Genomic DNA, 57,671 nt, shown 5'->3' on the forward strand with positions numbered 1-57,671 from the left:
ACCGTCTGGTGAAGCGCCATCCTGGTTTGCGCACGGCATTCGCATCGGGTGCCGAGGGTCTTGATCAGGTGATCGTCGAGCAAGGTTCGGCCTGCCGCACCTTCGCCGTCGGGCACTTTACCGAGGACAACTGGCAGGCCTTTGCGGAGCTGGTGTTCGGCACGCCGTTCGACCTGTCCACACCGAACCCGTTTCAGGCGTGGCTGTTGCCGTTCGCCGATGGCAGCTGTCGGCTGCTGCTGAATCTGCATCACATCATCGTCGATGGCTGGTCGGTGAACCTGCTGTTCGACGACCTGAAGCAGCTCTACACCGACGCTGTGCAAGGTCGCGAAAGCCCTGAATCGGAAGCCCGTCTGACGACGCTGGAATTTGGCCAGTGGCAGCGGCAGTGGGGCGTCGATCCGCATTACCGCAACCAGCGGCGAGCCCTGGCCGAGTTGCATCGTCATCGGGAAGAACCGTCACCCGCATTGATGCCGATGCGCCCGGTCAGCCCGGACGCGAGGTTGCACCACGAACCCCTGGGCGCGGTGCGCAGTGCAGCCCTTGAACGGTTCTGCACGCAGCAGCGGCTGACCCGTTTCGAAGTGCTGTTCAGTGTCTTCGCCTGGAGTCTTTACGCCCTGACCGGATGCGAGCGGCCCCGGATCGCCAGCCCGGTGGCCAACCGGCCGCTGGCGGAGTTCGAGGACAGCGTCGGCATGTTTGCCAACACCGTGCTGATTCCCGCCGCCGTAAACCACACAGTGACCTTGAGCGAACAGCTGCATCAACAGACCGCCACCGTGCGCGAGGTGCTGGCGTTGCAGGACGTGGCACTGGCGGATCTGGTCGAAGACCTGCGGTTGTCGTCGAGTACCGCGCTGTTCGATTTCATGTTCGTGCTGGAAAACACTGATTACGCGGCACTGGCTGACTCCAGTCTGCGCGCGACCCTTGAGTTCAACGAACACCTGCACGCCAAGTGTCCGCTGACCTTGTTGATGGTGGGCAGCGGTTCGCAGCTGGAGTGCTGGTGGGAATATCAGTGCAGCTATTTCGATGCCGGACAGATGAGCACGGTGAATGCGTTGTTCCACCGTGGTCTGGACCTGTTGCTGGAAAATCCGACGGCGACGCTCGACAGTCTGCTGGGGCCTTATCGACATGCTCTGGCCCCGGCCAGTGAAGGGCCGAAGGGTGAGCTGCCGTTCAACACCCTGGCGGACTGGTTCGAGCATCAGGTGCATTGCACGCCGGATGCGGTTGCGTTGGTGCAAGGTCAGCGTCAACTCACTTATAGCGAGCTGAATGGATTGGCCGACGCTCTGGCCGCTGACTTGATCGAGCATCATCCATTGCCTCTCGGTAGCGCGCCGCTGCATGTCGTGCTGTTTCTCGATGCCTCGGTCGAGCACATCGTCGCCTTGCTGGCGCTGGCCAAACTCAACCTGACGGCCGTGCCGCTGGATCCCGCTTACCCGATGGCGATCCAGCGTCAGGTGTTGGAACAGGCAAAGCCTCATTGTGTGCTGCTCAGCGACACGACGACGGCCGCGCTCGATGCTCTCAATGCCGGACGATTCGCCACGCATCGGGTCGATCTGCACGTCGATGCCGAAGCGTTCGAGCGTCTACGCCACGCCGGTGAGCGACCGCTGTACACGCTGTTCACCTCCGGCTCGACCGGCACGCCCAAAGGTGTGCAAGTGCCGGAACGCACCCTGTGCAACCTGCTGCAATGGCAGCGCACGGAAGGGCAGTTGCCGGCGAAAGCGGTAACCCTGCAGTTCTCCATGCTGTCGTTCGATGTGTCCTTTCAGGAGATTTTCAGCACCCTGTGCGGGGGCGGCTGCTATCACCTGATCACGCCGCGCTGGCGTCAGGATGCCGAGGCGCTGCTGGATTACATGGTCGAGGCGCGGATTGAGCGGTTGTTCCTGCCGTACGTGGCGTTGCAGCATCTGGCGCAAACCGCTGTGGCCCGAGGGATTTACCCGTCGGCATTGCGCGAGGTGATCACCGCCGGGGAGCAATTGCTCTGTACCGACGCGCTGCGCAACTGGTTTGGCGGCATGCCGCAGGCTTCGTTGTTCAATCACTACGGCCCGACCGAAACCCATGTGGTCAGTGCCTTGCGTCTGCCTCCGCAGCCCCGTGACTGGCCGTTGCGGGCGCCGATTGGCCATGCCGTGGGCAATGCCCGGTTGCTGTTGGTCGATGAGCACGACCGCCCGGTGCCGAGCGGTTGCCGTGGCTATCTGTTGGTGGCGGGGCCGATGGTTACCCGATGTTATCTGGCTGACGCTGATCTGAATGCCAAGCGGTTTGTAGAGCTGCCAGAGGGCCGCTTGTTCTATCGCACCGGCGATCTGGCGTGGGCCGATGCCCAGGGCTGCCTGCATTATCTGGGACGTGACGACCAGCAGATCAAACTCAGCGGTCATCGTCTGGAGCTGGGGCAGATCGAAGCGGCGCTGATGCAGGTGCCGGAAGTGGTCAACGCGGTGGTGGCGGTTCAGAGCGATCCGCCGCGCCTGATCGCCTGGCTGCAACTCGATGGCGAGCCTGCCACGTCGCAAGAGCTGGATCGTCAAGTCGCGAAACGGCTGCCGGCCCATGTGCGAATCGATGAGTATCGGCGGATCAACGTCTGGCCTCGCACCCCAAGCGGCAAGATCGACCGCAAGGCCTTGCCGAATGTGGGCGAGGCGTTGGAGCGTCGCAGCACGCCACAACCGGTTGTTCAGTTGAGCGCACTGGAACGGCAACTGAGCGAGCTGTTCCGGGATGTGATCGGCCGTGAAATCGAACCGGAACAGACCTTCTTCGAGGCCGGCGCCACCAGTCTCGGGCTGATGCGTTTGCATGGTCGTTACGCCGAAGCGCTGCCGCACAAGGTGACAATGGCCGACCTGTTCGAGCACGTCACGATACGGCGTCTGGCGGCGCATCTGTCGACGGCTTCGGTGGCAGCAGTGGAGCGTGTCCGGCAAACCGATGCAGGTCACCAGCCGATGGCGATCATCGGCATGTCGGTCAATGTGGCCGGGGCGCAGAACCTGTCCGAGTTCTGGGCGATGGTGCAGGGGAATGGGCTGGGCATCGAACACTTTGATGCGAGCGAAGGTCTGGTCGGCGCCCGCAGCCAACTGGCCGGCATGCTCGATTTCGATCCCGAGTACTTCGGCATCAGCCGCCAGGAAGCGCGCCTGATGGATCCGCAACAGCGGCATCTGCTGATGGGGTGCGTGCAGGCCCTGCAACACGCGGCCATCGTTCCGTCGGCGGACGGTCCGCGCATCGGCCTGATCGCCAGTTGCGGCGAAACCACCTACTTCCAGCAGCTGCTGCGCGACACCGCTGAAGGCGATCTGCCGGATGGCTTCCAGATGGCGCTGCATCACGACAAGGACTTTCTGACGACCAAGGCCGCGTATCACCTGGACCTCAATGGCCCGGCCCTGAGCGTGCAGGCAGCGTGCGGCAGCTCGCTGATCGCCGTGCACCTGGCCAGTTCGATGCTGCGTCAGGGCGACAGTGACGTGATGCTGGCTGCCGGTGTGCTGATCGATCCGACCCTGACCGATGGTTACCGACATCGCTCGCAGCACATCTTTTCCGCCGATGGCCTGTGCCGCCCGTTCAGTGACGACGCCAGCGGCACCATCGGCGCCAGCGGTTATGGCGTGGTGGTGCTCAAGCCATTGGCCAGTGCGCGGGCGGATGGCGACCGGATCTACGCGTTGCTCGAAGGCTCTGCACTGAACAACGATGGCCGGGCCAAAATGAGCTACACCGCGCCGTCGGTGGCCGGGCAGAGCGCGGTCATCAGCGATGCCTTGAGCCGCGCCGGACTGACTGGCGCTGACATCGGCTACATCGAAGCCCATGGCACCGGCACCTTGCTCGGCGATCCGATTGAGGTCGCGGCGTTGACCAAGGCCTTCGGCGAGGCGCCGGCCGGCAGTTGCGCGCTGGCCTCGGTGAAGAGCCAGATCGGCCATCTCGGCGCGGCGGCGGGGGTGGTGGGGCTGATCCGCGCCAGTCTGGCGGTGTTCCATGGCGTGCTGCCGCCGAACCTCGGGTTTGGCCGGATCAACCCGCAGATCGATCTGGAGCATTCACCGTTCTACGTGCCCACCACGTCCCGACCATGGCCGGAAGGGCGGCGGCGTCTGGCGGGTGTCAGCAGTTTCGGGATCGGTGGCACCAACGCTCATGTGATTGTCGGCGCCGCACCCAAGACGCAGGACGTGACCGAGGAAACGCTGCCACTGCTGATGATCTCGGCTCACAGCCGAGCGGAACTGCTGCGCGATATCGCGGCGATTCGCGAACACCTGCAAACGCATCCGGAACAGCAGACTGCATTGCTGCGGCATTTGCAGTCAGGTCGCAGACAACTGCGCTGGCGCTTTGCGATGGTTTGCCAGCCGGGTGAAGAAATTCCTTTGCAGCCGGCAACGATCAAGGAAATCTCCACGTCGGCTGCACAACTGATCGCCCGTGATCATTCAGCGCAGGTATTGCTGGAGGCCTGGTACGAAGGCGCCCATATCCAGTGGCCGCAGCGCTCGGCACCGCCGCCCTGGGATTTGCAGCCGTCGTCTTTTGATCTCCAGACCTATCGGTTTCAACCTGCTGGCGAAATCGCTGTCCCTGTTTCCGCAGGTATCGAGCGGCAACCTCTGGCGCAGTGGTTTCATCAGCGGCAGTGGGTGCGTGTCCAACGCCTGAACGCAAAGGTAACGAGCGGCGCACGAGAAACGCTGATCCTTTTCAGTCATGAAGCACCCGGCGCGACGTTGCTGGAACATCTGCGAACGGTATATCGACGCGTGGTTCAAGTGCGCGCGGGCAATGGTTTCAAGCATCTCGGCGCAGATCGTTTCGAACTGGATCCGCTGGACACCGAAGCTCTGAATCGTTTGCTCACCGAGGTCACAGAACCTGAAACCGGCGAACTCGACTGGCTGCACACCTTGCCGCTGGCGGTGTCAGGCGTGGTCAACGAGCAATCGCTGGATCTGGCGCAGTGGGCCTGTCTGGACACGATCAGTGCGCTGATGCAGGCCTGGGGGCAAACCGCACGCACGACGCGTCTGCGCCTGTGGCTGATGTCGTGGCAGGCGTGTCCGGTGGACGGCGAGGTCCGACGTCCCGAGTTGGCGGCACTGGCCGGGATCAGCGAAGTGGTGCCGCAGGAATACCCGGTGCGATGCCACTGGCTGGACTGGCCGTCGTCGCACCTTGATGCGCAGGCCGCAGAGCTGGCGGCGCTGCTCGGCGATCCGGCCGCGCTGCCTCGGCGGATGGCGGTGCGCGACGGTTACCTGTGGCAGCCACGGTTGATCGCTCAGCCATTGCCGGGTCCGACCACGACTTCCAGCCTGCTGCCGGAGGACGGTACGTTTCTGGTGCTGGGCGGCACTGGCGGGATTGGTCGAACCCTTTGCGAACATCTGTTGCAAGCGCCCGGGCGGCGTGTGGTGTTGCTCTCGCGTCAGGGGCAGTTGCCTGCAAGTCTCGCAGCTTATTCGCCGCGAATCGATTGCCTTCAGGCGGACATCGCGGACCTGTCGCGCTGGCCGCAGGTACTCGATCAACTGGCCCGACGCTACGGTCAACTGACCGGGGTGATTCATGCGGCGGGTGTCGGTGCCGGCAGTCTGATTCGCCATCGGGATGCCCGGCAGATGGCCGAGGCGATGGCCGCCAAGACTCGCGGCATGCTGGCGGTCGAAAGCCTGATCGAACAGCTTTCGCCGGGCTTCGTCCTGTACTGCTCGTCGATGTCGGCGTTGTTCGGCGGCGCGGGTCATCTGGATTATTCGGCAGCCAGCGGTGTGCTCGACGGCTTCGCGCATTACCGGTCGGATTCGGCCAATGCTTGCCTGCGCCTGGGGATCAACTGGGACATCTGGCGTGACGTCGGCATGGCCACGACCAGCAATGGCGGAGACGCTGCGCATCAGGAGCATCTGACGGTCGGCTTGTCGGCCGAAGAGGGTTGTCGGGTGTTCGATCTGGCGATGGCGAGGCAGTTGCCGCAACTGCTGGTTTCCACCACCGGCATCGATACGGCGCGGCGCTTCTATCCGGTTCGCCATGGCGCCGTGGCCGCGCCGGTCGCAGTGCCGAAGGGCGTGGAGATTTCCGTGCGACTGCGTGAGTGCCTGTGCAAATGGCTCGGCGTGGCTGAGCTTGAGGACGACGATTCGCTGTACGACCTGGGCGCGGATTCGCTGACCTTGCTGGACCTGATCGATGAACTGCAAGCCGCCACCGGCGAGGTGTTCCAGCTGTCGCAGTTCAGCCACAAGGTCAGCCTGAGCGAGGTGGTGGGGCTGGTGGCAGATTCCACGGCAGAGGCTTCAACGGACGCGCCACACAGCTGGAACGACGCGGTGCGGATCGACCAATGGCATGCCGGCGCCGGGCGCGAGTGGCTGTATCTGATTCATCCGGTGGGCGGTGATGTTCAGGCTTACCGGGAACTGGTTTCGGCGTTGCCTGCGGATCTTGGCGTGTGCGTGATTGCGGATCCTGCGTTGCGTGTGCCGGCGCTACCGAACATCAGCATTGTCGAGCGGGCCCAGTTGTATCTGCAGGCGATCAAGGCCCATCTCCCAGACGGTTGCGCCTGGCGTCTGGCAGGTTGGTCGTTCGGGGCCTGGGTAGCGCAGGCGCTGTGTCAGCAGGCCCAGGCTGACGGCTTCAGGCAACCGCTGCTGTACCTGATCGACCCACCCGCGCCGGATGCCGGTGCGGAACTGGCCGGCATCGACGAGCGGACCATCGAACAGGTATTCCAACGTGAGTTTGCCCAGCGCTGGCCTGACGTCGAAGGGCAGGCGATGTCCGAGGAACGTCAGGCTTATTTGCAGCGGCTGACGGTGTGCTGCCGCAATAACATGGCCAGCATGGTCGACTTCCAGCCTCCAGCGCTGAGCAACACACGGGTGCAGATGTTTATCGCGGGGCACGCCAACCCTTATGGGCTGGGCAACGCCTGGAACATGAATGACCTGCAACGCAACTGGCAGGCCTTGCTGCCGCAGTTGCAGAGCTGGCAGCAACTGGACACCGACCACTACGGCATCGTGGCGGGCCCTTGGGCGCGGATGCTGGCCGAGGTCATTGGCACGGAGGGGCCGTCGATATGAATGAGCCGATCTTGATGCCTCGGTGGTTGCCGACCTTGGTGCAGGTGCTGTGCGAAAAGCAGCCCGATGTCTTGCCTCAAGGGATTTACAGGTTCGAGGACACGCAGTCGCTTCGTCCGATTCATCGTTGGCAAGCCGATGTTGTCGTGCCGATGTTGTGCGAGGCATTGCCGAAACACCGGCCGGCGCTGCTCGCATTGCAAAGCCTGCATCAACGGGCGGCCCTCGGTTTGTCCGGGCGTCAGGGCGAGTGGCGGGCCACCCTCAAACCGGTGCTACTGGCGCTGTATCGACGGGCCTATGCCTATGACGCGGCGTACGCCCAGGCCCATGCCAGTGCGATGACTTACGGCCTCGCGCCGAGCAACACCGCGATGATCGCCGAGCACTTCGGCGATGCCGAAGCGTTCGCGGTGTATTACGCGCAACTGAATACCGACGCCAGCGCCACTGCGTTCGCTCAGGCCCATGCCACCGCCAATGTTGAAATCTCGTCCCGGGCCTTCGCGGCTGACGACGCGGATGCGTATGCGCAGGTTTGCGCAGCGTCGGCGCGGGTTTACGTCTGGGCCTGTGCGAAGACCGACGAGGAGCGGCGTGCGCTGTTCAACCATCTCGCACAAGGGCTGATCCGGCACCTGGCAGCGCTGCAATCCCGTTCAACAGGAGAAACGACATGAATGACGCACAGCAGCAATTCGATGTGGTGATCAACGCTCAGGGTCAGTATTCCCTGTGGCCGGCGTGCAAGCCGATGGCCAGCGGCTGGAATGCGGCCGGGATGCGCGGTGAACGTCAGGTCTGTCTGGATTACATCAATGAGCACTGGATCGACATGCGCCCGCGTTCTCTGCGCGAGCAGTCATCGGTGTCGTTCCAATAAAAAGGTGAGGAAACATGGATCAGTTGGCACTCAAGGCAATCGAGCGCATCGCCGCAGAAAAACGTGCGCCGTATCAGCGCATCACGGTCGACCGGATCACACCGATCATCGGTGCCGAAATCGGCGGCGTCGATCTTTCGCAACCGCTGGATGACGCTCAGCTCGCGGAAATCCGTCGGGCCTTTCTCGAGAACCACGTGCTGGTGTTTCGCAATCAGCATCTGACGGTCGAGGAGCACAAGGCGTTTGGTCGGCTGTTCGGCGAATTGCGGGCGTTGCCGGTGGAGGATATCGACGGCGATGACCCGGAACTGGTGGTGATCCGCGCCAATGCGCAATCGCGCTACGTGGCCGGCGAAACCTGGCACACCGACGGCACGGCCGACCTGGCGCCGTCCATGGGGTCGATGCTGTACGTCAAGGAAACCCCGGCCATCGGCACGGGCGGCGATACGCTGTTCGCCAACATGCACCTGGCGATCGAAATGCTCTCGCCGACGATGCAGCAGTTTCTGGGCGAGTTGACGGCGATTCATGACGGTGCGATCCCGTGGAAAGGTTACGAAGCGCCGGCGAATCTGCCCAAGACCGAACACCCGGTGGTGGTTCGTCACCCGGAAACCGGGCGCAAGTCGCTGTTCGTCAATTCCGGGTTCACGTCGCACATCGTGCAGTTGTCCGGAGGCGAAAGTCAGGTGCTGTTGAACATGCTGTTCGACCTGGTGGCTCGGGAACCGTCCCTCAGTTGCCGCGTTCGCTGGGCGCCGAACACGCTGGTGTTCTGGGACAACCGCTGCACCCAGCACCACGCGATCTGGGATTACTTCCCGCATTCGCGTTATGGCGAGCGGGTGACGATTCTCGGGACGCAGCCCAAGGCTTGAAAACATCAGAGGGAGCCATGCGCTCCCTCTTTTTCTAAATGCCGCGACGAATCAGTTGCTCGACGATCAACTCACCGAACGCCAGATTGCCGTGCAGCGGGTCATCCACTTCGCAGAACGCTTCACGCTGAAATCCCTGCCCATCGTTCGCTGCCTCGCGCACGTCGATCAGCTCGACGCCAAGCCCTTGCAGGCGTTCGATCAGCAATGACTGCGCGGCCATGAACACGCGCGGGTCGGACAGCTCCGGCACCCGTTGTGGCGGTAGCACGGCGAACACTTTGAGGTTCAGCGCCAGGGCCTGTTCATAGAAGGCCAGGGCGGGGCGGGACAGGGTGTCGATGACCGTCTCGAACAGCGGCCCGGCGAGAAAACCGTCGTCGAACTCACCGTGCGCATTCTGGTAACAGGTCCAGTTCGGGGCGGTGGCGAGGTAGTGCAGGCTCAGGCCGATCGTGCTCACCAGCGGCACGCCGACCTTCGCCAGTTGCTGGGCTTCCAGCGTGTCGAGGGCCTGGCGGTACAGTCGATCCATTTCCGCATCCCGAAAGACCACGTCATGACGGCTCAACTGGAAGAAGTCGACGGCGAAGTCCCGACCGGTTCCCAGCGGGCCGCCACCGAAAGGCAGCTCACGGGCCTGCGCCGCCTTGCCGATGACGCCGGCATGGGAGTCGCCCAGCAGCAGAAACCTAGGCGTAGTAATCGAGTACGGCGTCTTCACAGACAAGATCCTCGCTGGACACGCTGGTGGAAGGGGTCGGCGCCTGCACCGACTGGACGGCTTCAAGTCCGGCAAAGAATTGCTGCATCACAAACGCCACGCCCTCTGGTGTGACTTCCCGCTGGTTGGGCTGGTAGAACGCGCCCTTGAACGGCGTGCCGGTGATGATTTCGTAGGACGGGAAATAGTCGACGTCGGGCAGGTCTTCACACAACTGCCCGGCGACGGCGCGCAGGACCGATTTGGAGTAGGTCGTGGCGCTCAGCACATGTTGCCCGGTGGCGGTTGCCGTCAGGGGCACCGGTGAAACGGTGAGCAGCAGGCGCAGTTGCGGGTTGATCGAACGCATCAGTTCCAGTGCCCTGACCATGTCGCCGTAAGTGTCCATGAAGCCGAAGTTGCAGAACCGGTGGAGCAACGGATCGAAAGTGCCGCGCACGGTGCCGGGGCACACGGGATAGACCAGACCGGTCTCGCGATGTTGCCAGGCTTCGGTCAAACCGAGGGTGAACACAAACACCTTGGCCCGGCGCAGCGCTTCACGGATGGCGTCCAGGGTAGCTTCGCGCGACTCGAACAACGCCTGCTCGCTGGCAAATCCGTCAGGCTCCACGGCAGGGCGGAACGGGTCGAAGAAACGCCCGTCATGCACCCAGGTTTCATCCGGCGAAGCGCTCACGCCCAGCGCCCATTCAAGCCACTGGCACAACATCGCCGGGGTATACAGATTGCCGGTGCGGAAGGAAAACACCCCGTAGTTGTGGGCTTTCCAGTCGGCTTCGGGCAACGCGTCCGGGGCGGGTTCCGCGTCCAGCCAGTGCATGCCGCGTTCCACCAGCGCGCGGCCGATGTGCTGGGCGAAACAGGAGCCGGCGGTGACGATGGCATCCTTGTTGCCGATCTCGAATTGCGGGGTCCACAGTTCACCGATGTCCGGCGCGGACTTGTCGGCGACGGCCGTACGCCAGAAAGCGCGGGGTGGCAGGCATTGATAGGGATTCACGACGAGAGGCCTCCTTGGCGAGTCGTTGAGCGCAAGGCTCAGCGGATTTGATAGTGGTAGATCAGATCGTCGAACCAACGATCACCGATCTGGTAGGCCTGCGGCACACGACGTGCGAACACAAAGCCGCATTTCTCCAACACCTTGCAGGACGCGATATTGCCATCGGTCACGGTCGACTCCAGTGAGTCCAGCCCGATGTCGGCGGCGTAGTCGATGATCGCTTTTCGCGACTCGGTGCCGAAGCCTTTGCCCTGATGCTCCGGCAACAGCAGGCAACCCACCTCGGCATGCCCCGGCGACAGAATGCGAAAACCGGTCACGCCCAGCTCATGCCCGCTGGCCCTGTCGGTCACCACCAGACACAACCAATGCTCCGATTGCGGCCCCCAATCCGGGAGTCGGTGTTCGAAGCCTTGGCGAACCTGCTCCTCGGCAATATCGCCGAAGACGAACTGCATGGTCTGCGGCTCGGAATGCAGCCTGAGAAACAGAGGCCAGTCCGACTCGACCATCGTGCGCAGGTCCAGTCGTTGCGTGGTGAGCTCGAGCATCCGCTGCTCCTTGCAAAGATGGAAAAGGGAGAGCGTTTTTTACTTGGTGTGGGGGGAAAGATCAATGAGCTGAAACGCCTGGCGGCTCAATGGTTTTACTGAGCCTGGGCATTCATTTTTTTAGCGATGATCGTGACGCCTTCGGTATAGCTGTAACCGTAGCCATAGCCGTACCCCCAACCGCCGCCCTCGGCCAGGTTTCCTGAGTTGTGTGCTTCTTTGTATTTGAATTCGTAGTTGTATGCACCGGAAAGGATCGGGAGGATGGATTGAACTTCGTAGCCTTCTTCGTTGAGGCGACTTACCGCTTCATTGATGTCCTCGTTCAAACGCTGGCCATCGATCTGTGAGTCGGACCAGCCGGTCTGCCGCCACTCGATGACCTTCTCCATCTCCTCTTTTTCGCCAAAAAGCCCTTTCTTCATCCGGCCAGTCGGTACTTTGACTTCCACGTTTTCGCCGATCGGGCAAAAGAAGGCTTTTACGTAAATCGCTTTGTTCATGAAATTCCTTTCCGCAAAAAACTCGGGTCCGCAAGACCTTAGAAGATGATTGATATCCTTTTGATATCAAAAGGCTACTTCAAATGGAGTGATCTTGGAAAGCAATCCCGGGTTTCGCTGACGGCGTCTGGTACGCGCTGAGTCGGATGGCGTGCCTTGTCCGCCACTACGGCGAGGCCTCGAAGGCGCCACCAGTGCGTGGAAATGGTTCCATGAAATGATCTGGAAGTGGATCTCGTGGAGGGGCCAATCAATCCCTAAGATTCTTCTGCAGCCTATGAAAACAACCGATTTTTCATTACTTCAGGAGGGTCTCCCGCAGGGGGATTCATTGTCATGACGCCAGTCAGCAGCTATCCATTCGCCTGGAAACTCGCGGCCACTATTTTGTCGGTCGCCACGTTGTCCGGCTGCGAACCACCCACCCGGGCGGACTTCATTAAATATCCGACCTTGAGGCAAAAGTGGGCAATGATCTGCGATGCCCGCAGTCATGCAGCGGAAATAAACGTTGAAGGGTGCAAGCATTTGCGCGATTGGCAGGCGGCCAGTCAACAACCGGTACTGGACAACCTGATGAATCAGAATCTGGGTAAATGAACGGTCCCGAAGCGATTTCGGCAACAGAGAGGGGGTGGTCCAGCGGTCATCCCGGGGCATTGAAGCACCCGGGATTTTCATTGTTACTTTGACGCGTTTATCGAGCCCGGCGCTCAGCCCGCCAACGTCGCGTTATCAATCACGAACCGATACTTCACATCGCCCTTGAGCATCCGCTCATAGGACTCGTTGATCTGATCCGCGCGAATCAGTTCGATGTCGGACACGATGCCGTGCTCGGCACAGAAATCCAGCATCTCCTGGGTCTCGGGAATGCCGCCGATCATCGAGCCGGCGATGGTGCGGCGCTTCATGATCAGGTTGAACACGTTCGGCGATGGATGCGGCGAGGCGGGCGCGCCAACCAGTGTCAGGGCGCCGTCGCGCTTGAGCAGCACCAGGAACGCATCGAGATCGTGAGGGGCGGCGACGGTGTTGAGGATGAAGTCGAAGCTCTTGGTGTGCGCGGCCATTTCTTCCGGATTGCGCGACACCACCACTTCATCGGCGCCCAGTGCTTTCGCCGCTTCGCGCTTGGATTCCGACGTGGTGAACGCCACCACGTGTGCACCCATCGCATGGGCCAGTTTGATGCCCATGTGGCCCAGGCCACCGATGCCGACCACGCCGATTTTCTTGCCCGGCCCGGCGTTCCACTGACGCAGCGGCGAATAAGTGGTGATGCCCGCGCACAGCAGCGGTGCGACGGCGGCCAGTTGCGCTTCGGGGTGGCGGATGCGCAGCACATAACGCTCATGTACCACGATGTTTTGCGAGTAGCCGCCGAGGGTCCAGCCGGGGGCGTCCGGGGTCGGGAAGTTGTAGGTGCCGATCATGCCGTCGCAGTAGTTTTCCAGGCCGGTTTCGCAGTCTTCACAGTGTTTGCAGCTGTCGACGATGCAACCGACGCCGACCAGATCGCCGACCTTGTATTCGGACACATGGGCACCAACCGCCGAAACGCGGCCGACGATTTCGTGTCCCGGGACGCAAGGGAATTGTGTGCCGGCCCACTCGGAGCGCACCTGATGCAAGTCGGAATGGCAGATGCCGCAGAAGGCGATGTCGATCTGGACGTCATGGGCCGCAGGGGCGCGGCGATTGATCTGGATGGGCTCAAGGGGTTTGTCGCCCGCGTGGGCACCGTAGGCTTGTACAAGCATGGGAACGTCCTCGATGGATCTGTCGGACAGTCATCTTCCCGCTCCGAACCTGCATTCCGTTAGTGCATTCCTATCGAATACTTGCCTGATCCTGTGCGTCAGCGCCGTGCAGAAAGTTGCTGCGGAGCCAGGAACGCATCGTGGAAGTAATTGCGCAAGGCCTGCATCGCCGGGCTGAATTCGCGCTCGCGGTGCCAGGCCAGGCCGACGCTCATCGGGGTCACCTTGTCGGTGATGGTCAGGGTCTCGATGCGCTTGCCTTCCAGCGACCAGGGGCGGTGCACCAGGTCCGAGAGAATCGCCACGCCGCTGCCATTGGCGACCATGCTGCGCACGGCCTCTACAGAACTGGTACGTACCCGCACGTTGGGTTGCTGGCGGGCGTTCTCCCAATAACGCATGGCACTTTGTTCCGCTTCATCCACGGTCAGCAGGATGTAGGGTTCCAGCGCGACATCCGCAAGGCTGACGGCCGAGCGCTCACAGAGTGGATGGTGGCTGGGCAGCCACAGACGGCGTTCGGAGTTGAACAGGGTTTCCGAAACGATGTCGGGGTGCGTGAGGTTCGCGGTAAGCACCACCGCCATATCGAATTTGCCTTCCAGCAATCCCTGTTCGATGGCCTGCCGTTCCTGCTCGTGGACCTCGATGGCGACGTCCGGGTGCCAGTGCTCCAGCCGTTGCAGATGATGCGGCAGAAAATAGCCGATCACCGTGTAGCTCGCGGCCAGGCGAATCAGGCCGCTGGCGCGGATGTCGGGTAGCGGGCTGTTCAGCGCGTCGTCGACGCTGCGCAAAATCACGTAGGCGCGGTTCAGGAAGTGCCGACCGGCATCCGTCAGGCTCATGCCTTGTGCCGAGCGCTGGAACAGCAACGTGCCGAGCATGCCTTCCAGTTCCTTGATCGCCGTGGTCACCGCCGACTGGGAAATATTCAAATGAATTGCTGCCTGGGAGATCTGCCCGATCTCCGCGGTGGCAACGAAGTAGCGAATCTGACGCAAGGTCAACGACATGGGTGTTCCTGTTTTTCAGGTATCTGTTTTTCAGAAGATACCCTATCTGTTAATAGATCTTCCCAAGGGGTTGGCGGGAATTTAACGTGGCCTGCATGAAGTCACAAGGGTCAGGAGCAAGGGTTATGCAGGCAGTAGATTTCAACTCGGACATGGGCGAAGGCTTCGGCCCGTGGACCATCGGCGATGGTGTCGACAACGAACTGATGGCGTTCATCAGTTCCGCCAACATCGCCACCGGTTTCCATGCCGGGGATCCCGGCACCATGCGTCGCACCGTCGAGCTGGCCAAGCGTCTGAAGGTCGGCATCGGTGCGCATCCGGGGTTTCGCGATCTGGTGGGTTTCGGTCGCCGACACATCAATGCACCGGCTCAGGAGCTGGTCGACGACATCCTTTATCAACTGGGCGCACTGCGCGAACTGGCGCGGGTGCAGGGCGTGACGCTGCAACACATCAAGCCTCACGGCGCGCTGTACATGCATCTGGCCCGGGACGAAGAAGCAGCGCGTCTGCTGGTAGAAAACCTGCAACGGCTGGAACCCGGTCTGTTGCTGTATTGCATGCCCGATTCGGTCATCTGGCGTGTCGCCAAAGAGCTCGGCCAACCGGTGGTTCGCGAATTCTATGCAGACCGCGAATACGACCTGAGCGGCTCCATCGTCTTCACCCGCAATGTTCGCGCCTACGATCCGGAACTTGTCGCCGCCCGTGTGCTGCGCGCTTGCCAGGAGGGCGTGGTGCGCACCGTCGAGGGTGAGGATCTGGCGATCGAGTTCGACTCCATCTGTCTGCACAGCGATACGCCGGGTGCTTTGGCGCTGGTCGAGGCCACCCGCAATGCGCTCGATGCCGCCGGGATCGAGGTGCGCCGGCCTCGCTGAATAAAAACGAAACACCCGGCACACAGACGCCGGTGTTCAAACATCGATTTTTTGCCTGCCTTTCTACAACTATTCCAAGAGGAACAGACATGGCCGAACACACTGTCATTACCCCGTTACCCGGGACTTTCTACCGAAAGGCCACGCCTGATTCGGCGAATTACGTCGAGGTCGGCGATCCTGTCAGCGCCGACACGGTGATTGGCCTGATCGAAGTCATGAAGCAGTTTTCCGAACTGACCGCCGGGACGGCGGGGCGCCTCAGTGCCTTTCAGGTTGAAGACGGTGATCCGGTGGAGCCGGGTCAGGTCGTCGCTACGCTTGATAGCGAGTGAGGGCGTGAACATGACTCAACCTATTCGTAAATTGCTGGTCGCCAACCGTGGCGAAATCGCCGTGCGCATCATCCGTGCGGCCAAGGCCCTGGGCATTCCCACCGTTGCCGCGTGCAGCGAGGCCGATATCGACTCTCAGGCCGCACGCCTGGCCGATGAAGTGCATCTGCTGGGGCCGGCCCGTGCCGATAAAAGCTACCTGAACATCGAGGCGTTGCTGGGTGCCCTGCAAGCGACGGGCGCCAATGCGGTTCACCCTGGGTATGGTTTTCTGTCCGAGAACGCCGGGTTTGCCGAAGCCGTGATTGCCAGCGGCGCGATTTTCGTCGGGCCGGACCCAGACACGATCCGGCGCATGGGTGACAAGGCCGAAGCGCGGCGTACTGCCCAGGCGGCAGGTGTTCCAGTGGTGCCGGGTTCGCCGGGCGAGCTGTTTGATGTCGAGTCGGCGCTTCGGGCGGCCGAGTCGGTCGGTTACCCGTTGCTGATCAAAGCCTCGGCCGGTGGCGGCGGGCGGGGTATTCGCCTGGCAGAAAATGCCGCGCAATTGAGTGAAGAATTTCCCCGTTCGCAGCGCGAGGCACAGGCCGCTTTCGGTAATGGTGCGGTGTATCTGGAGCGCTTTATCGCCAAGGCCCGGCACATCGAAGTACAGGTTCTGGGCGACGGGAAAAACGCCGTGCACCTGTTCGAGCGCGAGTGTTCGCTACAGCGCCGGCGTCAGAAAATCTTTGAAGAAGCACCGTCGCCCGTACTGAACGCGCAGCAGCGGGAGGCACTCTGCGCCAGCGCCATACGCTTGACCGAATCCCTCGGCTACAAGGGGGCGGGCACGCTGGAATACCTGTATGACGATGTCACCGGCGAGTTCTTCTTTATCGAGATGAACACCCGAATCCAGGTGGAACACCCGGTCACCGAACTGGTCACCGGCATCGATCTGGTGCAGGCGATGCTGCGAATTGCCGGTGGCGAACCACTGGGCCTGAAGCAGAGTGACATTCGTCTGAATGGCGCGGCCCTGCAAATGCGCTTGAATGCCGAAGACCCGGCCCGGGATTTTTTCCCCAGCCCCGGTCTGGTCGAATCGTTGGTCTGGCCGCAAGGCGAAGGCGTTCGTGTGGACACCCACCTGTATGAAGGTTATCGGGTGCCACCGTACTATGACTCGCTGTTGGCCAAGCTCGTTGTGCATGGGCCGGATCGCTCCACAGCCCTGGCGCGTGCCCGGACAGCGGTGGCGCAAACCGTGCTGACCGGCATGGCCAGCACCTTGTCGCTGCACGCTGAACTGCTGCAACAACCGTGGTTGCAAACCGCCGACTTTCATACCGGGACGCTGGAAAACTGGCTGTCCGCACGCCGCAGCGGAGGTGAAGCATGAGTCGTCCGATCCGCTACAGCTTCGGTGCCGATGAGCATCTGTTTGCCGAAGTCAGTGAAAGCATGTCCCTCGAGGCGTTTTTCAAGGGCATGGCGGTCACCCGCGCCGTGGAGCGGTTGAAACTCGATGGCGTACTCGATGTGTGTCTGGCCAACGCATCCTTCCAGATCCGCTTCGATCCGGATCGCATTGCGCCGCAGGCCTTGCTCGAGGCGGTGCAGGGCGCCGAGGCAGAAGCCGTTGCCGAGCGCACATTGCAGACCCGGATCATTGAGATTCCGGTGCTGTACAACGATCCCTGGACCCACGAAACGCTGATGCGTTTTCGCGACCGGCACCAGGACCCGAGCGCTACGGATCTGGAATACGCCGCGCGCATCAATGGCCTGGCGGACGTCGATGCGTTCATTGCGGCTCATAGCGGTGCGCCATGGTTTGTCTCGATGGTGGGGTTCGTCGCCGGTTTGCCCTTCATGTTCCAGATGGTCGAACGCGAACGTCAGTTGCAGGTGCCCAAGTATCTGCGTCCACGTACCGACACGCCGAAACTGACGCTGGGTCACGGTGGTTGCTTCGGTTGTATCTACTCGGTGCGTGGCGCCGGGGGCTATCAGATGTTCGGTGTCACACCGGCCCCCATCTACGACCCGCAGCAATCGCTGGCGTACCTGAAGGAGCACATGGTGTTTTTCCGTCCGGGTGACATTGTGCAGTTCAAGCCAATGGATCGTGCAGCGTATGACCAGGCCGTTGCAGAGGTGGAGGCCGGGCATTTCGATTTGCGGATCCGGCCGGTGGAGTTTTCACTGGATGCGTTTCTCGCCGACCCGGTCGGCTATCCCGTGTCGCTGCAGGAGGTGCTGGCATGATCAAGGTACTCAAACCCGGTCTCGCCACGTCGGTTCAGGATCTGGGCCGCGAAGGTTACTACCACCTCGGCATCCCGCCGTCCGGCGCGCTCGATCAATATGCGCTGAGAGCGGCCAATCATCTGGTCGGTAACGCGGCGGATTGCGCCGCGCTGGAATGTACGTTGCTGGGCCCTGAGCTGGCGTTTCAGCAAGACGCACTGGTCGCGGTGTGTGGCGCGCACATGGCGCCTCGACTCGATGGTGTGGAAATGCATCACGCCACCGCGTTCGCGGTGAAGGCCGGCCAGGTTCTGCGTTTCGATTTTCCCAAGGCCGGTGCCCGGACTTATCTGGCGGTGGCAGGCGGAATCGACGTGCCGCTGGTGCTGGGCAGTCGGTCGACTTATGCGCTCGGGGCGTTGGGCGGTTTTGCCGGACGCCGCTTGATCGCCGGAGACGAATTGCCGGTGGGCAACGCCAGCGGCAAAGGGCGTGTCGGGGCCAGTCTGCCCATGGCGCTGCGCCAGTCACTGGGCGGTGAGATCACGCTGCGCGTGGTGCCGGGGCTTTATTACGATCGCCTGACCGACGCGGCAGCGAAGAGCTTTTTCGCCGAGCCGTGGACCGTCGGATCGGAAGCGGACCGCATCGGCTATCGCTTCAAGGGCGGCAGCGCGCTGGACTTCCAGCCGCGAGAGCAACCCTTTGGTGCTGGCTCCGATCCGTCGAACATCGTTGACAGCTGCTACCCGATCGGCTCGATTCAGGTACCTGCCGGCCTCGAACCCATCGTGCTGCATCGCGATGCCGTATCGGGTGGCGGTTACGCCATGATCGGCACTGTCATCAGTGCCGACCTGGATCTGATCGGCCAGATGCAGCCCAACCAGAAGGCTCGTTTTGTGGCGGTCAGCCTCGACGAGGCCCAGGACGCACGGCGTTCCTACAAGAAAAAACTCAGCTGCCTGAGCAAGCTTTTCCCTTCCTGACTCTGCCCGCCGCACCGCGCGGGCCCTGCCACACGCCAGGCCAACGCCGCACTTCGGTGCGGTGAAGGCTGCCCGCGCTTCAACCTTTGACTGGTTCTGGAGTACACGCATATGGCTGCTTTATCGCAATCGAGTCAAACCGGGCAAGATCCGGCCCATCATCCCGTATCCGCCGAAGCCCGCATGGGCCGACTGTCTCTGACCATGGCCTGGTGGGCCGTGTGCAGCGCCATGTTCTACATCGTGGTCGGCGCTTCGCTGGCCTTGTCTTTCGGCGCACGCAATGCGCTGATCGGGATGGTGCTGTCGGTGATCAGTTACGGGCTGGTCAACAGCGTGCTTAGTCGTTTCGCCATGCGCAGCGGCTGGTCGGTTGCGTTGTTTTCAAGCGTGTTATTCGGCCGGGCCGGGGCATGCCTGGCCACGTTGATTTTCTTTTCGACGGCGATTTACTACGCCGTGTTCGAAGGATCGGTGATCGCCGTGGCGCTCAATCACCTGTACCCGGAGCTGGTCTATCCACTGGCTGCCCTGCTGGTGGTGCTGTACAGCGTGCCGATGATTCTGGGTAGCGTGCAGCACTGGCTGGACAAGCTCAACGGCGTGTTGTTGCCGGTGTACCTGGGCGGTTTGCTGGTGGCGGTCGGGCTGTCGATCAGCCGTTATGGTTACCAGCCGCAATGGCTCGATTTCGGCCCGGCAACCCCCGCGACCTTCGGCTGGTGGGACTGCTTTGTGGCCTATATGGGCGTCTGGATCCTGATGCTGTTCACCTTCGACTACGCCCGTTTCGGCAAGCCGCAGGACGCTCAGTATCATGGGCGCTGGAACTTCGGCATGCCGTTCTATGCCGTGACTTTTCTGCTCAACGGCGCGGCAGGCATCTATCTGGTCAGCAGTATTCCCCATGAAGGCACGCTGAACGAAGTCTCTGTGGTGATGGCAATTCTGCAGTTGATGGGGCTGTGGGGCCTGCTGTTCGTCTGGGCCACGCAAACCCGGATCAACACCGCCAACTACTATCTGGCGACCCTCAACATGCAGGCATTCTTCGGTCGTTTCGGCATACGCGGTTCGTACCTGCTGTGGGCATTGGTGGTCGGGGTGATCGTGTACGGCTTGATGCTCGCCGACGTGTTTTCCTACTTGCTCAAGGCATTGGCGTATCAGGGCATTTTTGTGGTCGCCTGGGTCGGTGTGGCATTGGCGCAGATTGTCTATGGCAGCAATGACGAAGGTGCACTTGAACGCAGCCCGGCGTTCAATCCGGTCGGCCTGATGGCGTGGTTCGCCGCTACGGCGCTGGGGTTGTTGCTGATGTGGACGGGCGGTGTTCCCGGCAGTTTTTCTGCGCCGGCGACGGTGCTGCTCGCGTTCGGCTTGCAGGCCGGGCTTGCCTATCGGCATCGGTGGGTAGGGCAGAGGGCAAGTTGAGAGGATCAGCGTTGGCCCGCTCGACGGCGGGCCAGCGTCGCGAGTGCATGATCAGGAAGCCGAACGTCGAACTTATGTGATTCTGATATCAGTGCTATCCAATTAGTGCCGTTTATCAATCAATCGTCGAAGGGTAGTTTGCATCTCCATACCGTATTGATGGAAAGGAGGGGGCAAACGATGCGAACCACGATGAAGGCCGGCGTGCTGGCCGCGATGATCGGAATGTCGGGCGCTGAGGTCGAGGCGGCGGATTACCGGCAGAACCCGTTCACCTTGACCTACGGTGGCGCGATCACCCGTAACGAACCGGGCAAGGTCAACATTCACCCGGTGACCTACACGCTCAATGGCCTGGCCATTTCCGCCAACGTCTACACCCCCGCGAACTACGATCCGGCCCGGCACTATCCCGCCGTTGTCGTCGCGCACCCCAATGGCGGGGTGAAAGAGCAGGTTGCCGGTCTTTATGCTCAGCGTCTGGCCGACCAGGGCTACATCACGATCACGGCGGACGCGGCCTATCAGGGCGCGAGCGGGGGCGAGCCGCGCAATATCGACAAACCGGCCAACCGCGTCGAAGACATTCACGGCATGGCCGACTTCATCGCCAGCTACCCCGGCGTCGACACTGCCCATCTCGGCTTGCTGGGCATCTGCGGCGGTGGCGGCTATTCGTTGAAGGCTGCGCAGACCGACAAACGCTTCCGCTCGATTGCCACGGTGAGCATGTTCAATTCCGGGCTGGTGCGCCGCAACGGGTATCAGGATTCGCAACTCGACACCATCCAGCAGCGCTTGCAGCAAGCCTCGGCCGCCCGCGCCCAGGAAGCCGCCGGCGGGGAAATCCAATACATCGGCGATGCCAAACTGACCGACGAGCAGATCGCCAAATTGCCATTCGATCTGTACCGCCAGGGCTTCGAGTATTACGGCAAGACCCACACGCATCCCAACTCGACTTTCCGTTACACCCTCAGCAGCCTGCTGGACCTGATGAGTTTCGACGCGACGGACCAGATCGAACTGATCGACAAGCCGTTGCTGATGATCGCCGGCAGCAAGGCCGACAGCCTGTACATGTCGGAGCAAGCCTTCGCCAAGGCTACCGGGACCCAAGACAAGACGCTGTTCAAGATCGACGGCGCCACCCACATCGAAACCTATTGGGTGCCGGCCTACGTCGACGTCGCCATGCAACAGCTGACGGCGTTCTACGCCCGAACTCTCTGATTCGAAGGAAGCCATCTTCATGAACAAAACCTTGTTGGGCCTCGCCATGTGCGCGGCCACCCCTTTTGCCAGCGCTGCCGAAGTCGCGGGCGGCGGCAGCGAGCCGTCGAGCGCGCAACAGATCCGTCGTGCGGGGTCTCAGGCGTCATTCGTGGGGCCTGAAGATTATTTCTCCGGTCGTGTGCGCGTCGATCCGTTGTTCAACGACACGGGCGAAATCAATGCGTCCGGCGCTTACGTGACGTTCGAGTCGGGCGCCCGGTCAGCGTGGCACACCCATCCCGCCGGACAGCGCCTGGTGGTGATTTCCGGTGTCGGGCAGACCCAGGAATGGGGCAAGCCTGTGCAGGAGATTCATCCCGGCGATGTGATCGTCTGCCCGCCGGGCGTCAAGCATTGGCATGGCGCCGCGCCCAACAGCACCATGACCCATCTGGCGGTGACCGGCTCGGTGAACGGCAAGAATGTGGAGTGGCTGGAGAAAGTCACCGAAGATCGGCCGGTGCCGCCGACAGCACCGGCAGAAGCCGCCGTCTCCGAAGTGTTGTCCGCGCGGCAGCAGGCAATTGTGCCGATTGGCGCGGCCATGGCCAGCAGCAACATGCCGCGTCTCAACAGCGCATTGAACGAAGGGCTGGATGCCGGGCTGACCGTCAGCGAGGCAAAGGAAATCCTGGTGCAACTGTATGCCTACGCCGGTTTCCCACGCAGCCTCAATGCGCTGGGCGAATTGATGAAAGTGGTCGAGGCCCGCAAGCAACGGGGCCTTCACGATGAACCGGGGCGCGAACCCGGTCACGCTGTGGCGACAGGCGACGCCTTGCTGGCAGTGGGCAAGGCCAATCAGACCCGTATCGCCGGGGCGCCGGTTCAGGGCCCGTTGTTCGACTTCGCGCCGGTCATCAACCAGTTTTTGCAGACGCACCTGTTCGGCGACATTTTCGAACGCGACAACCTGGACTGGCAAAGCCGCGAACTGGCTACGGTTTCAGCCTTGGCGGCTACGCCCGGGGCCGAATCGCAGTTGCGTTCGCATGTCGCGGCCAGCCTGCGGGTGGGCTTGAGTGCTGCACAATTGCGTCAGTTGACGCAGGTGTTGACCCGACACGGAGAAGTGGAAGCGGCAGGGCGTGCCAGCGAAGCTCTGGAAAAACAACTGGCCCAGCCCTGAGCTGCGTCAGCCGCCATAGCGCAACGCATCGCGCAGCAAAGTGAAGGCGGGTGAACTCTGGCGCCGGCTGGGGTAGTAGAGGTGATAGCCGGAAAACGGCTCGCACCAGTCGGCGAGCACCCGGATCAACCGGCCCTGTGCGACATGCTCCTGCACCAGGTCTTCCGGCATGTACGCCAGCCCCAGCCCCTGGAGCACGGACTGCAGGCGCATGGCAATGTTGTTGAACACCAGTTGCCCCTCGACTCGCACATTCAGGGTTTGCCCGCTCTTCTCGAACTCCCAGAGCAGCAGGCTGCCATGGGTCGGCATGCGCAGGGTGATGCAGTTGTGTTCCATGAGGTCGGGTGGAATCAGCGGTTTGCGGTGGCGGGCGAAGTAGGCCGGGGAACCGACCACTGCCATGCGCATGTCCGGCCCGATGCGCATGGCGATCATGTCCTTGGCCACCTGTTCGCCCAGCCGCACGCCGGCGTCGAAGCCTTCGGCGACGATGTCGGTCAGGCCATAGTCGACGATGATCTCGATATTCAGGTCGGGGTTGTCGGGCATCAACCGGGCGAGGGCGGGTTGCAGAATGGTGATCGCCGAATGCTCGCCAGCGGTGATGCGCAGTTTGCCGGCCGGTTTGTCGCGAAACTCGCTGAGCAAGGCCAGTTCGTGATCGATCTCCTCGAACCGCGGCGCGATCACGCGCAACAGATGCTCGCCGGCCTGGGTCGGAGAAACACTGCGCGTGGTGCGCGCGAGCAAGCGCACACCCAGACGTTCCTCCAGTTGACGCATCGCCCGGCTCAAGGCCGGTTGCGACATGCCCAGTTTCGCCGCCGCACGGGTGAAGCTGCGCTCTTGCGCCACCGCCGAAAAGATCGCGAGCAGGTCGTAGCTTTCAACGGACATTGATGCGCCCCTGTTATGAACTGCTGGCGATTATGCCATCAGCCATAACAATCGGCCGACTCTAAAAAACTGCGCGACGGCTCAGGTCAGGTCGATTTTTTACGCATTCTTTACGGTGGAGGATTGGGTTCGCATCGATACTGGCCGCGTTTTTTTGACCGCACCTGAGCCTTGTATTCCTGAAGGCCCCGGTCCGCGTATTGCCCAAGGATGGCATGCCACTACTTCCCGCCGTTCGAGAGCCGCGACCCTTGAGTAAAACCAACGAAAATTCCCCAACCAAAACCTCGGGCGCAGCCATGCTGGTGGCCGCTGTCGGTGTGGTTTACGGGGATATCGGCACCAGCCCCCTCTACACCCTCAAAGAAGTGTTTTCCGGCCACTACGGCGTGCAGCTCAATCACGACGGTGTGCTGGGCATTCTGTCGCTGGTTTTCTGGTCACTGATCTGGGTGGTGTCGATCAAGTACGTGCTGTTCATCCTGCGGGCCAACAACCAGGGTGAGGGCGGCATCATGGCGCTGACGGCGTTGGCCCGTCGTGCGTCGGCGCCTTACCCGCACTTGAGCAAGGTGCTGGTGTTGCTCGGACTGTTCGGTGCGGCGCTGTTCTACGGCGACAGCATGATCACCCCGGCGATCTCGGTGCTCTCGGCGGTGGAAGGGCTTGAGCTGGCGTTCGACGGCATCGAGCACTGGGTGGTGCCGTTGTCGGTGCTGGTGCTGGTGGCGCTGTTTCTGATCCAGAAACATGGCACCGCGCGGATTGGCATCCTGTTCGGCCCGGTCATGGTGCTGTGGTTCGTGGTGCTGGGCGCGCTCGGGGTCTACGGCATTGTGCAGCGCCCCGAGGTGTTGCAGGCGCTGAACCCGCTCTGGGCGGTGCGCTTCTTTACGGCCCATCCGGGCATGGGTGTGGCGATTCTGGGCGCGGTCGTCCTGTCGCTGACCGGTGCGGAAGCCTTGTACGCCGACATGGGCCACTTCGGTCGCAAACCGATTGCCCGCGCCTGGTTCATGCTGGTCCTGCCCGGTCTGGTCCTGAATTATTTTGGCCAGGGCGCGTTGATCCTCGGCAACCCGGAAGCGGTGCGTAACCCGTTCTATCTGCTGGCCCCGGAATGGGCGCTGCTGCCGATGGTCGCGCTGTCGACGCTGGCGACGATCATTGCTTCGCAAGCGGTGATTTCCGGTGCGTTCTCCCTGACGCGCCAGGCCATCCAGCTGGGCTACGTCCCGCGCATGTTCATCCAGCACACCTCGAGCCAGGAGCAGGGCCAGATCTACATCGGCACGGTCAACTGGGCGTTGATGGTCGGTGTGGTGCTGCTGGTGATCGGTTTCGAATCTTCCAGTGCCCTGGCTGCCGCTTATGGCGTGGCGGTGACGGGCACCATGTTGATCACCACCCTCCTGTCCGCCGCCGTGGTGTTGTTGCTGTGGAAGACGCCGCGCTGGCTGGCGATTCCGATGCTGTTCGGTTTTCTGTTGGTGGACAGCCTGTACTTCGCGGCCAACGCGCCGAAGATTCTGCAGGGCGGTGCGTTCCCGGTGATCGCCGGCATCGGCCTGTTCATCCTGATGACCACCTGGAAGCGCGGACGCAAAATTATCGTCGAGCGACTGGATGAAACCGCGTTGCCGCTGCCGTTGTTCATCAGCAGCATCCGTGCGCAGCCACCTCATCGCGTGCAGGGCACGGCGGTGTTCCTGACGGCGCGGGCCGACGCGGTTCCCCACGCGCTGCTGCACAACCTGTTGCATAACCAGGTGCTGCACGAGCAGGTGGTGCTGTTGACCGTGGTGTCCGAAGACAGCCCGCGAGTGCCGGTGGATCGTCGTTTCGAAGTCGAGTCCTATGGCGACGGCTTCTTCCGGGTCAACCTGCATTTCGGTTTTACCGAGGAACCGGATGTGCCGTTGGCGCTGAGCCTTTGCCACTTGGCCGAACTGGATTTCAGCCCGATGCGCACCACGTATTTCCTGAGCCGTGAAACGGTCATCCCGACCAAGCGCATCGGCATGGCCAAGTGGCGCGAGTATCTGTTCGCGTTCCTGCTCAAGAATGCCAACAGCAACCTGAAGTACTTCAAGCTGCCGTTGAACCGGGTGATCGAACTGGGGACGCAGGTCGAAATGTAAGGATGGGAAGCGGCTCAGGGTTGCTCGATGCTCACGGTGACACACAGACCGCTGCGCTCGATGACGTCGGTAAACCCCAGATCAACCTTGAGCCCCGTGCGATCGGCAATCGCCTTGACGATGGACAGACCCAGTCCCGAGCCCGACTCATCGGTGCCCAGGCTGCGGTAGAACGGGTCGAAGACGCGCGCCTGTTCTTCCACGGCAATCCCGGGGCCGGTGTCGCTGACTTGCAGGACGACCGCCGCTTGCTCGCGCTTGACCGAGAGGTCGATGCGTCCGCCGGGCGGGGTGTAGCGGATGGCGTTGTCCACCAGGTTGCGGACCAGGATCAGCAGGTCGGTTTCGTTGATGTTGACCTGCACGTCCTCGCTGCTCTCGACGCCGATATCGATATTCTTGCGGTCCGCCAGTGGCAACAGGTCTTCCAGAATCCGTCGGTAAATGTGCAGAACGGAAACGTGAGTCGGCACTGCATTTGAGCTCGACTGCGCGGCAGCCAGGCTCAGCAATTGATCGATCAGGTTCCGGCTGCGCTCTATGCCTCGGGACAACGGCAGCAGGCGTTCGCGGGCGGCGGCCGGCATTTCCGTGGCGGCCAGTCGTTCGGCTTGCAGGGACAGGGCAGTCATCGGCGAGCGCAGTTCATGGGCGGCATCGGCGACGAAACGCCGCTGGTTGTCCACGGACTGGGCGACGCGACCGAGCAGGCGGTTGATGGCCACCACAAACGGCCGGATCTCGCTTGGCACATGGCTTGCGTCCACCGGGTGCAGGGCCTGTTCGTCACGCTGGTCGATATCGGCCGAGAGCGTGGCGATGGGGCGGAACATCTTGCGCACCAGATCGCCCACCACCAGCAACAGCACCGGAAACAGAATCAGAAACGGCAACAGGCTGCGCCAGGCGCTTTCGCGGGCCTCCTTGTCGCGCACGCCGGTTTCCTGGGCGACGACGATGCGCTCGCCACGGGCGGTGGTTCTCACCAGTACGCGGAAGTCTTCACCCGTCACTTTCAAGGTCGACAGGCCATCGGACAGGGTCGTGTGGAAGGGCAGTGGCAGCAGGGCGTCGTCGTTGCCGACCGCTTGGCTGCCGTCGGCCAGGTACTGCACGATGACCCGGGACTCTTCGTTGTCGTCGTCCACGGCCTGAGCGGCGGGGTAGTGCAGGGTCATTTGCTGGCGGTCGTAGAGGGCCGCCACCTGACGCAAGGTTTCATCCTGCATTTCGTGGGCTTCGTCCAGCGCCGAAACGAACGCAAACGCCGCGGCCAGCAGTGCAACGAGCAGAATCGCCAGCGACAGGGTGACCGACAGCCGCAGCTGCACCGAATCCCTCAGGCGCCTTTTGAAACCATCCATCCCATTCCCCTGACGTTCTTGATGACGTGACTGCCGAGTTTGCGGCGCAGGGCGTGAATCAGAAACTCCACCGCGTTGCTTTCCACTTCATTGCCCCAGCCATAGAGCCGGTCTTCCAGTTCACTGCGCGAAAGGATTGCCCCGGGCCGGATCAACAGGGCCTGCAACAGGGCGAATTCGCGGCTGGACAATTGCACGTCCGGGTTGTCGGCGGTCGTGGCTTGCTTGGAGACCAGATCGAGAGACACCACGCCGTTGTCGAGCAAGGACAACGCAGTCCCGCCCTTGCGCCGCAGTACCGCGCGCATCCGCGCCAGCAACTCGGCCATGTCGAAGGGCTTGAGCAGGTAATCGTCAGCACCACCATCGAGACCGCGCAGGCGATCGTCGAGACCGTCCCGGGCGGTGATGATCAGCAACGGCACCGGGTTATTGCGAGCGCGAATGCTGTCGAGCACGTCCAGTCCGTCCTTGCCGGGCAGGCCGAGGTCCAGCAGCACCAGGTCGTAGTGCTGGGTGTCCAGGGTGGCCAGTGCGGTGAGGCCGTTTTTCACCCAGTCGGTGGCGTAGCTGGCGTCGTTCAGCGCGCCCTGGATGGCATCGCCGATCATCGGGTCGTCTTCCACCAGTAATATCCGCATGACCCGCTCTCCAAAAAAAATAGCGCGACGGGCAGGGCCGTCGCGCTTGTATTGAAGCATCTGTGCAAGGGTTTGTCCGGCCCCGGATCAGGCGTTGCCCTTCAGCGAGTCGAAGGCCTTGAGCAACTCGTCCATCCGCGCCTTGCAGTCTTTCTGTTGCGGGGTGCTGGCGCGCAAGGTGTCGAGCGAGCGGTCGATGGCCTTGTCCAGCATGTGCCAGTCGCCGGCGGCACGGGGTTTGATTCCGGCCTCGGCCGAGTCCCAGGCGGTTTCCAGATCCTTGATCCGGGCCTTGGCGCCGGGCAGATCGTTTTTATCGACCAGGGCAGCAACGTCGGCCGCGATGTTGCGGAACTCGGACAGATCCCCCAGTTTGGAGGCGGCCTGGCCTTGTGTGCTGACGGCTCCTGCAGCGGCGTTTGCAGCCGGTTTGTCCGCCGGTTTCGAGCAGCCGGCAGCAATGCTCAGCAGGCAGATGGACGAGACGATGGCAACGTGACGAATGATGTTTTGAATCTGGCGCATGATGATTCCTTGATGAAAGTCTGAAGGTTTACTGAGTGATTGCTTTGCGATTGCCGACGCTGATCTGCGCAACGGTGACCAGCAGGACGATGACGCACAGAAAGATCGCGCTGGTCCAGGTCGCGCCCATGCCGAGGCCGCCGTAGGTCTTGGCCTGGGTCAGCAAGTCGCCGAGGGAGGCGCCGAAGGGGCGGGTCAGGATGTAGGCGATCCAGAACGTCAGCACGGTATTGGCACCCAGACGCCAGGCGATCAGGGTGGCCGCGATCAACGCGCCGAAGATCACTGCGCCGACGGTGAAGCCCAGGCCCAGTGCTTCAGTGGCCAGGTCACCGGCGGCGGTGCCGAGGGCAAAGGTGCAGAGCACCGTGGCCCAATAGAACAGCTCCCGGCGCGGGGTGACGATTTCGCGGATCGACAGGCTGCGCTCGGTCCGGTACCAGATCAGGAAATTCACCACCAGCAACACGGAGAACACCGCCGTGCTGGTGTAGAGGCTGACGTCCAGCATGTCGGTCAGGATGTCGGTGATCTGCGTGCCGACGATGCTCACCAGCACCACGGTCAGCCAGTAGATCCAGGGCGTGTAGGCCTTGGTACGCATTTGGGTGAACAGCGCGATGGCCAGCAGCGCGGCCATGCCGAGGCTGGTCGGGCCGGCGCCGAAACCGGCGTCGACGGCCAGAAAGTCGGCCCCGGTTTCACCCACGGTCGTGGACAGGATCTTGATCACCCAGAAGGACAGCGTCACTTCGGGCACTTTGTTGAGCCAGTCGGCTATGGCGGGTTTCATGGGTGGATGGCCTCTCCTGAGCAGCGCTGAATGTGCGCAGGAGAGAAGGTATCCAGTGAAACTTAGCTGAGCCTGAGGGGCAGGCGATTGTCAGCGCAGCGGCACGTAAATATCCGTTTGCCACTGCTCCTGCGGGGTCTCGGGGCTGATGCTCAAGTACTCGAAAAACAGCGGGTGATCGCGCAATTCTTCTCCGCTGGCGGGCAGCCAGTCGCGGTAGACCGGGTAGATGGTTTCACCGATGTGATCGGTTGAACCTGTGTGACGCACCACCGCGCAGCGGCCGGCCGGAATGCTCAGCTCGCGGACGTTGAATTCATTCGGCGCCACCGCTTCACGGATTTCGCCACAGATCGCGAAATGGAAGTCCTCCGGCGGCGTCGTGTCAGGGTTGCCGTAAGGAATCCCAAAGGTGCGGCTCGATGCCACCGGCGATTGCCCGCTCTGCTGGCGCCACTGAATGAAGCGTTGCACGCTCTGATTGACAAGGCCTGGCGGCCCACGGTGATCGAGCGCAGCGACCTGAACTCCGGGGAAGTCGACGATTCGTACCTGCATGGCAATGCTCCTTGAAAAGTGAGGTATGGCGAAGACCGTGTGCCAGACGCTCCAGTCCGGAGCCTTGCGAAATGCCGCCGGCGAAGTGCCGAAGGCTCGCTTGAATGCCCTGGAGAACGCTTCGGGACTTTCGAACCCCGCGTCGAGCGTGGCTTCCATCACCGAATGGTCGGGCAGGGTGCTCAAACGGTGCGCGGCACGGCGCAGGCGCATCAACTGCACATAGCGCGAGACAGGCACGCCGACGTAACCCGTGAACTGCCGGTGAAAGTGGAACTCGGAAAAGTTCGCCACCTGGCTCAGCGTTTTCACCGACAGATCGCCCTCAAGATTGGCGTCGATGTAGGCGAGTACGACGGTGAAGCGCTTTGCGTAGGCAGTTTGCGTCGGTGCGTCTGGCACGGAGTGAAGCTCCTGGAGTAACGGTCGGCCCTAGAATCGTCGAAAGCGGCGTACAGATACCTAGCCGGACTTGCTCAGGGTTTGACCTCTTCAGGCATTACATCCGAACGACCCTGCACGAATCAATCGCGCGCCTGAGCGACGATTGCAAAGTTGCCCGGAGCTTTCTCCAGCAATCCGAGGAATCTCACCAGATCCACCGTGCTGCCATCGACCTTCAGGTCTTTGGACGTGAGCGCGTCCTTGAACCCCGCCGTGCCGCCCAGCAGTTGCACGAAAAGATCCTTGGTGACGCTCAACGTGGCGTTGGCATTGCTGGCCGGTGCGCCCCGGCGATAGTGCAGCACGGCGTTCTCGATCCACAGCACGAACGATTCCTTCGTATCGGTCAGTTGCAGGTTGAAGGCCCAGTTCTTGCCGTCCGCCGCCGGGCCGTCGAGGCTGGCGGCCATGGCTTCGAGGAAGCGTTCGGTGGGCGTCTGCTTCATCAGCTCGATGAGATCCGAGCGGCGCACGCCTTTTTCCGGCGGGCCGTTGCGCAGTTCCTGGGCGGCGGTCAGGTAGCTGTTGCGCCAGGTCGCCGATTCCGACTGATAGCCCAGCTGTTCATAGGCCCGGGCCAGCAGTTCCTTGGCGGCCTTGTCGCCGGGTTGGTCGAGGACGGCTTGATCCAGCAGCTCGGCGGCCCAGCGGTATTCGCCTTTGTCATAGGCCACGCGTGCAGCCTCGACCACTTTGGTGCTGCCGCCCATCAACTCGACGTAGCGTCTGGCGGACTCTCTGGGAGGCAGCGGATTCAGATGTGCCGGGTTGCCATCGTAGGCGCCGAGGTACATCTGGTAGATCGCCTTGACGTTGTGTCGCACGTCGCCGTAATAGCCGCGGGTGCCGAAGTAGGAGGCCAGTGAGTCGGGCAACTGGATTTTCTCGGCGATCTCGTCGGGTGTGTAGCCGGCGTTCATCAGGCGCACGGTCTGGTCGTGCATGTACTTGTAGACGTCGCGGTGCTTGGTGATGAATTCGCGGATGCGCTCATTGCCCCAGACCGGCCAGTTATGCTGGCCGAAATAGACTTCGGTGTCGCCCAGTTCATCAAGGGCAGCCTGGGCGTAGTCGGACCAGAGCAACGCGTCGCGGACCTTGGCGCCACGGATCGGCAACAGATTGTGCATGGTCTGCGCCAGCAGCTCGGCACCGCCGTAGGCCTTGCGTTCGGGGATGGAAAAGGTCAGCTCGGCCGGGGCCTCAGCGCCGGGAATGTTGTGGAACACGAAGGTCACGCCGTCGATCACAAGTTCCTGCGTCGGCTGATCGATGATTTGCGTCGGCGGCAGAATGCCGATGCTGCCGTAGGCGACGTTTTTGCCCAGCCCGGTATCCACCATGCCGGTGGCGCCCGGCGTCAGGTTCTTGCCGAACTGATACATCGAACGGCGCGACATCGCAGGCCCCGCCAACACGTTTTCGCTGGTGGCTTCCTCCATGAAACCGACAGGCGCCACCACGGGAATCTTGCGCTCGGCCACTTCCGCGACCGAGGTAATGCCCAGTACACCGCCGAAGTGGTCGGCGTGGTCATGGGTGAAGATGATGGCGGTCACGGGTTTGTCGCCCAGTTGCTCGCGGGCAAAGGCCAGGGCAGCGGCGGCGGTTTCCTTCGAAGTCAGCGGGTCGACCACGATCCACCCGGTCTGGCCCTCGATCAGCGTCATGTTGGCGATGTCGAAGCCGCGCAACTGGTAGATGCCGTCAGTGACTTTGAACAGGCCGATCTGGGCATTCAGCATCGCATGGCGCCAAAGGCTTGGATTGACGGTCGCGGGAGCCTTGCCTTCGACGAATCTGAACGCATCGAAATCGATCAGCACAGAACCGTCGGAGCCGAGGATCTGGCCTGTCGGACGGGCGATAAGACCGCGCTGGGCGTCCTCCATGTCCCGAGTGTCGTTGAGGTCCAGGCCCTTGATCGAGGCTTCTATCACCGCCGCAGTGGCGGACGTCGCTTCACCGCTGGCAACGCTGGGCGGTTTGTCACAGCCGGCGAGGGAAACCAGCGTCAGGGCGATCAGTGTGTGAAAGGTCGGTCTCATTCTTGTTGTTCTCCGAGGATCAATTCATCAGAGAGTAGGGAGGTGGGTGCGATGTATCCAATGCATTGTTTACATCCGGATAATGCGTGGCTAGCATCGGCGACATGGACCTCAAACGACTGACACACCTGCTGGCCCTTGCCGATGAGCGCCATTTCGGCCGCGCTGCCGAACGCGTACACCTCAGCCAGCCGGCCCTGAGCCGCAGCATCCAGGCGCTCGAAAGCGAAACCGGACAGCGCCTGTTCGACCGGGACAGTGGCGACGTGCGCCCGACGCCAGCGGGGGAGTTTCTGATCGAGCGGGCCCGGCGTCTGCTGTTCGATGCACGCTCGCTGGAACGAGATCTGGCGCTTTACGGCGATGGCCGGCTCGGCAACCTCGCGTTCGGCGTCGGGCCGTTTCCGGCGGCGATGTTGATGCACCAAGTGGTGCCTCGGTTGCGTCGGGAATATCCGCAAGTCACCCTGCGGGTCGAGATCAATAACTGGCAGATTCTTGAAGCCCGGTTGCGGGACGAAGCGATCGAATTCTTCGTCGCGGACATTCGCAATTTCTCGGCCGACACCGATCTGCTGATCCGCCCGCTGGGTCAGGCCTCGGCGGGGTTCTTCGTCCGGCCACAGCACCCGTTGGCCGGGCGCGCGGTGACGATGAGAGACCTGGAAAAGTACGGCATCGCCACGACGCGCCTGCCGGCCGTGGTAAAGGAAGAAACTGCACATACCCTGGGCATTTCCACGCGCCAGGCCTTGCCGCTTGCGTTGGAGTGCGACGATGTGGCGCTGCTCAGGACGGTGGCCTGTTCGACCGATACCATCCTCGGCGTGATTCACGGCGCCGTGGCGGAAAACCTGCACAGCGGCAACCTGATCGAATTGCAGGTCGTGGACCGGCCCGGATTGCACTCCGAAATCGGTGTCGTCAGCCTGCCCAACAGAAGCCTGTCACCGACCGCACGCTGCGTGATCGACGCCATCGTCGCCGAGATGGCGCAGCGCAACGTCTCGACCTGACCGGCGCTCCGGTCGGCGGCCAAAACGCCAAAGCACAAGACTTCCCGCTCAAAAACCGGATAATGGCGGCCATTCTGTTCAGCTCGCTATTCTGGTAGTCCCCCATGGAAATCAAGGTCAACTTTCTCGACAACCTTCGACTTGAAGCCAAGTTCGACGACTTCACGGTGGTGGCCGACCAACCGATCCGCTACAAGGGCGATGGTTCGGCACCGGGGCCGTTCGACTACTTCCTGGCTTCGTCGGCGCTGTGTGCGGCGTACTTCGTGAAGCTGTATTGCGAAACCCGCAATATCCCGACCGATAACATCCGCCTGTCGCAGAACAACATCGTTGACCCGGAGAACCGCTACAACCAGATCTTCAAGATTCAGGTCGAGCTGCCGGCAGACATCTCCGACAAGGACCGCCAGGGCATCCTGCGCTCCATCGACCGCTGCACCGTGAAGAAGGTGGTGCAGGCCGGCCCCGAGTTCGTCATTGAAGAAGTGGAAAACCTCGACGCCGACGCCCAGGCCTTGCTGATGCCGGGCGCGAACTCCAGCGCCAGCACCTACATTCCGGGCAAGGACCTGCCGCTTGAGCAGACCATCGCCAACATGTCGGGCATCCTCGCCGACCTCGGCATGAAGATCGAAATCGCCTCGTGGCGCAACATCGTGCCCAACGTGTGGTCGCTGCACATTCGCGACGCGCACTCGCCGATGTGCTTCACCAACGGCAAGGGCTCGACCAAGGAAGGCGCGCTGGCGTCGGCGCTGGGCGAGTTCATCGAGCGCCTGAACTGCAACTTCTTCTACAACGATCAGTTCTGGGGTCTGGACCTGGCCGATGCGCCGTTCGTGCACTACCCGGACGAGCGCTGGTTCAAGCCGGGCAGCAACGACGAGCTGCCGAGCGAGATCCTCGACCCGTACTGCCTGAAGATCTACAACCGCGACGGCGAGCTGCGCGGTTCGCACCTGATCGACACCAACTCCGGCAACGAAGAGCGCGGCATCGTTTCGCTGCCGTTCGTGCGTCAGTCGGACGGCGAGGTTGTGTACTTCCCGTCGAACCTGATCGAAAACCTGTACCTGAGCAACGGCATGAGCGCCGGCAACACCCTGGCCGAAGCCCAGGTGCAGTGCCTGTCGGAAATCTTCGAGCGTGCGGTGAAACGCGAAATCATCGAAGGCGAATTTGCCCTGCCGGATGTGCCGCAGGAAGTGCTGGCCAAGTACCCGGCGATCATGGCCGGCATTCAAGGCCTGGAAGCCCAGGGCTTCCCGGTGCTGGTGAAGGATGCGTCGCTGGGCGGTGAATTCCCGGTGATGTGCGTTACGCTGATGAACCCGCGAACCGGCGGTGTGTTCGCCTCGTTTGGCGCACACCCGAGCTTCGAAGTGGCGCTGGAGCGCAGCCTGACCGAACTGCTGCAGGGCCGCAGCTTCGAAGGCCTGAACGATCTGCCGCAGCCGACCTTCGAAGCTCAGGCGGTCACCGAACCGAACAACTTCGTCGAGCACTTCATCGACTCCAGCGGCGTGGTGTCGTGGCGCTTCTTCAGCGCGCAGGCAGAGTACGAGTTCGTGGAATGGGACTTCACCGGCGAGGGGGAAAACTCCAACGTCGAGGAGGCCGAAACCCTGTTCAGTATTCTCAAGGGTATGGGCAAGGAAGCGTACATGGCGGTCTACGAGCACATCGGCGCCACTGCTTGCCGCATCCTGGTGCCGGATTACTCGGAAATCTACCCGGTGGACGACCTGATCTGGGACAACACCAACAAGGCGCTGTTCTTCCGCGAAGACATCCTCAACCTGCATCGCTTGAACGAAGACGAACTCCAGTCACTGGTCGAGCGTCTGGTGGAAAGCGAACTGGACGACTACACCGACATCACCACGCTGATCGGCATCGAGTTCGACGACAACACCGTGTGGGGTCAACTGACGATTCTGGAACTGAAACTGCTGATCTGGCTCGCCCTGGGACAAATCGAGGAAGCGAAAGAAGCGGTGGAAATGTTCCTCCAGTACAACGACAACACCGTCGAGCGCGGTCTGTTCTATCAGGCCGTCAACGGGGTGCTGGAGATGCAGCTGGACGAAGACCTGGAGCTGGCCGACTACGAAGTTAACTTCCGCCGCATGTTCGGCAACGAGCGGATGGACGCGGCGATCGGCTCGGTGGACGGCAGCGTTCGCTTCTACGGCTTGACGCCGACCAGCATGAAGCTCGAAGGCCTCGACCGCCATCTGCGACTGATCGACAGCTACAAGAAACTGCACGCGGCCCGGGCCAGCGTGAAGACTTCGTAACGCTGACAGCCGCGACAAAAAAAGCACCTTCGGGTGCTTTTTTGTTGTCGGGTGGTGGGGCGGTCGTCGACTCTGTTACGGGCGAGCCGGTTCCTGGTTCGTCCAGACGGCCAGTTCATAGCCATCCGGATCAATGAAGTGGAATCGGCGGCCACCGGGGAAGGAAAAGGTCGCGCGGGTGATCACCGCGCCCAGCGTTTTAAGTCGCTGCTGCGCGGCTTCGAGATCTTCCGCGTACAGAATGATCAGCGGGCCACCCGGGCGAACGGGTTCTCCCGTAGTGAAGCCTCCGGTAAGCCTGCCATCGCTGAACTCGGTATAGGTCGGGCCGTAGTCAACGAATGTCCAGCCGAACGCATCACCGTAGAGCGCCTTGCTGCGGGCAATGTCGCCAACGTTGAACTCGATGTTGTCGATCTGCCGATCTTTACCACGAACACTCATGGTGGCCTCCTTGGCTGATTTTAAAAATCGATCATAGACGAATAAAAATACTTGCACCGTGATGCATCCGATTGCGCGTCTGCTCCGTAAATTCATCACCCTCATTCGAAGGGTCGAAGAATTCAGGAGACACACCATGCACTCGCTCATCAAACGCATTGCCATCGCCTGCTTCACATTGCTCTGCCTTGGCACGGGATCGAGCTTTGCCGCCGATACCGTGATGGTCGGCGGTGCGGCCATGTACCCGAACAAGACCATCGTCGAAAACGCCGTCAGCTCGAAGGACCACACCACGCTCGTTGCAGCGGTCAAGGCGGCGGGGCTGGTCGACACCCTCAACAGCAAGGGGCCGTTCACCGTCTTCGCTCCCACCAATGAAGCCTTCGCCAAATTGCCCGCCGGCACCGTCGATACGCTCGTCAAACCGGAGCACAAGGCCGACCTGACGACGATCCTCACCTATCACGTCGTAGCCGGCACTCACACGGCAAAACAGCTGATGGATGACGCCAAAATGCACGGCGGCAAAGTCATGCTCAAAACCGTTCAGGGCGAATCCCTGACCGTCATGCTGCACGACGGCAAATTGTGGGTGGTGGACGCCAAAGGCGGGAAGGCAGCGATCACCATTGCGGACGTGATGCAGTCCAATGGTGTGATTCATGTAGTGGATACGGTGCTGATGCCGAAGTAGTCTTTTTAATGGGGACAGATTTATTTTTTAAATAAATCTGTCCCCATTTTCACCTGTCCCCATTTTCACCAACAGAAAAGCACCTTCGGGTGCTCTTTTGTTTTTAAGATGGGCGCCTGTCAGAAGGAGCGATGCAATGGATCTGAAGTTCAGTCACGTCGACGTATTGGTCAATAACCTTGAGGAAGCCTGCGCCTACTATGCGCAGATCCTGCAAGCCAGAATCTCCCGGACCCTCGTCTGGGAACGGGGTGGCCTGCACGTTCGCTACGCGGTTGCGCTGATCGGCCAGGAACGTTTCATGCTGGTCCAGCCGTTGGCGGGCAATCTCAAGGAACTGCTGGATTCGTCGGGGGAGGGGATGATCTATCGTCACTGCTATTCGACACCGGACATCGAGAAGGCCTACGACGAACTGGTGATCGCCGGTGTGCAGCCAGAAGACGAAAACGGCCAGCCACTGGAACGCGCCAACCTGCAATCACCGTCCGGGACACGCATCATCTGGCTGCCCAAGCGCTTCGGGCATTTTTCTATCGAGATTCTGGAAGAACAGGCGCTGGAAGCGTTCATCGAATCTGCGTTTGCCTGATTCTTTAATGGGGACAGATTTATTTTTAAAATAAATCTGTCCCCATTTGAGGTCTTGGAATTGGCCAGTGTGCCCTCATAACAAGGGTCACCTCCAACATCCCCAAGGGGAAGGACAGACCATGACCAGCCAAACCGAAACTGCCATCCTTGCCGGCGGCTGCTTCTGGGGCATGCAGGACCTGCTGCGGCGCTACCCCGGTGTCCTGAAGACGCGCGTCGGTTACACCGGCGGCGATGTGCCGAATGCCACCTACCGCAATCATGGTAACCACGCCGAGGCCATCGAAATCGTCTTCGACCCTGCCGTTATCAGTTATCGGCAGATCCTCGAGTTCTTCTTTCAGATACACGACCCGACCACGCCCAACCGTCAGGGCAATGACCGCGGTCCCAGCTATCGCTCGGCGATCTATTACCTCAGCGAACAGCAACGCGACGTCGCCGAAGACACCGCAGCCGATGTCGACGCTTCACGCCTGTGGCCTGGACGCGTGGTGACCGAAATCGAACCGGCCGGGCCGTTCTGGGAAGCGGAGCCGGAGCACCAGGATTACCTGGAGCGCATTCCGAATGGCTACACCTGTCACTTCATTCGCCCGAACTGGAAGCTTCCGAAGCGCGCCTGAGGCTCGGTAGTGTCAATGTGAAAGAGGGGAGCCGGTCTGTTTTCTGAAAAACGGACCGGTTCCCTTTTTTTGCCTTCAGTCTAGAAAGGTAGCTAAGCAAGTTAGCTATATGTTAGTTTCGCGTCCTCATCACGAACCGCCTGGATTGACCTTACCCATGACGTCGCCTTCATCACTGCCCGATCCATCCGAAGATCCCCGCAACCTGCAGATCGCCAGTGATGTCGTCGGCCAGCAGTTGCAACAGATCGCCATCCTCACCCGCAAGGCTGCCAGCCATCTGGGCGCGGTTCTGGGCATCAATCAGACCGATGTCGCGGCGCTGGAGCATCTGATCGCGGATGGACCTCTGCCGCCGACCGAACTCGCGGTACGGCTCTCAGTGACCACAGCGGGCATCACGCAGGTCATCGATCGACTGGAACGCGCCGGGCATGTGGTCCGCGAGCGGCAGCTCAATGACAAGCGTCGGGTGCTGGTGTGTCCGGTTCCGGAATCGGTGGCGCAGGCCTATCGGCATATCGCGCCGATGCTCAATGGCCTGAGCGCCGTGCTAGGAGCCCTCGATGGCGAGGATCGCGCCGTGGTTGAAGCCTTCCTGGGGCAAGTGATCGAGGTCTATCGCACCACGTTGCCGGGCAGCGCTGTGGCCACCTCTGAAAACCGGGACGCGTGATGAATCCCAAAAAAGTACTGGTGACCGGCGCAAGCATCGCCGGACCTGCGTTGGCGTATTGGCTGTCCCGGCAGGGCATGGACGTCACGGTGGTGGAGAGGGCGCCTGCGTTTCGTGATGGCGGACAGACGATCGACGTGCGGGGCGCCGGGCGTGAGGTCGTCCGGCGCATGGGCCTGGAAGATTTGATTCGGGCGAACACGACTCAGGAACAGGGCATCGCCTTCGTTGACCGGAACAACCGGACCAAGGCGTTTCTGGGTGTCGATACGTTCGACGGGGAGGGACCGATTGCCGAACTGGAGATCCTGCGGGGCGAACTCGCCAAACTGCTGATCCGGCACAGTCAGAGTCGGGTGACGTACCGATTCGGCGACAGCGTTGCAGCCATGGACGACGATGGTGAGCAGGTGCATGTGCGTTTCGAGCAGGGCGACGAGCAGGTTTACGATCTGGTGATCGTGGCTGAAGGGATTGGTTCGACGACCCGCAACCGGGTGTTCGGCAACGAGGTCCAGCGTCGTCCCCTCAATCTGTATACGGCCTATTTCACTGTTCCTCGACAGCCGAGCGATGGCGAGGTCATGCGTTGGCATAACCTTCCGGGTGGCCGCTGTGTCTGCTTGCGGCCGGACAATCTGGGCACCACCCGCGCGTTTTTGTCTTTCCAGCAGGCGCCGTGCGGTTACGAAAAGCTCGCGCAGGACGAACAGAAGTCCTTGCTCAGGCAACTCTTCGCCGACGCCGGTTGGGAGACACCTCGCGTGCTGGCTGCGTTGGAAGATGCCACCGATCTTTATCTGGACGCAGTGGGGCAGGTCAAAATGTCCCGCTGGTCCAAGGGGCGCATCGCGTTGGTCGGGGACGCGGCTTATTGCGCGTCGCCCATCAGCGGCATGGGCACCAGCCTGGGCCTGTGCGGCGCCTATGTGCTGGCCGGTGAACTGGGGCGTCATGCCGACCATGCCCAGGCGTTCACGGCTTATGAAAAACGGATGCGGCCCTTCGTCGCCCAGGCGCAAAGCGTGCCCGGCTTCGCCCCCAGACTGGCCTCGCCGCATTCGCGCCTTGGCATCGCCCTTGGCCACGCGGTGTTGAGACTGGCGAGTGCGCCGGGGTTCAAGCGCCTGTTCGGGAAAATCCTTTCGCCGAAGGCCGATGCTATCGAGTTGCCGGAGTATGGCGAGCGGCAGTGATTCAATGCAGATTCAATGGGGACAGATTTATTTTTCAAAAAATAAATCTGTCCCCATTTTATTAACATCAGCGGGTCATAAAGCTACGAATCGCCTGCGTGGTTTCCCCCGGCGCTTCTTCCATCAGCCAATGGCCCGCGCCGGCGATCACCACTTCGGTGACATTGTCGGCGGCGTTGCGCATCACGATGGCTTCGTTGTTGCCGAAGGATTTCTCGCCACCGACCGCCAGGACCGGCATCGTCAGTTTGTTCTTTGACGACGCTTCGTTGTCCACCGCGTCCTGGCGAATGGCGCGGAACTGAGCGAAGGCCGCGTACATCGCACCGGGGCGGGCGTAGAGTCTGGCGTAGTGCTGGCGCGTGGCTTCGTCGACTTTTTTCGGGTCGCCGGCGAACTCGTTCCAGAACCGATCCAGATAAATGCGCTCGCGGCCGGCGACCAGCCGCTCCATGTCCGCGCCTCCAAAATCGAAGTGCCAGAGCATCGGCGAACGCACGATGTCATTCCACGGCGCAATGCCCGGAACTGGCGCATCCATCACTACCAGGCGATCGGTCTGTTGTGGATACCGCGAGGCATAGGCGAAGGCGACCATGGTGCCGATGTCGTGACCGATGACGACCGAATGTTCGATGCCCAGCGAGGCGAGCACGGCGCGGATGTCTCCCGCCTGTGTCTTCTTGTCATAGCCACTGTCGGGAATCGACGACAACCCCATGCCGCGCAGATCAGGGATGACCACGGTGTGATCCTTCGCCAGATCCGTGGCGAGCGGCCCCCACATGTCCCCGGTATCACCAAAACCATGCAACAGCACCACGGCCGGGCCCTTGCCGCCGATGCGCGTGTGGATCTTCGCGCCGTCCACGGTAATGTCTTGCGTGCGGAAAGTCGCGGGGAAGGGTTTCACATCGGCATGGGCCGGAACACTCAGGGCCACCAATAAGGAGGCGGTCAGCAGGGCACGGATCATCACGGTGACTCCAGAGGGGGTAGTGGATGGAGCGTAGACCGCTTTGAAAGCGCTGCCTTCAAGGCTGTGGGTTTTGCATCACCGACTGCTACTGACTTGCCTGACCCGTCGATATCAGGGAAGCTCCCGCGAATCCTGTCTCGGGCAAGTTGGCTTTACGATCGAATCGTTAGGGAAACGGTGAATGGCGTTCAAGGTGTTGGTGGTCGGTGGGTATGGAAACTTCGGCAGCATTGTCTGCCGGCATCTGGCGTCGATGCCTGATGTTGATTTGGCGATCTCGGGTCGCGATGCGCACAAGTTGCTGCGCAAGGTCGAGGCGTTACAAGCCGCTTCCGGAAAAGCCTGCGCAAGTTGGTGCGGCGATGCCATGGGGAATGGGTTCAAGTCCGCTCTGAATTCCATGGGTATCGAGCTGGTCATCCACACCGGCGGCCCGTTTCAAGGGCAATCCTATGCGGTCGCCGAGGCCTGCATCGAGGCCGGTGTGAACTATTGCGACCTGTCTGACTGCCGAACCTTCGTCAACGGTATCGGCGTACTCGATGCGCGCGCGAAAGAGGCGAGCGTGGTGATTCTCAGCGGATGCAGTTCGGTGCCGACCCTGTCTTCGGCCATCATCGATCAGCAGCGGTATCGCTTTCAGCGCATAGATTCGATCGAGCATGGCATTTCCTCTTCCGCCAAGATGCCGGGGCTGTCGACTGTCGAAGGTGTGCTTGCCTACGCGGGCAAGCCGATCAAACAGCTCAAGGATGGCCGGGTTCACGAGGTGCCGGGCTGGCAGGATCTGACGTTGCGCAAGATGCCGCACCTGGGCACTCGCTTGCTGGCCAATGTCGACGTGCCGGACATGGACATTTTCGCCGGGCGTTATGGCGCCCGGACACTGAACTTCAAGGCCGGTGCCGGGCTCAAGCTCGGCGGTGTCGCCAATGCATTGTTCGCACAGGCTCAGAAGAAGGGGCTGATTCGGGACCATGCACCCTGGGCTGCAAGACTGCATCGCCTGGGCACTTGGTTCGAGCGACTCGGCGATGGCAAAAGCGCGATGTACATCGACGTGCAAGGTATCGGGGTTGAAGGACAATCGCTGTCCATGACCGCTCAGCTGACGGCATGGAATGACAAGGGCCCGGAAATCCCAAGCTGCGCCGCTGTGGCCCTGGCCACCAAAATGGCCCAAGGCTATGTGCCTGAACCCGGCGCCCGGCCTTGCGTGGGCGAAATCACCGTCGACGAATACATGGCCGCGATCAACGATCCTGAAAACCTCAGTCTGTCCGTGCATTTCTCTGACGGGCAGCGCTGAGCATGCTTTACCTGTGCCTCAAATACATTCATGTGATCGCCGCGGTTTTCCTGTTCGGCTTCGGCATGGGTTCCTACCTGTACCTGATCGCAGCCAGCCGCACCGCCAACCCTCAGGTGATCGCTCATGTGGCGAAAATGGTCGTGCGCTTCGACGCATGGATCACCACCCCGGCAGGCTTCATTCAGATCGCATCGGGCTATGGGCTGATCAGGCTGGCCGGCCTGCCGTTGACCACGGAATGGGTGCTGACCTCGTTGATCATCTTTCTTTGCGTGGGTTCGCTCTGGCTGCCGGTGCTGGTGCTGCAGAAGCGTTTGTACGTGATGGCTTCGAATGCGATCGAAACCGGGGGAGGGCTCGCGGATGAGTACCGCTCGGTCTACCGGAAATGGTTCTGGATGGGGGTGGCCGGTTTTCTGGGGATGTTCGTGATCGTCTTGATGATGGTGACGAAGATGACGCCCGTGCAGGTAGCCGGACTGCTGCTCTAGCGGGGCGGTGGCATATATGCCGGCGGCCCGACGCGATGCCTCGGGCCGCGGCGGCATCGTGATTTAAACCGTCACCACAATCTTTCCGACCTGCTGATTGGCCTCAAGAAAGCGATGCGCCTCCTGAATGTCCTCAAGGGCAAACGTCTTCGCGATGATCGGCTTCAGCGCGCCTGATGCGAGGCCGTCGCCGATGAACGCCTTGGCTCGGGCCAGCGCCGCAGGATCCGCGACGATCTCTGCGTAGAGATAGCCCTTGAGGGTCAGGCATTTACCCAGCACGGTGAACAGCGGGAACGGCGTAGGTTCCGGGCTCAATGCGCCGTACTCGAGCAGAATGCCGCCTCGGGCCATGCTCTGGGTGAGCTGTTCGAAACCGGGGCCGCCAATCGGATCGAACACTACGCGCGCGCCCTGGCCATCGGTCAGGGCCATGACGGTGGCAACGATATCCTCTTCATCGCTGACGATGACGTGCGCGGCGCCGGCATCCAGCAAGGCTTGCTTCTTGGCGCGGGTGCGGGTTACGGCAATCGAGGTCGCGCCGACCATTCGGGCAATCTGGAAGGCTGCCAGGCCGACGCTGCTGGAGGCGGCAGTGACCAGCACAAAATCGTTTTTCGTCAGTCTGGCCTGTTCGACGAGCGCGCCCCACGCGGTGACGTATTGCATCCAGGATGCAGCAGCCTGTTCAAAAGACAGGTTCGACGGGTGTTTGACTGTCAGCTCGGCGGGAACGTTGGCCAGTTCGCCGTAGGTACCCCATTTGGCGATGTCCAGCGGTGGAATCAGGCTGACCGCATCGCCGACCTTGAACTCGCTGACGCCGGCACCGACGGCAGCCACCACGCCGGCGGCTTCATAACCGAGGCGGCTGGGAAATTGCGCTTCCTGCAGGTAGGCGTGATTGCGGAACATGACCTCGGCCCGATTCAACCCGAAAGCCTTGACCTCGATTTGCACCTCTCCGGATGCCGGCGCCGGCACTTCGACCGATTCCAGTTTCAAAACGCTTGCGTCGCCGTATTCATGAATCCTGACAATGCGTGCCATGGTTACCTCTTCTGTGATCAATGAGGCCGGTGTGGCCGGCCTTAGTTCGAGTAAAAAAAACGCGCCTGTTGCCGTTGTGCGCGTCGTTTCCATGGCCGCCAATTTAGGCTTTGGCCCGGGTCAGATAAAGACCTACGATAGCGCAACACTAGAAACACAGGGTTTCCAATGGATCGCCTCACATTGATGGCCGTCTTCGTCAAAGCGGTGGAGCTTGGCTCCTTCAGCGCGGTGGCCGATGAGCTCAATCTGTCCCCGCAACTGGTCGGCAAACAGGTCAAGATGCTCGAGCAGCATCTGGGTGTCTCGCTGCTCAATCGCACGACCCGCAAACAGAGCCTGACCGACTTCGGCCGCACGTTCTATCAACGGGCGAAGCTGATCCTGGCCGATATGGACGCCGCCGAAGAAATGGCCGCGATGACCCGAGGCGTACCCAGCGGCCGGCTCAGAATCAACGCACCGGTCACCTTTGGCGTCAGCACGCTGGCGCCTCGACTGCTGGAGTACATGGTCAGGTATCCGCAGGTGTCGGTGGATCTGACCCTGTCCAACGAACTCGTTGACCTGCTGGAGGGCGGGTATGACGTGGTGTTTCGAATCGGTGAGCTGTCTGACAGCGGTCTGAAGGCATTGCCTTTGAAGCCATATCAAATGGTGCTGTGCGCGGCGCCTGCCTATCTGGCCAGGCGTCCACCGATCACGACCCCGCTGGATCTGCAGGAACATGAATGCCTGGCGTTCGCCTATTCCGACGGTCGTTCCCACATTCGCCTCGAAGGACCGGACGGTTGCATCGACGTGCCGATTAAAAGCAGATTGACGATTAATCAGGCCGATCCGTTGCTGTCGGCGGCGGTGGCCGGGCTGGGTGTGGTGCTGTTGCCGCTGGAGCTGGTCAAGGATGCGCTGAGAAGCGGAACGCTGGTCGGGCTGCTGCCGGACTACAACGTTCCGGTTTCCCCGATGAATCTTCTGTACGCACCGGACCCTCGGTTGACGCCCAAGCTGCGAAGCTTCGTGGATTTTGCGAGGGCTGTGTTTGGCGCTGGTGCGTGAAAGGGCAGCGAAGCGTGATCAGCTTCCATCGTTCAATTCATTCCGAGCCTGTCAGCAAACCCGGATCGAACGAAGTATTGGCGATCGTTGCCACGTCGGGTTCAGCTTCCCATTCCACGGTGTCACCTGCGATTTCGCGCACGATCCACTGCTGTGGCGCGGTCCACGAGAGTTCGATGAAAGGGCCATTGAGCGCCTTGCTTGCAATCAACAGCGCGACCTCATCGGCCGGGCCCGGGCACATGCCACCGACGGCCATGGGCACGCGTTCGCCTATCAGACGGGTGAGCAGGCACAGTCGCTCGGCGTGGGAATTGAAGGGAACTCGATGCTCCGCGTCTGCGTAATCCATCATTTGCAGATAGCCCGATTCGTCCGCTGTCGAATGGATGAGTGCGAGATGAAAGGGTGCCTGGCCCTGGCCTTTTGCATAACGTGATTTGATGACTGCGATTTCCTGAATTGGCGGGTTTGAACGTGTCGGGACACTGGTCAATCCGGTTTTGATTTGTCTGCCGCACCTTGTCATCCAGTCCCAGTTCAGAAATCCTCCGGTGAACGCCAGCATTTCCTGATCGATCTGTTCGACTGTTGCATTTATCCCGGCTTGGGCCAGACTGTAGGCATCATCGAAGTAGCCGCACAGGGCAAGTGCCTCCGTAAAACTGTCATTGTCCCTCGCCCAGACTTGATACATCCCTTCAGCCAGCGCTCTGGCGAAGCCAGGATTGTCGAGAAGCATTTTGTGCGCGTCGGCCAGAATGTAAGGCAGTAGCTCTGCGGTGGTCATGGCGGGACGTGCGATTCGTAATAGTTGACTCGCGGTGTCGAAACGATTTGATTCGCCCATCAGTGCGAGTTCTATCAGCTCATAGGCAGGGTTCGTCTGGTCCCGGATCTGCGCATCCGCCCACTGCACGATGTCCGGGACGTCAAGTGTACGGAGTTCCAACGCGAGCTTCAGGTAGGCGACTTGTTCGCTCAAGGGCACATTGGATGCAGAAACTGTCATGCGGTTCTCAAATGTTCAGGCGTAGGGGCAGAGTGTTTAACAGGCAAATGATGGGTACGATGCAGATCCATCCCGAACTTCAGGCGTGTTGTTGCGATGCAGTCCATTGTTCCCTGGTCAGTCCGTAACACTTGCACCAGGCCGGTGTCGTGGACAGCGTCAGCTCGGCATCGTACAAGTGCACCGCACCGATCTTCATGGCGGCTTTCTGTGAGCGGATGTTCGACGGGGCGATGTGGAGATAGACCGTGTCGTAGACTTTGAAGGCGTGTTCCAGCATCAGTTGCTTCAGTTCGCGATTGGTCTCGCCACCCCATTTCGCTCGGACCAGGAAGGTATACCCGATGGCGATACTGTCCGGCAGGTCGGGCGGTGTGTAGTAACTCGACATGCCCACGATCAACCCCGAGTCGATATCGATGACGACCAGGGTTTTGCCGGTGGCCAGCCGCGCGGCGAAGTACGTTTCGAATACCGGCCGCTCATGGCGGTCGCTGGCGGGGTGGCCTGCCCAGATGTGCGGGTCTGAGGCCGCCAGAAACAGGCCTTCAAAATCGTTTTCGGTCAGAGGCCTGAGCCTCAGCGTGCTCCCGCATAAAACGGGTTGGCAGTCGAAGTCGCGCACTTGAATGGGTTCCTTTCCAGTTGAATCGTGGGAAGGGAACCAGTCTAGAGTCACGGATCCTCAAGAAAAGATCCAATGCGCCTGATATTGATGGAGCCATCGCGCTCAAGCTTGATATCTACGGTTTCGACGCTTGAATCGCCGCATCAAGCAAAGGCCCCGTGATCAGCCGTGCCTTGTAATCGCTGACGAAATAATTGATTCGATTGGCCAGGTACTGAATGGACAGCCAGCCCAGGCCGTGGTGATCGCGCAACTCATCGTCGTTGAGTTTGATCAGAGCGTCATAACTCACAAAAGACGCTTCGCAATTGACGAGCAGATACAGCGATCCGTCTTTAGCCCGCAGAAGATCCCAGTAGCTGTCGTTCAAGTGATAGGTTGCCGGTGTGAGTTCAAGCAGCTTCATGTGCGTTCCTTGTTGGCGCTGATGGGGGCGGCCCCTTTCTTATCGCTAGCTGCAGCTTTTTCCTGATGTTTCCCCACGTGGTTTTTCCATGGGAAGTACTCTACAAAAACCGTGCGATTGACTTCCCCGGATTCACCCACTTGAAACCCGGGCATGTGTTGCAGATCAAGCTGTAAGCACTGAGCCGCGAGTGCCTTTTGTAATGGGGGATCCGGGTGAAAGGACTCTGGACGGAAATAGCTTTTTTCAAGCGTCACATCGCAACGTGTGACTTGGCCCTTTGCGTTAGCCGTGAAATCAAAGTGGGCGCTTCCGAACGCGTTGATTGAGTGCCCGGCCAGCAGGTTGTCCCAGAAAAAGCGGCTTGCAAGACCAGCCTTCCGGTGTCCCAGGTCGTAATCGGAAATGGATGAAACATCGTCCTGGGCGATCAATGGCGCGATGATCTCAAGGGAACCGTCGACCGGGCTCTGGAGATCTTCCGGGATGGTTGACCAGATCTCGCTCCAGCACACATCGGTGACCAGATTGGCGAAGTCGGCTGGGGAATCCGGCTCAGTTGACCGCGCCTCGCAGAGCAATACGTCACCTTGCCGGCTGAGCTTCATCCGCAACTTAACGCTGCCTCGCAGGCCTTCGCTATTCGCCAGAAACACTTTCTCGGCCAAGGTGTTACGTAAAACCCTGATATAGCGCCTTGCCTCCATCGCGTTGATTTCTTTTGAAGTCATATACGTTGGAGCGGACTTGCCACCACTGTCCATCCAGGCATCTATTCGCTGGTCGGTGGTCAGCTGGTGACAGCCAGAAAGGGAAGCCAGGCCTGTCAGGAAAAGCAACGGCGAGATCAGCCGACAATCGATCCATGATTTCAATGTATTGCTGATCACTCATCTGTTCCTTGAAAAAACGAGGCGCCATTCTGCCTTGAAGCCAGACCGCCGTACATTTGCAATGCACATCTCGATTGATCGCAAGAATCAAACCGGACTCGGCCGCAGTTCGTGCACCAGATCAATCAGCGCACGCAACCGCGCGGGCACGAAGCGATGGCCCGAGTAATAAAGCCTCAACCCGCCAAACGACGGACACCACGGCATCAGCACCGGCACCAGTGCGCCGCTGGCCAGTTCTTCCTGGATGAACCATTCGGAAATGAAACCGATGCCAAGGCCCAGCACCACGGCCTGTTTGATCGCCAGTAATTCGTTGAACACGAAGCGCGTCGGCAGATCCATCTGCAGTTTCTCGCCGTCGCGTTCCAGCTCCCAGTGATAGAGGCCGCCGTGGGCCATGCGCATGCCGATGCTCTGGTGGGTGAGCAGATCCCGTGGGTGTTCGGGCACGCCGTGGCGTTCGAGGTACTCCGGCGTTGCCACCATGAGCATCCGGATGTCGCCTGACAGCGCCACCGCGATCATGTCTTGCGGCACGGACTCGGCCAGGCGGATCCCGGCGTCGAAGCCCCCGGCGACGATGTCGACCATGCTGGCCTCGCTGACGACGTCGATGCGCACTTCGGGATAACGTCGGGCGTACTGATTGAGCAGCGGCTCCAGCAGCAGATACGCCGCGCCGTGCGGTGCGTTGATGCGCAGTGTGCCGCTGGGTTCGTCAAGACCGACGCTGGCCTCTTCGCCGGCACTCTTGATCTGCGCCAGGGCCGGGGCGATGCGCTCCACATAGCGCTGCCCGATGTCGGTGAGGGCAACGCTGCGTGTCGAGCGATTGAACAGACGCACCTTCAGGCGCGCTTCGAGGCCGGCCACCGCGCTGCTCACCGCCGTGGTCGACATGCCCAGTTCCTGGGCCGCGCCGCGAAAACTGTTGCGCCGGGCGACGGCCAGCACCACTTCCAGCTCGGTCATTCCTGTTCTGTGCATGGATTGTCCTGAAAATAGGGATGCTTCATCAGCCAAAGGATAGCTTATCGGAACAATCAACCCTTCTTAGACTTCGCTTCATCGAGGCTCGCTTCAAGCGAGTCATTTTCAGCGAGGAGTTGCCATGCAGCGCATTGAACACATCTACATCAACGGCGAGTACGTCCTCCCACACGGTCAGGAGTGGTTCGACCTCCATAACCCGAGTACCGAGGAAGTCATCGGTCAGGTCCGGTTGGGCGATGCACTTGACGCCCAGCGCGCCATCGCCGCCGCCAAGGCTGCGTTCCCGGCCTGGTCTCGTACCACGCGCGAAGAGCGCATTGCCGCCCTGCAACGCATGCATAAGGCCGTAGCGGCCAGAGAGGAAGAACTGCTGGAAGCCATCCTTGAGGAGTACGGCTCGCCTGCGGTTCGCGGGCGCTGGATGGCGACGTATCCGGCGGACGTGATTGCGCAAGCGATCGAGGCACTGGAGGCGTTCGACTTCGAAGAGCAGGCCGGCATGGCCAAGGTCATTCTGACGCCCGTGGGCGTGACCGGGCTGATCACGCCGTGGAACAGCAATGCCGGCTTCATCTGCAACAAGCTGGCCACTGCACTGGCGGCAGGCTGCACCGCCGTCATCAAGCCCAGCGAGATGAGCGCGTTGCAGACGCAGGTCGTGCTCCGCGCGTTGCACGAAGCGGGGCTGCCACCGGGTGTCTTCAACATCGTCAACGGCCGAGGCGACGTGGTTGGCGAGGAGATCGCCCGGCATCCAGACGTGGCCAAAATCTCGTTCACCGGGTCGTCCGCGGTCGGTCAGCATCTGGTCAGAACCGGTGCCGATACTCTGAAGCGCGTGACCCTGGAGCTGGGCGGCAAGTCGCCCACCGTGGTACTCGATGACGCGGATTTCCAGGCAGTCATGCCGCTGGCGCTGCACGCCGGATTCCTCAACAGTGGCCAGGCCTGCATCGCCGGCACGCGCATTCTTGTTCCGCGTAAACGGCTCGCAGAGTTCGAGCAGGCTGCGAAGGAGGGCGTCGCACAGTTTCAATCGGGCGATCCGCGCAACGCCGACACCGATATCGGCCCGATGGTCAGCCAGAAACAATGGGAGCGGGTACAACGCTACATCCGTATCGGCCAGGAAGAGGGCGCAAGGTTACTGGCAGGTGGCGAAGGTCGTCCGCAAGGCCTGCACGCCGGATGGTTCGTCAAACCCACGATCTTCACCGACGCCAACAACCAGATGCGGATCGCGCGAGAAGAAATCTTCGGCCCGGTGCTGACGATCATCCCTTACGAGGACGACGCCGATGCGATCCGCATTGCCAACGATACGGACTATGGGCTGAGCGCGCTGGTGCTGGGTCAGAATCCCGAACGTTGTGTGAACATCGCCAGTCAGATCGATTCGGGACGGGTGCTCATCAACACCCTGGCCCACGAACCACGCGCTCCTTTTGGTGGATTCAAACACTCGGGCCTGGGGCGCGAAATGGGCAAGTGGGGGATGAGTGCGTATCTGGAGCCGAAGACGTTGATCGCGGAGGCTCCGAAACCTGTTCGCGAAGACTGACCGATATCTCTATCACGCAGACTCATCCGCCGAGCACCAACGATTGCGCCCCAGCCGCTTCGCCTGATACAGGCAGGTATCCGCCGACTTCAGCAGCATGGCCGGCGTCACCGCGTCGTCAAGCGGATGACGGGTCGCAATGCCGGCGCTGGCGGTGACATACCCGAGGGGATGCCCGGTGTGTTCCAGTTCCAGCGAGCGGATGGCTTGCAGGATGTCCTCGGCGACCTGGATGGCGCCGGCGTTCTCGGTGTTGGGCAGCAGCACGGTGAATTCTTCGCCACCGTAGCGTACGGCGAGGTCGCCGGGGCGTTTGACCGCTTGCTGGATCGCCCGTCCGACGGCGTTCAGGCAGTCGTCGCCGGCGGCGTGGCCATAGCGGTCGTTGTAGCGTTTGAAGTGGTCGACATCGAGCATGATCAACGACAGCGCCGAGCCCTGACGGCGGGCCAGGCGAATCTCGTCCGCCAGCGCATTGTCCAGGCGCCGACGGTTGCCAAGACCGGTGAGGCTGTCGGTCAGTGCCATGTCGCGCATGGCCTGGTGGGCGGAACGGATTTCCCGTTCCATCGCGATCCGCTGGCGCAACTGGCTCAGTACGATCAGTCCGAAACCGGCGAGGACCAGGATCAGGAAAATCAGCACGAAGCCGTTTTTCAGCAAGTCCCGGCGCCAGGGTGCAGTGATGGAATCTTTCGACAAGCCGGCCTCCACCACCAGCGGATAGGTGGTCAGGGCGCGATAGCCATACAGGCGCTCGGTGTCATCGACCACCGCCCGGATCTGCGCAATGCCTTCGTTGGAGCTGGGCAGGTAGGTCTTGAAGATCTCGCTGTTCGCCAGGCTTTTGCCCACCACGGAGGCGATGAAAGGGCGGCGAACCAGAATCGTACCGTCGCGCATGGCCAGCACCAGTGCGCCTTTGTCATCGATCCGGAAATCGCCGTAATAGTCGACGAAGTAACTGACCTTGACCGTCCCCAGCAGCACGCCGGCGAACGAGCCATCGGGGTTGTTCAAGCGTCGGGAAATGGGAATGATCAGGTCATGGGTGGAGCGGCTCTCGACTACCTGGCCGATGCGCACTTGCCGATCCTCATGGGTGCGGTGGTACTCGAAATAATCGCGGTCGGCGTTGTTGGCCATTTCCGGGGTGACTTCTTTGTCGGTCACGATCCAGTGGCCGTCCGGGCCGTAGATGAACAGACCGTGCAACTGCGGCATGATTTTCGATTGCTGCACCAGCAGCTTGTGAATGCGCGGGACATCGAGGTTCTGCAGACCATCACCTTCGACGCGCTCGGCCAGCCCGGCGGTGACCACATCGACCTGGCGAATCGTATCCTCGGCGTGCTGGGCCGTGGCGCGGGCCAGGTTGGTCACCGAATCGCGCGCGGACGCAAAGACCGAACGATAGTCACGCCATGTCCGCCAGCTCTCGACCGCCAGAAACGCCACGACCACCACCAGCATGAAGCTGACGGTCAGCCGAAAGGTCGATCCGGCCTTCATCGCTTTGCCGGCGGGGCGCCGCGTGTCGTTCGCCGTGGGCGCTTGTGTGTTGCGTCCGAGCATCAACTTTTCCCTAGATGTCGTTCTGAACGTATTGCCGGCGAACATTATGACAAGGATCGGCGGGAAGGTCGGGACCACCGTGCGATTGAGCCCCGGATTGAGTGGATTGTCTCGTTTGGGTTGACGGTTAAACGCTTTGCAGGTGATTTATCGCTTTCAGGCGAGTCATTAATCTGTGCCCATCTTGAACGCAAGCGAACTTCCACAACTAAAAAGGGATTCAACATGAGCACTGCAACCTACAACCGCCTGAACAAAGACGACGCCGTGGTTCTGCTGGTCGATCACCAGACCGGTCTGATTTCGCTGGTACAGGACTTCTCGCCGAACGAGTTCAAGAACAACGTGCTGGCACTGGCCGACCTGGCCAAATTCTTCGAGCTGCCGACCATCCTCACCACCAGTTTCGAGCAGGGTCCGAACGGCCCGCTGGTGCCGGAACTCAAGGAAATGTTCCCGGATGCGCCGTACATTGCCCGCCCGGGCCAGATCAACGCCTGGGACAACGAAGACTTCGTCAAGGCCATCAAGGCCACCGGCCGCAAGCAGATCATCATTGCCGGTGTCGTGACCGACGTATGCGTGGCATTCCCGACCTTATCGGCACTGGCGGAAGGGTTTGACGTGTTCGTGGTGACCGATGCTTCCGGCACTTTCAACACCACCGTGCAACAGGCCGCATGGAACCGCATGACCCAGGCCGGTGCACAGATGATGAACTGGTTCTCGGTGGCCTGTGAGCTGCACCGCGACTGGCGCAACGACATCGAAGGGCTGGGCAACCTGCTGTCGCAGCGGATTCCGAACTACCGCAATTTGATGAATGGCTATGCGGCGCTGACGGCACACCAGAAATAACTCTTCGCGGACACAGAAAGCCTGCCCTGAAAAGCAGGCTTTTGTCGTTCATACCGCAATCAAAAGGGCGTCAGTGCACACCTCGTCAGAAAGTGATGGCATTGCGCCATTTATCTCGCTGATTGTCTTGTGACAGAGCCTTGCGCTCAGGCAGAATCCGCGGCTTCAGTTTCAGGGATGACCCCCATGATTGCTTCATTGCAGAGCGCAGCTGCGCAAATTCGCCAGGCCGTTCGTGTGGCCACCGAGGGCCTGGTGGGGCGTGAACAGCTGGCCGAGTTGATTGTCCTCGCCGCTGTCGCCCAGGAGCACATTCTGGTGGTCGGGCCACCGGGTACCGCCAAGAGTGCGGTGGTGCGGCGAGTGGCGCAATCCATGGGGGGGCGCTATTTCGAATACCTGTTGGGCCGCTTCACCGAGCCCTCGGAGCTGTTCGGTGCCGTGGACCTGAAAAAGCTGCGCGAAGGCACGGTAGAAACCGACGTGACCGGCATGCTTCCCGAGGCCGACATCGTGTTTCTGGACGAAGTCTTTCTGGGTTCCACAGCCATTCTCAATACGCTGCTGGGCGTGCTCAACGAACGACGCTTTCGTCGCGGCCACACTCAGATTCAGTGCCCGTTGCGCGTCTGTGTCGGCGCCGCGAACGGACTGCCGGATGACGAAGCGCTGGCTGCGTTCGGTGACCGATTCCTGCTGCACCTGTTTGTCGAGTCGGTACCGGACAATCAACTGGAGGCCATGCTGGCCGGTGGTTGGCAGTCCGAGCAGCGGCCGGTTCAGCAACTGCTCGGTTTGAGCCAGTTGGACACCCTTGGTCAGGCGCTCAAGAATGTTGATCTCACCCAGGTTCGCCCCGCATTGGCCCAGGCCATTCGCCGTTTGCGCGAGGCCGGCATTCAGTTGTCGGACCGCCGTATCGTCAAATCCCAGCGGTTGATTGCCGCCGCCGCTTTGCTCGGTGGACGTCTGGAAGCCAGCGAAGCGGACCTGTGGCCCTTGCTGTATGTGCTGCCGACCAAAGAAACCCAGCAGCATGGCCGCGAGGTTTTGCGGGAGATCTTCGCGCAGTCCAGCAACAGCCATCTGTTCAGTGCCGTGGAGGAGGCGACCTTGCAGCCGATGTCGCGGCTCAATCGCCTGCTGGAAACGGCGCAGGACTATCTGACGCGCGCCGAGCCGCCAGCGAGCCCTCTGCTTGAAGGATTGCTGCGCGAGATCGACGCCAACTTCGACAGCCAGACCATGCCGGCACAATTGCAGGAAGTCCGTGGGCAAATGACCCGCCTGATGACGTCCGCCGTATGAGTGTTTCGGCCAGGGCCTGGACCTGGCGTCCACGGTCGACGCCTGTCGAACCGCAAGCCGCTGTGGCCTGGGGGGATGCCGCCCGACACCTGCATGCCCGATTGCGGTTGATGCCTGTCGAGCAGGCATCACGCCTGCAAGCCACAGCCAATCGCGACATGCTGATGGTTTCGGGAGCGGCCGATGACCTGCCCTGGGTCGACGGCGTGGCATATGCCGCAACGGATGCCCGTGCACCGGGGCTCTGGCTTCCCACGCGTTGGGAGCCCGAGGTGCCAATCGATCTGTTGGGACAGGCGTTGTTCAACGCCTTTTCCCGTGCGCCGCTGTTGCTCTGGCGCGATCCCGCGGTGGTCATTCCCCTTGATCGACAACTGCCGGTGACGGCGCAGCATCTGCAGAAAATCGATGCTTATTGGGCAGGACGCTGATGCAGTTACCCGATTCCTTGCACCCTTGGCGGCAATGGCTGGAATGGTTTGCCCCGGAGCAGATGCCACTGTTCGGCGACCTGCTGGGTCGTCTCGACCCGATCCTTGGCCCATTGCGTGGTCAGCATCAGGGCGGTGTGCCCGAGCCTGATGGCCTGGGTGATTTGCAACGCCGTGGTGCTTATGAGCGCCTGTTGTCCAGCGAATGGCTGCTGGCAGACGAAGTGCCCGAAGAATTCATGCGCCGGGTCGCCGTGGGAGAACACCTTTTTCTCGCCCCGCAATACCGCTCCCGGCAGGCCAATCGGCTGATTGTCGTTTTGTTTGATGCCGGCCCCTTGCAGTTGGGGGCCGCGCGCCTGGTGCATCTTGCCTTGCTGATCCTGCTGGCACGCCGCGCCCGGGAGGCGGGTGCAGAGTTGCGCTGGGGAATCCTGCAAGAGGCGCCTCGTCTCCATGAACTCGACACTTCGGCGCAACTCAAGCGTCTGCTCAGCGCTCGCACCTATCACACGGTGAGTGACGCGCATTGGCAGGCCTGGCGCGGGTGGCTCGCCGAGCAGCCGGATCAGGCCGGCGAATGCTGGGTCGTCGGCCAGCGCCTGCCCAAAACCGACAGCCAGTCCTGCACTCACCGGGTTCAGATCCATCGCAGCCTCGAAGGGCAGAGCCTGTCCTTCGAATTGCAGGCTGCGACAACCCGTCGTGTGTCGCTGCCGATTCCCGAAGAAGGTTCGGCCGTGCGGTTGCTCAGCGGTCAGTTCGAAGCTGAAGTGGTGGCAGCCGCACCGGCAGTCAAGGGCACAGTACCCCGGGTCGCCCTCAACCTGCCGCCGGTCATCTCCAGTGCCGGTACCCATGTAGCGCTTAAGTTGCTCGATGAAGAGGGCATGGTGGTGATAAAGCTGCCGACAGAGCACCAGAAAAAATCGCTGCAAGTGCGCCGCAACCTCTGGAGCACCGGGCGCGTGCCGCTGGCTGCAACTTTTTCGGGCCGCAACCTCGGCGCGGTATTGAGCCAGCACGACTGGCTCTGGTTCTGGAAAGTGCCCGGCTTGAGCGCTGTGGAGAAGCCCCCTCGCGAGCAACTGCAATTACCGCCTGGTACCGCCAGACTGCTGCCTGTCGTCTGGCTGAACGGTGGTCGAACCGGCCGCCTGTTCTTGCTGGATACTCAAGGACATCTGGCGTATTGGGAGGCCGTCAGCGGAGAGTCTCCGCCCCCGTCGCCACCCGCGAAAACCCGTCGCTGGGCCGACAGCGTGCTGGGTCTGGCCAAGGTCGCCAATGAGACGATGGCGTATGTACGGAGTGACGGCGGTCGGTTGTATGCCCATTCGGTTGGCACCGAAGGCGCTGCATCGTGCGGCCATGTGATCGGTAATGCCGAAGGCGTGAGCCAGGTGCTGTTTGCCGCCAGTCGACTGTGGCACCGGTCCTTCGGTGGCTGTGCGTTGCTCTCGGTCGATAATGGCAAACAGCGTTGGCAGATCATTTCGGCGACAGGTTGCTCGATGCCATCCGAACGAGTCGATCTGGCCCATGGCTGGAAGGGTCTTGGATTGTTGCGTCAGTACAGGGGGGACCCGTACTCGCTGGTCTTGATCGGCCCTGATCAGCAAACCGTTGCTCTGCATAGCGAAGGACAGCAGCGTGTCCTGTTCACCGCTGCCAGTGACATTGTCAAAATCAGCTTCTGCCCCATGAGTGGCCTGGTTGCAGCACTGACCAGCGCACGTGAGTTGCTGGTCTACTCGGTTCCCCAGCGTACCCTGCGCCTGCAGATTTTCTGCAACCAGGTGGCGGCAAAACACAAGGAAGGCGCCGATGCTTGAGCATGACGCAGCATTGATACGCCGTCCGGTGTTGGCCGGGCATCAACAGATTGAAGGGCTTTGGTTTCCTGCCGAACGCTTTGACGAATCCGAGCGTGCGCGCCAGATTCTCGATTACTGGCAGACCGGCGCACGAGCCTGCCGCTTCGACGATGGCGACTTGTTGCGTTTTCGTCAGCCGGTATCGGCCCAGTGTGATGCGCTGGTCGGATGGCCACTGATCCGTCAGGGCCACACCTTGTGTTCTGCGCCGCTGACCCCGCAAGAGTTGGCCCGCCTGCCTGCCGCCGATGTCTGGCTGGTGCGCGGCAGTCACGTCAGCGCTCTGCAACTGCGCGATGCAATAACGCTCGCACCGGGTGAGTGGATCGACGTCAGTACTTACACCCTGCTGGACACATTCGATTGCAGCAGCGCATTGCCGGAGCCGGCACCTGAACCTCGTGCCTTTTCTACCGATGTACGGGAAATTCTTGGTGGCGCGCTGGGGCCGGTCAGCCCCGAGCGCGAAGGGGTGATGCGAGCGCTGCTGGAACGCCCGCGCACGGCCGCCAAAAGCCAGCCCGACCAACCCGTAAAACCCTCGAACAGTGCCTGGAAAAGTACTGAAGAGCCGTCATGGCCGTGGCTGACGCTCGGCTTGACCTTTCTGGTGCTGGTGGCGTTGTTCTGGATGGCGACGCAGGGCCAGAGCAATGGCTTGCCTCCGACGCCGGTGGCCCCGGAGCACTCGGCACCCTCTGATATCGGCGCAGTGGTGCTGGGAACGGTGATCGGCTCGGTACTGTTCACCCTGTTGTTGATGGGCGTACGCAAACTTCTGCGGCCGGTGGAGCCGATATTGCCGGGGGCTGCACGGGCTTCTCAAGCATCGGCGCAGTCACCGACGAAACCGCCGATTGCACCGCGCGCCAAACCCGTCAGGCACAAACCCGCCATCTGGCGCCGCGTGTTGACCCGCCTGACTCAACACTCGCGTCTGTCGGCGTTGTATGGCCGACGTCAGGCCGACTATATGCGCCGGATGCTCGCGATGTTCGAGAATGGCGATCTGGAGGAAGCGCTGCGCCACGCCATTCCATTGGGCGGCGGGCAAGACAGCGTCGAGCAGGCGTTCGGCACCCCGCAGCGTCGTCAGGAACTGGCGATCAGTCAGCACCAGGGGCCGAGTCGTTCGATGCTGTTCGAAGAGGACCTGGAGTCCCACCTGCGGAAAATCTACCGACAAACGTTTGAACGTCTGGATCGCGAGTTGCGAATCGAAGAAGCGGTGTTTGTCCTCGCCGAACTGCTGAAGGATCGTCAGGAAGCCCTCGACTATCTGGAAAAACACGGTCGTCAGCAGCAGGCCGCCGATCTTGCTCTGGCGTGGGATATGCCGGCCGCCATGATCGTGCGTCTGCTGTGTCTGGCAGGCAACTGGGAGCGAGCATTACAGGTCGCCCGTCGTGACGACGCCTTCGCTGATGCCGTGCTGATGCTTCAGAAAAAATGGCCGGCCAATGCCGATGCCTTGCGTCTGGAGTGGGCCAAGGCCCTGGCCGAA

Annotated in this window: 52 protein-coding genes (2 of these 52 only partly in view); 30 read left to right on the forward strand and 22 right to left on the reverse strand. The window is 61.3% G+C overall.

The features are described from left to right. The 4 genes in view from AC07NR_RS20770 to AC07NR_RS20785 are tightly spaced (at most 14 nt apart) and all read left to right on the forward strand, a layout consistent with a single transcriptional unit that may run on beyond the window. A protein-coding gene (locus AC07NR_RS20770) for an amino acid adenylation domain-containing protein (protein ID WP_495079393.1) crosses the window boundary here: on the forward strand, positions 1-7,151 show its 3' portion. 1,945 nt of this gene lie to the left of the window's left edge; 7,151 of the gene's 9,096 nt are visible here — the last part of the coding sequence; its start codon lies beyond the left edge, outside the window; the stop codon is at positions 7,149-7,151. Further along, complete coding sequence (locus tag AC07NR_RS20775; RefSeq protein ID WP_495079336.1) at positions 7,148-7,831, forward strand: hypothetical protein; 684 nt, start codon at positions 7,148-7,150, stop codon at positions 7,829-7,831. Before AC07NR_RS20770 ends, AC07NR_RS20775 begins: the two co-directional genes overlap by 4 nt. After that, positions 7,828-8,034 (forward strand): MbtH family protein, encoded by a 207-nt coding sequence (locus AC07NR_RS20780; RefSeq protein WP_495079337.1) that lies wholly within the window; start codon positions 7,828-7,830, stop codon positions 8,032-8,034. The genes AC07NR_RS20775 and AC07NR_RS20780 overlap by 4 nt, the downstream gene beginning before the upstream one ends. Before the next feature lie 14 nt (positions 8,035-8,048). Next, positions 8,049-8,918: a TauD/TfdA dioxygenase family protein gene (locus tag AC07NR_RS20785; RefSeq protein WP_495079338.1), complete on the forward strand. Its 870-nt coding sequence runs from the start codon at positions 8,049-8,051 to the stop codon at positions 8,916-8,918. 34 nt (positions 8,919-8,952) lie between these two features. Here the strand turns inward: AC07NR_RS20785 and AC07NR_RS20790 are convergent, their stop codons facing one another. From AC07NR_RS20790 to AC07NR_RS20805, 4 genes are all read right to left on the reverse strand, one after another. Further along, positions 8,953-9,642, reverse strand: coding sequence for a hypothetical protein (locus tag AC07NR_RS20790; RefSeq protein ID WP_495079339.1), 690 nt, complete (start codon positions 9,640-9,642; stop codon positions 8,953-8,955). After that, a complete protein-coding gene (locus AC07NR_RS20795) occupies positions 9,611-10,645 on the reverse strand; it encodes a GSCFA domain-containing protein (RefSeq protein ID WP_495079340.1) in 1,035 nt (344 codons plus the stop codon). The genes AC07NR_RS20790 and AC07NR_RS20795 overlap by 32 nt, the downstream gene beginning before the upstream one ends. Before the next feature lie 38 nt (positions 10,646-10,683). Further along, complete coding sequence (locus tag AC07NR_RS20800; protein ID WP_495079341.1) at positions 10,684-11,199, reverse strand: GNAT family N-acetyltransferase; 516 nt, start codon at positions 11,197-11,199, stop codon at positions 10,684-10,686. A gap of 95 nt (positions 11,200-11,294) precedes the next feature. Continuing rightward, the gene (locus AC07NR_RS20805) at positions 11,295-11,702 is read right to left on the reverse strand and encodes a hypothetical protein (RefSeq protein WP_248739058.1); all 408 of its coding nucleotides are present in this window, start codon (positions 11,700-11,702) and stop codon (positions 11,295-11,297) included. 336 nt (positions 11,703-12,038) lie between these two features. On the opposite strand from AC07NR_RS20805, the gene AC07NR_RS20810 reads away from it, so the two are divergent. Beyond that, positions 12,039-12,302, forward strand: a complete 264-nt coding sequence (locus tag AC07NR_RS20810; protein ID WP_495079342.1) for a hypothetical protein — start codon at positions 12,039-12,041, stop codon at positions 12,300-12,302. Positions 12,303-12,415: 113 nt separating this feature from the next. On the opposite strand, the gene AC07NR_RS20815 is transcribed toward AC07NR_RS20810, so the two are convergent. Continuing rightward, the gene (locus AC07NR_RS20815) at positions 12,416-13,465 is read right to left on the reverse strand and encodes an NAD(P)-dependent alcohol dehydrogenase (RefSeq protein ID WP_085708518.1); all 1,050 of its coding nucleotides are present in this window, start codon (positions 13,463-13,465) and stop codon (positions 12,416-12,418) included. Positions 13,466-13,563: 98 nt separating this feature from the next. Continuing rightward, positions 13,564-14,481 carry a LysR family transcriptional regulator gene (locus tag AC07NR_RS20820; RefSeq protein ID WP_119429207.1) on the reverse strand — a complete coding sequence of 306 codons (918 nt, stop codon included), beginning with the start codon at positions 14,479-14,481 and terminating at the stop codon, positions 13,564-13,566. Between the two features lie 125 nt (positions 14,482-14,606). Between AC07NR_RS20820 and AC07NR_RS20825 the strand changes: the two genes are divergently transcribed. From AC07NR_RS20825 to AC07NR_RS20860, 8 genes are all read left to right on the forward strand, one after another. Continuing rightward, positions 14,607-15,365, forward strand: coding sequence for a 5-oxoprolinase subunit PxpA (locus AC07NR_RS20825; protein ID WP_495079343.1), 759 nt, complete (start codon positions 14,607-14,609; stop codon positions 15,363-15,365). An 89-nt stretch (positions 15,366-15,454) separates the two neighbouring features. Beyond that, entirely contained in the window at positions 15,455-15,700 is a 246-nt protein-coding gene (locus AC07NR_RS20830) for an acetyl-CoA carboxylase (RefSeq protein WP_114882361.1), read from the forward strand. A 10-nt stretch (positions 15,701-15,710) separates the two neighbouring features. Then, the gene (locus tag AC07NR_RS20835; protein ID WP_495079344.1) at positions 15,711-17,084 is read left to right on the forward strand and encodes an acetyl-CoA carboxylase biotin carboxylase subunit; all 1,374 of its coding nucleotides are present in this window, start codon (positions 15,711-15,713) and stop codon (positions 17,082-17,084) included. After that, positions 17,081-17,953: a 5-oxoprolinase subunit B family protein gene (locus tag AC07NR_RS20840; protein ID WP_248743551.1), complete on the forward strand. Its 873-nt coding sequence runs from the start codon at positions 17,081-17,083 to the stop codon at positions 17,951-17,953. The genes AC07NR_RS20835 and AC07NR_RS20840 overlap by 4 nt, the downstream gene beginning before the upstream one ends. Continuing rightward, on the forward strand, positions 17,950-18,924 hold the full coding sequence (locus AC07NR_RS20845) for a 5-oxoprolinase subunit C family protein (protein ID WP_495079345.1): 975 nt from the start codon (positions 17,950-17,952) through the stop codon (positions 18,922-18,924). Before AC07NR_RS20840 ends, AC07NR_RS20845 begins: the two co-directional genes overlap by 4 nt. A 111-nt stretch (positions 18,925-19,035) precedes the next feature. Further along, on the forward strand, positions 19,036-20,358 hold the full coding sequence (locus AC07NR_RS20850) for a purine-cytosine permease family protein (RefSeq protein WP_495079346.1): 1,323 nt from the start codon (positions 19,036-19,038) through the stop codon (positions 20,356-20,358). A gap of 180 nt (positions 20,359-20,538) precedes the next feature. Beyond that, entirely contained in the window at positions 20,539-21,591 is a 1,053-nt protein-coding gene (locus AC07NR_RS20855; protein WP_495079347.1) for an alpha/beta hydrolase, read from the forward strand. Between the two features lie 19 nt (positions 21,592-21,610). Further along, on the forward strand, positions 21,611-22,762 hold the full coding sequence (locus AC07NR_RS20860) for a (R)-mandelonitrile lyase (RefSeq protein ID WP_495079348.1): 1,152 nt from the start codon (positions 21,611-21,613) through the stop codon (positions 22,760-22,762). A gap of 6 nt (positions 22,763-22,768) precedes the next feature. On the opposite strand, the gene AC07NR_RS20865 is transcribed toward AC07NR_RS20860, so the two are convergent. After that, on the reverse strand, positions 22,769-23,662 hold the full coding sequence (locus tag AC07NR_RS20865) for a LysR family transcriptional regulator (protein ID WP_423205467.1): 894 nt from the start codon (positions 23,660-23,662) through the stop codon (positions 22,769-22,771). Between the two features lie 299 nt (positions 23,663-23,961). Here AC07NR_RS20865 and AC07NR_RS20870 point away from each other — a divergent pair, with 299 nt between their 5' ends. Then, on the forward strand, positions 23,962-25,803 hold the full coding sequence (locus tag AC07NR_RS20870; protein WP_423205468.1) for a potassium transporter Kup: 1,842 nt from the start codon (positions 23,962-23,964) through the stop codon (positions 25,801-25,803). Between the two features lie 14 nt (positions 25,804-25,817). Here AC07NR_RS20870 and AC07NR_RS20875 read toward each other — a convergent pair whose 3' ends face one another. The 6 genes from AC07NR_RS20875 to AC07NR_RS20900 form a co-directional block, all read right to left on the reverse strand. Then, positions 25,818-27,167 (reverse strand): ATP-binding protein, encoded by a 1,350-nt coding sequence (locus AC07NR_RS20875; protein WP_495079349.1) that lies wholly within the window; start codon positions 27,165-27,167, stop codon positions 25,818-25,820. Next, positions 27,143-27,808, reverse strand: a complete 666-nt coding sequence (locus AC07NR_RS20880) for a response regulator (RefSeq protein WP_114882371.1) — start codon at positions 27,806-27,808, stop codon at positions 27,143-27,145. The genes AC07NR_RS20875 and AC07NR_RS20880 overlap by 25 nt, the downstream gene beginning before the upstream one ends. Before the next feature lie 87 nt (positions 27,809-27,895). Then, entirely contained in the window at positions 27,896-28,333 is a 438-nt protein-coding gene (locus AC07NR_RS20885; protein WP_495079350.1) for a hypothetical protein, read from the reverse strand. Positions 28,334-28,361: 28 nt separating this feature from the next. Then, positions 28,362-29,126, reverse strand: a complete 765-nt coding sequence (locus AC07NR_RS20890; RefSeq protein WP_114882372.1) for a COG4705 family protein — start codon at positions 29,124-29,126, stop codon at positions 28,362-28,364. A gap of 90 nt (positions 29,127-29,216) precedes the next feature. Continuing rightward, positions 29,217-30,086, reverse strand: a complete 870-nt coding sequence (locus tag AC07NR_RS20895; protein ID WP_495079351.1) for an AraC family transcriptional regulator — start codon at positions 30,084-30,086, stop codon at positions 29,217-29,219. Positions 30,087-30,208: 122 nt separating this feature from the next. Then, positions 30,209-32,176: an alkyl/aryl-sulfatase gene (locus tag AC07NR_RS20900; protein WP_495079352.1), complete on the reverse strand. Its 1,968-nt coding sequence runs from the start codon at positions 32,174-32,176 to the stop codon at positions 30,209-30,211. 86 nt (positions 32,177-32,262) lie between these two features. Between AC07NR_RS20900 and AC07NR_RS20905 the strand changes: the two genes are divergently transcribed. Both AC07NR_RS20905 and AC07NR_RS20910 read left to right on the forward strand, forming a co-directional pair. Next, positions 32,263-33,192, forward strand: a complete 930-nt coding sequence (locus AC07NR_RS20905; RefSeq protein WP_495079353.1) for a LysR family transcriptional regulator — start codon at positions 32,263-32,265, stop codon at positions 33,190-33,192. 104 nt (positions 33,193-33,296) lie between these two features. Then, the gene (locus tag AC07NR_RS20910) at positions 33,297-35,495 is read left to right on the forward strand and encodes an OsmC domain/YcaO domain-containing protein (protein ID WP_495079354.1); all 2,199 of its coding nucleotides are present in this window, start codon (positions 33,297-33,299) and stop codon (positions 35,493-35,495) included. Positions 35,496-35,570: 75 nt separating this feature from the next. Here AC07NR_RS20910 and AC07NR_RS20915 read toward each other — a convergent pair whose 3' ends face one another. Continuing rightward, positions 35,571-35,939, reverse strand: coding sequence for a VOC family protein (locus AC07NR_RS20915; RefSeq protein ID WP_495079355.1), 369 nt, complete (start codon positions 35,937-35,939; stop codon positions 35,571-35,573). A gap of 136 nt (positions 35,940-36,075) precedes the next feature. Here AC07NR_RS20915 and AC07NR_RS20920 point away from each other — a divergent pair, with 136 nt between their 5' ends. The 5 genes from AC07NR_RS20920 to AC07NR_RS20940 all read left to right on the forward strand — a co-directional run bounded on the left by AC07NR_RS20920 (position 36,076) and on the right by AC07NR_RS20940 (position 39,728). After that, positions 36,076-36,636, forward strand: a complete 561-nt coding sequence (locus tag AC07NR_RS20920; RefSeq protein WP_495079356.1) for a fasciclin domain-containing protein — start codon at positions 36,076-36,078, stop codon at positions 36,634-36,636. A 136-nt stretch (positions 36,637-36,772) separates the two neighbouring features. Next, complete coding sequence (locus tag AC07NR_RS20925) at positions 36,773-37,228, forward strand: VOC family protein (RefSeq protein WP_495079357.1); 456 nt, start codon at positions 36,773-36,775, stop codon at positions 37,226-37,228. Between the two features lie 121 nt (positions 37,229-37,349). Beyond that, entirely contained in the window at positions 37,350-37,856 is a 507-nt protein-coding gene (msrA, locus tag AC07NR_RS20930) for a peptide-methionine (S)-S-oxide reductase MsrA (RefSeq protein ID WP_119429189.1), read from the forward strand. 157 nt (positions 37,857-38,013) lie between these two features. Then, positions 38,014-38,532 (forward strand): MarR family winged helix-turn-helix transcriptional regulator, encoded by a 519-nt coding sequence (locus AC07NR_RS20935; protein WP_495079358.1) that lies wholly within the window; start codon positions 38,014-38,016, stop codon positions 38,530-38,532. Continuing rightward, entirely contained in the window at positions 38,532-39,728 is a 1,197-nt protein-coding gene (locus AC07NR_RS20940; protein ID WP_495079359.1) for an FAD-dependent monooxygenase, read from the forward strand. Before AC07NR_RS20935 ends, AC07NR_RS20940 begins: the two co-directional genes overlap by 1 nt. A gap of 67 nt (positions 39,729-39,795) precedes the next feature. Here the strand turns inward: AC07NR_RS20940 and AC07NR_RS20945 are convergent, their stop codons facing one another. Next, on the reverse strand, positions 39,796-40,704 hold the full coding sequence (locus tag AC07NR_RS20945) for an alpha/beta fold hydrolase (protein ID WP_495079360.1): 909 nt from the start codon (positions 40,702-40,704) through the stop codon (positions 39,796-39,798). 184 nt (positions 40,705-40,888) lie between these two features. On the opposite strand from AC07NR_RS20945, the gene AC07NR_RS20950 reads away from it, so the two are divergent. Together AC07NR_RS20950 and AC07NR_RS20955 are read left to right on the forward strand one after the other, a co-directional pair. Continuing rightward, positions 40,889-42,016: a saccharopine dehydrogenase family protein gene (locus AC07NR_RS20950; protein ID WP_495079361.1), complete on the forward strand. Its 1,128-nt coding sequence runs from the start codon at positions 40,889-40,891 to the stop codon at positions 42,014-42,016. Positions 42,017-42,018: 2 nt separating this feature from the next. Next, positions 42,019-42,510, forward strand: a complete 492-nt coding sequence (locus tag AC07NR_RS20955; RefSeq protein WP_114882385.1) for a DUF2269 family protein — start codon at positions 42,019-42,021, stop codon at positions 42,508-42,510. A gap of 63 nt (positions 42,511-42,573) precedes the next feature. On the opposite strand, the gene AC07NR_RS20960 is transcribed toward AC07NR_RS20955, so the two are convergent. Then, on the reverse strand, positions 42,574-43,563 hold the full coding sequence (locus AC07NR_RS20960) for a zinc-dependent alcohol dehydrogenase family protein (protein WP_305836271.1): 990 nt from the start codon (positions 43,561-43,563) through the stop codon (positions 42,574-42,576). A gap of 168 nt (positions 43,564-43,731) precedes the next feature. Between AC07NR_RS20960 and AC07NR_RS20965 the strand changes: the two genes are divergently transcribed. Further along, entirely contained in the window at positions 43,732-44,622 is an 891-nt protein-coding gene (locus AC07NR_RS20965) for a LysR family transcriptional regulator (RefSeq protein WP_085733973.1), read from the forward strand. Between the two features lie 37 nt (positions 44,623-44,659). Here the strand turns inward: AC07NR_RS20965 and AC07NR_RS20970 are convergent, their stop codons facing one another. From AC07NR_RS20970 to AC07NR_RS20990, 5 genes are all read right to left on the reverse strand, one after another. Beyond that, a complete protein-coding gene (locus tag AC07NR_RS20970) occupies positions 44,660-45,634 on the reverse strand; it encodes a hypothetical protein (protein ID WP_495079362.1) in 975 nt (324 codons plus the stop codon). Positions 45,635-45,713: 79 nt separating this feature from the next. Continuing rightward, on the reverse strand, positions 45,714-46,259 hold the full coding sequence (locus AC07NR_RS20975; protein ID WP_495079363.1) for a GNAT family N-acetyltransferase: 546 nt from the start codon (positions 46,257-46,259) through the stop codon (positions 45,714-45,716). Positions 46,260-46,377: 118 nt separating this feature from the next. Continuing rightward, positions 46,378-46,668 carry a hypothetical protein gene (locus tag AC07NR_RS20980; RefSeq protein ID WP_495079364.1) on the reverse strand — a complete coding sequence of 97 codons (291 nt, stop codon included), beginning with the start codon at positions 46,666-46,668 and terminating at the stop codon, positions 46,378-46,380. Beyond that, positions 46,665-47,558, reverse strand: coding sequence for a hypothetical protein (locus AC07NR_RS20985; RefSeq protein ID WP_495079365.1), 894 nt, complete (start codon positions 47,556-47,558; stop codon positions 46,665-46,667). The genes AC07NR_RS20980 and AC07NR_RS20985 overlap by 4 nt, the downstream gene beginning before the upstream one ends. A gap of 90 nt (positions 47,559-47,648) precedes the next feature. Next, a complete protein-coding gene (locus tag AC07NR_RS20990; protein WP_265814823.1) occupies positions 47,649-48,551 on the reverse strand; it encodes a LysR family transcriptional regulator in 903 nt (300 codons plus the stop codon). 124 nt (positions 48,552-48,675) lie between these two features. Between AC07NR_RS20990 and AC07NR_RS20995 the strand changes: the two genes are divergently transcribed. Next, a complete protein-coding gene (locus AC07NR_RS20995) occupies positions 48,676-50,118 on the forward strand; it encodes an aldehyde dehydrogenase family protein (protein ID WP_495079366.1) in 1,443 nt (480 codons plus the stop codon). Between the two features lie 12 nt (positions 50,119-50,130). Here AC07NR_RS20995 and AC07NR_RS21000 read toward each other — a convergent pair whose 3' ends face one another. Further along, complete coding sequence (locus tag AC07NR_RS21000) at positions 50,131-51,693, reverse strand: sensor domain-containing diguanylate cyclase (protein WP_495079367.1); 1,563 nt, start codon at positions 51,691-51,693, stop codon at positions 50,131-50,133. Positions 51,694-51,918: 225 nt separating this feature from the next. Here AC07NR_RS21000 and ycaC point away from each other — a divergent pair, with 225 nt between their 5' ends. From ycaC to AC07NR_RS21025, 5 genes are all read left to right on the forward strand, one after another. Continuing rightward, on the forward strand, positions 51,919-52,551 hold the full coding sequence (gene ycaC / locus AC07NR_RS21005) for an isochorismate family cysteine hydrolase YcaC (protein WP_065261269.1): 633 nt from the start codon (positions 51,919-51,921) through the stop codon (positions 52,549-52,551). A 186-nt stretch (positions 52,552-52,737) separates the two neighbouring features. Next, entirely contained in the window at positions 52,738-53,859 is a 1,122-nt protein-coding gene (locus AC07NR_RS21010; protein WP_495079368.1) for an AAA family ATPase, read from the forward strand. Continuing rightward, the gene (locus tag AC07NR_RS21015) at positions 53,856-54,290 is read left to right on the forward strand and encodes a bpX5 domain-containing protein (RefSeq protein ID WP_248739094.1); all 435 of its coding nucleotides are present in this window, start codon (positions 53,856-53,858) and stop codon (positions 54,288-54,290) included. The genes AC07NR_RS21010 and AC07NR_RS21015 overlap by 4 nt, the downstream gene beginning before the upstream one ends. Next, a complete protein-coding gene (locus AC07NR_RS21020; protein ID WP_495079369.1) occupies positions 54,290-56,125 on the forward strand; it encodes a hypothetical protein in 1,836 nt (611 codons plus the stop codon). Before AC07NR_RS21015 ends, AC07NR_RS21020 begins: the two co-directional genes overlap by 1 nt. Continuing rightward, positions 56,118-57,671, forward strand: the 5' portion of a protein-coding gene (locus AC07NR_RS21025) for a bpX6 domain-containing protein (RefSeq protein ID WP_495079370.1). Its footprint extends 1,380 nt past the window's final position; only the first 1,554 of its 2,934 coding nucleotides appear in the window; its start codon is at positions 56,118-56,120; the stop codon falls past the right edge of the window. Before AC07NR_RS21020 ends, AC07NR_RS21025 begins: the two co-directional genes overlap by 8 nt.

The organism is Pseudomonas sp. GW821-FHT09C09, assembly GCF_059418105.1.

Coding starts and splice junctions, on each gene's coding strand:
- AC07NR_RS20775 (WP_495079336.1), top strand. CDS start 7,148: ATGAATGAGCCGATCTTGATGCCTCGGTGGTTGCCGACCTTGGTGCAG.
- AC07NR_RS20870 (WP_423205468.1), top strand. CDS start 23,962: ATGCTGGTGGCCGCTGTCGGTGTGGTTTACGGGGATATCGGCACCAGC.
- AC07NR_RS21000 (WP_495079367.1), bottom strand. CDS start 51,693: ATGCTCGGACGCAACACACAAGCGCCCACGGCGAACGACACGCGGCGC.
- AC07NR_RS20810 (WP_495079342.1), top strand. CDS start 12,039: ATGACGCCAGTCAGCAGCTATCCATTCGCCTGGAAACTCGCGGCCACT.
- AC07NR_RS20955 (WP_114882385.1), top strand. CDS start 42,019: ATGCTTTACCTGTGCCTCAAATACATTCATGTGATCGCCGCGGTTTTC.
- AC07NR_RS20890 (WP_114882372.1), bottom strand. CDS start 29,126: ATGAAACCCGCCATAGCCGACTGGCTCAACAAAGTGCCCGAAGTGACG.
- AC07NR_RS20815 (WP_085708518.1), bottom strand. CDS start 13,465: ATGCTTGTACAAGCCTACGGTGCCCACGCGGGCGACAAACCCCTTGAG.
- AC07NR_RS20785 (WP_495079338.1), top strand. CDS start 8,049: ATGGATCAGTTGGCACTCAAGGCAATCGAGCGCATCGCCGCAGAAAAA.
- ycaC (WP_065261269.1), top strand. CDS start 51,919: ATGAGCACTGCAACCTACAACCGCCTGAACAAAGACGACGCCGTGGTT.
- AC07NR_RS20845 (WP_495079345.1), top strand. CDS start 17,950: ATGATCAAGGTACTCAAACCCGGTCTCGCCACGTCGGTTCAGGATCTG.
- AC07NR_RS21020 (WP_495079369.1), top strand. CDS start 54,290: ATGCAGTTACCCGATTCCTTGCACCCTTGGCGGCAATGGCTGGAATGG.
- AC07NR_RS20915 (WP_495079355.1), bottom strand. CDS start 35,939: ATGAGTGTTCGTGGTAAAGATCGGCAGATCGACAACATCGAGTTCAAC.
- AC07NR_RS20925 (WP_495079357.1), top strand. CDS start 36,773: ATGGATCTGAAGTTCAGTCACGTCGACGTATTGGTCAATAACCTTGAG.
- AC07NR_RS20875 (WP_495079349.1), bottom strand. CDS start 27,167: ATGGATGGTTTCAAAAGGCGCCTGAGGGATTCGGTGCAGCTGCGGCTG.
- AC07NR_RS20780 (WP_495079337.1), top strand. CDS start 7,828: ATGAATGACGCACAGCAGCAATTCGATGTGGTGATCAACGCTCAGGGT.
- AC07NR_RS21015 (WP_248739094.1), top strand. CDS start 53,856: ATGAGTGTTTCGGCCAGGGCCTGGACCTGGCGTCCACGGTCGACGCCT.
- AC07NR_RS20825 (WP_495079343.1), top strand. CDS start 14,607: ATGCAGGCAGTAGATTTCAACTCGGACATGGGCGAAGGCTTCGGCCCG.
- AC07NR_RS20865 (WP_423205467.1), bottom strand. CDS start 23,662: ATGTCCGTTGAAAGCTACGACCTGCTCGCGATCTTTTCGGCGGTGGCG.
- AC07NR_RS20885 (WP_495079350.1), bottom strand. CDS start 28,333: ATGCGCCAGATTCAAAACATCATTCGTCACGTTGCCATCGTCTCGTCC.
- AC07NR_RS20920 (WP_495079356.1), top strand. CDS start 36,076: ATGCACTCGCTCATCAAACGCATTGCCATCGCCTGCTTCACATTGCTC.
- AC07NR_RS20970 (WP_495079362.1), bottom strand. CDS start 45,634: ATGACAGTTTCTGCATCCAATGTGCCCTTGAGCGAACAAGTCGCCTAC.
- AC07NR_RS21010 (WP_495079368.1), top strand. CDS start 52,738: ATGATTGCTTCATTGCAGAGCGCAGCTGCGCAAATTCGCCAGGCCGTT.
- AC07NR_RS20980 (WP_495079364.1), bottom strand. CDS start 46,668: ATGAAGCTGCTTGAACTCACACCGGCAACCTATCACTTGAACGACAGC.
- AC07NR_RS20960 (WP_305836271.1), bottom strand. CDS start 43,563: ATGGCACGCATTGTCAGGATTCATGAATACGGCGACGCAAGCGTTTTG.
- AC07NR_RS20835 (WP_495079344.1), top strand. CDS start 15,711: ATGACTCAACCTATTCGTAAATTGCTGGTCGCCAACCGTGGCGAAATC.
- AC07NR_RS20935 (WP_495079358.1), top strand. CDS start 38,014: ATGACGTCGCCTTCATCACTGCCCGATCCATCCGAAGATCCCCGCAAC.
- AC07NR_RS20945 (WP_495079360.1), bottom strand. CDS start 40,704: ATGATCCGTGCCCTGCTGACCGCCTCCTTATTGGTGGCCCTGAGTGTT.
- AC07NR_RS20820 (WP_119429207.1), bottom strand. CDS start 14,481: ATGTCGTTGACCTTGCGTCAGATTCGCTACTTCGTTGCCACCGCGGAG.
- AC07NR_RS20830 (WP_114882361.1), top strand. CDS start 15,455: ATGGCCGAACACACTGTCATTACCCCGTTACCCGGGACTTTCTACCGA.
- AC07NR_RS20950 (WP_495079361.1), top strand. CDS start 40,889: ATGGCGTTCAAGGTGTTGGTGGTCGGTGGGTATGGAAACTTCGGCAGC.
- AC07NR_RS20900 (WP_495079352.1), bottom strand. CDS start 32,176: ATGAGACCGACCTTTCACACACTGATCGCCCTGACGCTGGTTTCCCTC.
- AC07NR_RS20800 (WP_495079341.1), bottom strand. CDS start 11,199: ATGCTCGAGCTCACCACGCAACGACTGGACCTGCGCACGATGGTCGAG.
- AC07NR_RS20880 (WP_114882371.1), bottom strand. CDS start 27,808: ATGCGGATATTACTGGTGGAAGACGACCCGATGATCGGCGATGCCATC.
- AC07NR_RS20860 (WP_495079348.1), top strand. CDS start 21,611: ATGAACAAAACCTTGTTGGGCCTCGCCATGTGCGCGGCCACCCCTTTT.
- AC07NR_RS20850 (WP_495079346.1), top strand. CDS start 19,036: ATGGCTGCTTTATCGCAATCGAGTCAAACCGGGCAAGATCCGGCCCAT.
- AC07NR_RS20940 (WP_495079359.1), top strand. CDS start 38,532: ATGAATCCCAAAAAAGTACTGGTGACCGGCGCAAGCATCGCCGGACCT.
- AC07NR_RS20965 (WP_085733973.1), top strand. CDS start 43,732: ATGGATCGCCTCACATTGATGGCCGTCTTCGTCAAAGCGGTGGAGCTT.
- AC07NR_RS20990 (WP_265814823.1), bottom strand. CDS start 48,551: ATGCACAGAACAGGAATGACCGAGCTGGAAGTGGTGCTGGCCGTCGCC.
- AC07NR_RS20995 (WP_495079366.1), top strand. CDS start 48,676: ATGCAGCGCATTGAACACATCTACATCAACGGCGAGTACGTCCTCCCA.
- AC07NR_RS20855 (WP_495079347.1), top strand. CDS start 20,539: ATGCGAACCACGATGAAGGCCGGCGTGCTGGCCGCGATGATCGGAATG.
- msrA (WP_119429189.1), top strand. CDS start 37,350: ATGACCAGCCAAACCGAAACTGCCATCCTTGCCGGCGGCTGCTTCTGG.
- AC07NR_RS20910 (WP_495079354.1), top strand. CDS start 33,297: ATGGAAATCAAGGTCAACTTTCTCGACAACCTTCGACTTGAAGCCAAG.
- AC07NR_RS20805 (WP_248739058.1), bottom strand. CDS start 11,702: ATGAACAAAGCGATTTACGTAAAAGCCTTCTTTTGCCCGATCGGCGAA.
- AC07NR_RS20840 (WP_248743551.1), top strand. CDS start 17,081: ATGAGTCGTCCGATCCGCTACAGCTTCGGTGCCGATGAGCATCTGTTT.